The sequence below is a fragment of the Streptomyces sp. NPDC088387 genome, from assembly GCF_044753385.1.
Lineage (GTDB): Bacteria > Actinomycetota > Actinomycetes > Streptomycetales > Streptomycetaceae > Streptomyces.
In genome coordinates this window covers 169,129-225,919 of sequence record NZ_JBIVNC010000010.1, presented here as the reverse complement: position 1 = coordinate 225,919, position 56,791 = coordinate 169,129, and the positions used below count along the sequence as shown (strand labels likewise).

Below are 56,791 nucleotides of genomic sequence, written 5' to 3'. Positions count from 1 at the left end.
GTCGGGAGCCTGGCCGGCGTTGAGGCTCGGGGCGGGGGTTGCGCAACCCGGCGCGACGGGGTGCCGCTGCGCCCACCCGTGCCGCCCTGCGGCACGATTGCCCGCAGCTGCGTGGGTGGGAAACGCTTTGGCGGCACGATTGCCCGTAGCTGCGCAGCTACGTGGCGGTGTGGGGGCGATTTGCTTCTTGGGATTGGGGTGACGTAACGTTACGTTCACCGACGCGGGGTGGAGCAGCTCGGTAGCTCGCTGGGCTCATAACCCAGAGGTCGCAGGTTCAAATCCTGTCCCCGCTACTGAAGACCGAGGGCCGGGATCCTGTTCAACAGGATCCCGGCCCTCAGTGCTTGCCTATGCGCTTGCGCAGTTGGGGCAGATGCCGCGGTAGGTGACCTCGACGTCCGAGACCGTGAAGCCGAAGCGCTCGGTGTCGGGGAGGTCGGCCAGCGGGTTGCCCGTCGGATGGACGTCACGGATCGAGCCGCACTGGGCGCACACCAGGTGGTGGTGCGGCTGGTGTGCGTTCGGGTCGTAGCGCTTGGCGCGCTTGTCCGTGGTGACTTCGAGGACCTCGCCGATCGAGACCAGCTCACCGAGAGTGTTGTAGACCGTCGCGCGGGAGATCTCCGGCAGTTTGGTCACGGCACGCGCGTGCACCTCGTCGGCGGTCAGATGGACGTGATCGCCGGCCAGGACCTCGGCCACGACACGCCGCTGTGCGGTCATCCGCCATCCGCGTCCACGCAGTCGTTCCAGAAGGTCACTCATAGGCATCACCTTAACAGCAAGGGACCTAGATCCTGAACAGGTGTGGCTTTAGAGCGCTACTTGACTTGGACTAAGTCCAATGTAGGATCCGGACTGGCTTTGGCCAATGGACAGGACAGCAGCAAGCAGCTGGAGGCTGACGTGACCCAGGGACCGCTCACGACGGAGGCCGGTGCCCCGGTCGCCGACAACCAGAACAGCGAGACGGCCGGTGTCGGCGGCCCGGTGCTCGTTCAGGACCAGCTGCTGCTGGAGAAGCTCGCGCACTTCAACCGGGAGCGCATTCCGGAGCGGGTGGTGCACGCCCGGGGCGCGGGCGCGTACGGCACGTTCACGGTGACCGCCGACGTGACCCCGTACACGCGTGCCGCCTTTCTCTCCTCGGTGGGGAAGCGGACCGAGGTGTTCCTGCGGGTCTCGACCGTGGCGGGCAATCTGGGCGCTGCGGACGCCGTGCGCGACCCGCGCGGGTGGGCGCTGAAGTTCTACACCGAGGAGGGGAACTACGACCTCGTTGGCAACAACACCCCGGTCTTCTTCATCAAGGACGGGATCAAGTTCCCCGACTTCATCCACACCCAGAAGCGCGACCCGTACACCGGCTCCCAGGAGCCCGACAACGTATGGGACTTCTGGGGGCTCAGCCCCGAGGCCACGCACCAGGTGACCTGGCTCTTCGGCGACCGCGGCATCCCCGCCTCGTACCGCCACATGAACGGCTACGGCTCGCACACCTATCAGTGGAACAACGAGGCCGGCGAGGTCTTCTGGGTCAAGTACCACTTCAAGACCGACCAGGGGATCCGGAATCTCAGGGCCGAGGACGCGGCCGTGCTCGCCGGGCGGGATCCCGACTCGCACCAGCGGGATCTGCGGGAGGCCATCGAGCGCGGAGAGTTCCCGAGCTGGACCGTGCAGGTGCAGATCATGCCGGCGGCGGACGCGGCGACGTACCGCTTCAACCCCTTCGACCTCACCAAGGTGTGGCCGCACGAGGACTATCCGCCGGTGGAGATCGGCCGGCTGGAGCTCAACCGGAACCCGCGGAACGTCTTCGCCGAGGTCGAGCAGAGTGTCTTCTCGCCGGCCCACTTCGTGCCGGGCATCGGTCCGTCGCCGGACAAGATGCTCCAGGGGCGGCTCTTCGCGTACGGCGACGCGCACCGCTACCGGGTCGGTGTCAACGCCGACCAACTGCCGGTGAACCGTCCGCACGCCGTCGAGGCGAACACGTACTCCCGTGACGGCCGGCTCTACGACGGCCGCCACGACGGCGCCAAGAACTACGAGCCCAACAGCTTCGGCGGCCCGTACCAGACGGACCGCCCGCTGTGGTCGGCCACCGCCGTCGCCGGTGTCACCGGTGACCATGCGGCGCCCTCGCACGCCGAGGACAACGACTTCGTGCAGGCCGGTGATCTGTACCGGCTGATGTCGGACGACGAGAAGGAGCGGTTGGTCGCCAACCTGGCGGGTGCGATCTCGGGGGTCTCCCGGGACGACATCGCCGAGCGGGCGATCGGCAACTTCCGGCAGGCCGACGAGGACTTCGGCAAGCGGCTGGAGGCCGCGGTCCGGGCGCTGCGCGGCTGACCCGGCGGTGGTGCGGGCGGGCCGGGTTCCGAGGGGAGCCCGGCCCGTTCGCCGAGGTGTGGGGGTGGGGGGTGAGGGGTCAGGCCGGTACGCGCTGCCGGTGCGGTGCCCAGCAGCGGATGATGTCGCGCACCGAAACGATGCCGGCCGGCTCGTCGCGGTCGAGGACGATCAGATGGCGGAAGCCGCCGTGGGTCATGGCGTGCGCCGCCTCCTCCAGGGTCCAGACCGGGGTGGCGAAGACGACGTCGGTGGTCGTGTGGGCGTGGGCGCGTTCGATGTCCGGGTCCTGGCCCAGACCTACCGCGTTGAGGATGTCGCGTTCGGTGAGGATGCCGATTCCGCCGGCGTCGGGATCGTGGACCACCGCCGCGCCGACCCGGCGCGCGGACATCAGCGCGGCGGCCTGGCGGAGTGTGTGGTCGGGGCCGATGGTGAGGACCACGGTGCTCATGGCGTCGCGGACGAGCATGGGCTGGAGCCACCTCCTTGGGTTCCCCGCCCTCTGCTGCCTCTGGCTGTGCCGTCTGTTCGGCTTGTTCAGGGTTTCACAAATTCACAAGGGTGGGGGTTTTCAGAGTCCCAGGTAAAGCGGGAGTCAACAAGGGGGCGTGGGGTCGCTAACGGCGCTCGTTGAGATAGCCGAGCAACTCGTCGTGGAGGATGCCGTTCGAGGCGGCCGCGTTGCCGCTGTGCGGGCCCGGGCGGCCGTCGAGGCCGGTGAAGGAGCCGCCGGACTCGGTGACGATGATCGCGTTCGCGGCCATGTCCCACAGGGAGAGTTCAGGCTCCGCGCACAGGTCGACGGCGCCCTCTGCCACCAGCATGTACGGCCAGAAGTCGCCGTACGCGCGCGTGCGCCAGACGTCCCGGGTGAGGTCGAGGAAGCCGTTGAGCAGGCCCTGGTCCTCCCAGCCGGAGAGGGAGGAGTACGCGAACGAGGCGTCCGCGAGCTTCGACACGCCGGAGACGTGGATGCGGGTCGCGGAGGTGAGGCTGCGGCCGGTGAAGGCGCCGTGACCCTTCGCGGCCCACCAGCGGCGGCCGAGGGCGGGGGCGGAGACGACGCCGACGACGGGCTGGTAGCCGCCCTCCGCCGCCTCCATCAGGGAGATCAGGGTGGCCCAGACGGGGACGCCCCGTACGTAGTTCTTGGTGCCGTCGATGGGGTCGATCACCCAGCGGCGGGGGCCGGTGCCCTCGATGCCGAACTCCTCGCCGAGGACCGCGTCCCTCGGGCGGGCGCGCTGGAGGTGGCCGCGGATGAGTTCCTCGGTGGCCTTGTCCGCCTCCGTCACCGGGGTCATGTCCGGCTTGGTCTCGACCTTGAGGTCGAGGGCCTTGAAGCGGGCCATGGTGGTTGCGTCGGCGGCGTCCGCGAGGACGTGGGCGAAGCGGAGGTCGTCGAGGTAGTCGGGCATGCGTGAACGGTATCTGGCGGGGTGGGGGGTGGGCCATCCCTGGCCGGGGGTGGCGTGGTCGGGGCGGGTGCCGGTGCCGGGTGCCGGGTGCCGGGTGCTGGGTGCCGGGGTGCCGGGGTGCCGGGGGCCGGGGTGCTGGGCGGGCCGGGGTTGCGGTGGGGGCGTGTCGCGGCCCGGCGACGGCGGGGTGCCGCTGCGCCCACCCGTGCCGCCCTGCGGCACGATTGCCCGCAGCTGCGTGGGTGGGTGGGGAGGAGGGGGTGCGGCACGATTGCCCGCAGCTTCCGTGGGTGGGTCGGTGGGTGGGGAGGAGGGGGTGCGGCGCGGCTGCTCGTAGCTGCGTGGGGCGGGACCCCTTGACAGGGTTGGGTTGCGCGTCAAATCTGGGCTGAGTGTCGTTCGCCCCTGGGAGGCGAGGATGCCTGGTGCGCGGGAGTCCCTACTCGATGCCGCCTACGCGGCGCTGGCGGGCCGGCCCTGGTCCGCTGTGCGGATGGTCGACGTGGCGGCGGCCGCCGGGGTGTCCCGGCAGACGCTGTACAACGAGTTCGGCAGCAAGGACGGGCTCGCGCGGGCCCTCGTCCGCAGGGAGGCCGACGGCTATCTCGCCGGCATCGAACGCGCCCTCGCCACCCACGCCGACGCGCGGGAGCGGCTCGCCGCCACCGCCGAGTGGACCACCGCCGCCGCCCGCGAGAACGCGCTGGTGCGCGCCATGCTCACCGGCTGCTGGAGCGAACGCCTGCCCGCGCCGGCCCTGACCGCCGTGCCGTCCTCGTCCGCCGTACCGGCGCAGCGCCGCGCCGACGGCCCGCTGCCCTCGCCCGGAGACTTCGTCGCGCTGGTCCGTGACCGTGCCGTCGCGGTGCTGTCCGGACCCGGCAACCACAAGACCGACGGCGGTGAACTCGCCCGCTCCTGCGAACTGGTCGTGCGCCTCGCGCTCTCCTGCGTGGCCGCCCCGCCCGCCGACGGCGGCGTCGCGCACCTCGTACGCGGCGCCCTCTACCGCCAGCAGCCCATCTGAGGGGTCAGTGCGCCGAACCCGACAGCTGGAGGCCGATGACACCGAGGATGACCAGGCTGATCGAGATGAGCTTGAGCGTCGAGACCAGGTCGCCGAGGAAGATCATGCCGTAGATCGCGGTGCCCGCCGCGCCGATCCCGGTCCACACCGCGTACGCCGGGCCCACGTCGAGCTTCTTCAGCGACAGGGTGAGCAGACCGAAGCTGCCGAGGGCGAAGATGCAGAAGGCGACGGTCGGCCAGAGCCTGGTGAAGCCGTGCGACAGCTTCAGACAGACGGCGAAGCCTGTTTCGAGCAACCCGGCCACGATGACCAGCAGCCACGCCATGTCCAGTCCTCCCGTAACTCCACGTTCTGTGACGCTCTGTGACCGCTCGTCAGGCTTTACTCGCTCTTGGGATCCGGCGTTGCGATTATGCCCTTACCGGACCGACCACAAGGCAAACAACGCCAAGGTCAGTCGCCTTCCTTCCGCTCCCGGGTCGCGAGCAGCCGGCGCAGTGAGTACAGCCGGGCAGGGTCGGCGTGGCCCTCGGCGACCCAGGCGTCCAGCGCGCACTCCGGCTCGTCGTGACTGCACGCGCGCGGGCAGTTCTCCGTGCCGGGGACCAGGTCGGGGAAGGCGTTGATGACGCGCGACGGGTCGACGTGCGCGAGGCCGAAGGACCGTACGCCCGGAGTGTCGACCACCCAGCCGCCGTGGTCGCTGAGGGGGAGGGCCAGGGCCGAGGTCGTGGTGTGCCGGCCACGGCCCGTCACCGCGTTGACATGACCGGTCAGCCGGCGGCGCTCCTCGGGGACGAGCGCGTTGACGAGGGTGGTCTTGCCGACGCCGGAGTGGCCGACGAAGGCCGTGATCTTGCCGTCCAGTTGCTCGAACACCGGCTGAAGGCCCTCGCCGGCCTCGATCGCCTCGCGGCTGGTGACGACGTACGGGATGTCGAGGGCGCCGTAGAGTTCCAGGAGTTTGTCAGGTGGGGCGAGATCCGACTTGGTCATCACGAGCAGCGGCTCCAGGCCGCCGTCGAACGCCGCCACCAGACAGCGGTCGATCAGCCGCGGGCGCGGCTCGGGGTCGGCGAGGGCGGTGACGATGGCGAGCTGGTCGGCGTTGGCGACGACCACCCGCTCGAAGGGGTCGTCGTCGTCCGCGGTGCGGCGCAGCACCGAGGCGCGCTCCTCGATCCGCACGATCCGCGCGAGGGTGTCCTTCTTCCCCGACAGATCGCCGACGATGGCGACCCGGTCGCCGACCACCGCGGCCTTGCGGCCCAGTTCACGGGCCTTCATCGCGAGGACCGTACGGCCGTCGACCAGACAGGTCAGACGGCCCCGGTCGACGGTGAGGACCATGCCCTCGGCGGCGTCCTCGTGCTTGGGCCGGATGTGCGTACGCGGCCGGTTGCCCTTGCGGTTGGGGCGGGAACGGATGTCGTCCTCGTCGGTGTGCTTGCCGTAGCGGCGCATGACCGGTGCCTGTGCCCTACGCCCCGAGCATCCCGGTCCACAGGTCGGGGAAGTCGGGCAGGGTCTTGGCCGTCGTCGCCACGTTCTCGATCTGCACTCCCTCGACCGCCAGGCCGATGATCGCGCCCGCCGTCGCCATCCGGTGGTCCTCGTACGTGTGGAAGATCCCGCCGTGCAGCCGGCGCGGCCGGATGCGCAGACCGTCCGCGGTCTCCGTCACGTCACCGCCGAGCTCGTTGATCTCCTTGGTGAGCGCGGCCAGCCGGTCCGTCTCGTGCAGCCGCAGATGGGCCACCCCGCGCAGGGTCGACGGGGAGTCCGCGAGGGCCGCGACGGCCGCGATGCCGGGGGTCAGCTCGCCGACCTCGCCGAGGTCCACGTCGACGCCGTGGATCGCACCCGAACCGGTGAACTCCAGGCCGTACTCCGTCAGTTCGCAGGAACCGCCCATCTCGGTGAAGATCTCGCGCAGCCGGTCACCGGGCTGGGTGGTACGGGCCGGCCAGTCCGGCACCACGACCTTGCCGCCGGTCACCAGCGCCGCCGCCAGGAACGGCTGCGCGTTCGACAGGTCAGGCTCGACCGTGAGGTCGCGGCCGAGCAGCGCGCCCGGCGTCACCCGCCAGACGTTCGGCTCGCCCCCGGACTCCGGGGTGTCCACCTGGGCGCCGACCGCGCGCAGCATGTCGACGGTCATCCGGATGTGCGGCATCGACGGCAGGGCGGCACCGATGTGCCGGACCTCCACCCCCTGGTTGAAGCGCGGGCCGGACAGCAGCAGCGCGGACACGAACTGCGAGGACGACGACGCGTCGATCCGGACCGGACCGCCCTCCAGGGCGCCCCCGCCCTGCACGGTCAGCGGCAGCGCGCCGCGGCCGTCGTCGTCGATCCGGGCGCCGAGCACCCGCAGCGCGTCGATCACACCGTTCAGCGGACGCTCGTACGACCTGGGGTCGCCGTCGAAACGGACCGGGCCGTCGGCGAGCGCGGCGACCGGCGGCAGGAAGCGCATCACCGTGCCCGCGTTGCCGACGTCGACGGTGGTGTCGCCGCGCAGGCCCGCGGGCAGCACCCGCCAGGCCTCGCCGGAGCCGTCCGGGCCGCCCGAGACGGAGGAGCTGGAGGAGACCGTCTCCTCGATGCCGACGCCCATCGCACGCAGCGCGCCGGCCATCAGCAGGGTGTCGCGGGACCGCAGCGGGCGGCGCAGCCAGCCGGGTTCGGAGGCCAGTGCGGCCAGGACGAGAGCGCGGTTGGTGACCGACTTGGACCCCGGCACGTGGACCGTCGCGTCGACGGCTCCGCTCGCGTGGGGGGCGGGCCAGAGGGCGGTGTGCGTGGTGTTCGGGACCATGCACCCACTCTATAAGGAGGCGCCTGCCCGGGAGCGGGCCCGATTCGGGCGTCGGGGGCCTTGCGGGGAGGGGATTGCGCCTTTGTGAGGGAGGCATCGGGGGCGGTTCCGGGGCTCTGCGGGAGCCGTTTCCCAGGACCGTTTCCGGGGGCTCTGCGGGAGCCCTTTCCCGGGACCGTTTCCGGGGCTTCGCGGGAGCCGTTTCCCCGGACCGTTCCCGGGGGCTCTGCGGGGGCGCCGAGACCGTCTCCGGTGCCCGTCGCGCACCACCGGTCAGCGCGTCACAGCTCCAGCAGCCACCGGCCCCCGCCGATCAGCGAGCACAGTGACACCGCGTGGAAGAGGAACAGCCACAGCCCCGCCGGTACGTGCGTCAGCCGCGACAACTGGTCCGCGTCCGAGTCCCCGGCGCCGCCCCGCCGCCGCTTCGCCTGGAGCTCGAACGCCGGGCGGACCCCGCCGAGCAGCAGGAACCACACCACCACGTACGCGAACGCCGCCTGCACCTGCGGTCCCGCCAGCCAGGACACGAGGAGGAACAGGCCGCCGCTGACGAGGACGGTGAGCACGCCGTACGCGTTGCGGATCATCACCAGCATCGCGACCAGCAGGGCCGTGGCGATCCACAGCAGCAGGGTGATCCGGCCGCCGGACAGGAGCGCGGCGCCGCCGAGGCCGAGCAGGGGCGGGGCGGTGTAGCCGGCGGCGGCCGTGAGGATCATGCCGACGCCGTGCGGCTTGCCGCGGCTGACGGTGAGGCCGCTGGTGTCGGAGTGCAGCCGGATGCCGGTCAGGGTCCGCCCGGTCACCAGCGCGATCAGTCCGTGGCCGCCCTCGTGGGCGATCGTGATGGCGTTGCGGGATATCCGCCACGGGAGCTGCGGGACGACCACGGCGAGCGCGGCGGCCAGCGTGGCGAGCACCACCCACAGGTCGGGATCGGGCTGGGTGCCGACGAGCTCGTCCCAGAGCGAGCTGGCTGTCGTGCTGTCCATGGCCTGGGGCGCTCCCTGTCCTCGTACGGAGTCTGGCAGTGTGGCACGCATGCGCGGACGGTATGTGAGACGCCCGGACGGCGGGGATCGTTCCTGGCGATGTACGCGCAGGTCACAGCAGTAGAGCCCCGGGGTCTCCGGGGCTCCTGGGCTGTCTGTGGGGCACCTGTGAAGTACCGGTCGGCGGGCTGTGACGCCCGGACCGACGCGCTGTCCGCGACCGGTCAGATCGACGCGGCCGGTGGTTCCTCCGTCGGCAGGGGCAGCGCCACGATCCGGCCCGCCTCGGCGGCGTCCAGACCGAACATCTGGAGTACGTTGCGCGCGGTCTGGTCGGCGATGGCGTCGACCGGTGCCGCCGGGTCGGCGCTGCTCAGGTGCATCGACGCGATCAGGGAGCCCGCCGCGCAGGCGAGCGCCACCCGGACGTCCTCCGTCGCGAACCGGCCCGAGGCGATCGCCGCCTCGATGTCGCGGCGGGCGTGGGCCGCGTGACCGTAGGGGGCGTCGAGCATCGTGCCCGGACTGTTCATCAGGACCCGGGCCATCCGCGGTCGGGTGCGGACCAGCCGCCCGGTGAGCCGCATCGAGGTCGCGACGACCTCGGCCGGATCGTCGACGTCCGAGAGCAGGCGCTCCAGCCAGGCCGCGTGGGATTCGAGCGCCTCGGCGATCGCCGCGTCGAGCAGTTCGGCCTTGGACGTGAAGTGGTTGTAGAACGAGCCGAAGCCGACGTCCGCCACCTCGGTGATCTGGTGGATGCTGACCTCGAGGTCGCCGCGTTCGGCGTAGATCTCCTGGGCGGCCTCGATCAGCGCCGTGCGCGTGCGCAGCTTGCGCCGCTCGCCGCGGGAGGGTGGCTGTTCGGACATGGCCGTGATCGTAGCCGGGGCGGTGACGCCCTCGCTCACCGGAGCACTCCGGCGGGGCCCGCCGCGCTGATCACCCGGTCGGGATCGACCCTGACCCAGCCGACTCCGGCGTCGCGCAGCCACCCCGCGAGCAGCCGTTCGCCCTCGGCGCCCGCCGGGTCGACGGTCAGCCACGCCGACGGCAGTGCGTCGGGGACGGCCGCGAGGTCGGTGCCGGGCAGCGCGACGACGACCGTACGGTCGCCCAGCACCCGGTCCACCAGCACGAGTTCGCCGTCGGGGCCGGGCACCCGCACCAGCGGGAGGAGCGCGCCGCGCACCGGGCGGGGCGTGCGGCGCCGGATGCGCGGGCCGGGGGTGAGGGCCGGGGTCCGGCTGTCGAGTAGCCGTCGGTGGACCGTGCGGGAGCGGGCGAGTACCGGCAGCAGGGTCCGGCGGGCGGGTACGGCGGCCCGTCCGCCGCCGGTCATCAGCTGCCCGAGGGCCGTGGCCCGTCTGATCATGGTCGTGGCGTGCGGGCGACGTTCGCTCTCGTAGGAGTCGAGGAGGTCCTGCCCCGCGCTGCCGCGCAGGACCGCGTGCAGTTTCCAGGCGAGGTTCTGCGCGTCGCGCAGGCCCGCGCACAGGCCCTGGCCGATGAACGGCGGCGTGACATGGGCGGCGTCGCCGGCGAGGAGGACCCGGCCCTCGCGCCAGCGCCGGGCGACCAGGGCGCGGAAGGTGTACTCGGTGCACCTGAGCACGGTCAGCCGGTCGTCGGGGACCGTGCGCGCCCAGGGGTCGATCAGCCGCCGCAGCGCCGGGAGGCGGCCGTGGCCGGCGGCGCTCTCGCCGTCGAGCAGCTGGAACTCCCAGCGGTGGCGGTCGGCCCCGACCCGCATGTACGTGCCCGCCCGGTGCGGGTCGCAGACCTGGTGCACCCCGTCCCAGGCGTCGAAGGGGTCCTCGCAGCGGACGTCGACAACGAGCCAGCGCTGGGCGAAGCCGAGGTCGGCGCGGGTGATGCCGAGCTGCTCGCGGACGGTGCTGTTGGCGCCGTCGCAGGCGATCACGTACGGCGCCCGCAGTGCGACCGGAGTGCCGTCGGGGCCCCGCACGTGCGCGGTGACGGACCCGGGGTCGGAGGTGTCGAGGCGCAGGAGTTCGTGACCGCCGAGGAGGCTCACCTCCGGGTGGTTCTTGAGGTTCTGGCGCAACAGCCGTTCCAGGTCCGGCTGGTCGAACAGGTAGGCCTGCGGAAGCCCCGCGGCCGTGGTCCGTCCGCGGGTGAAGGTGGCCAGTTCGCGGTGGCCGGCGTCGACGAGCCGGAGCCCGGCCGCGGGGCGGCTCAGGGCGGCGAACTCCTCGCCCACGCCCAGCTGGTGGAGGATCCGGTACACCTCGTCGTCCAGATGCACGGCCCGCGGCAGCGGATACAGGTCGTGATGGCGTTCGACGACGGCGACGACCAGGCCGAACTGCCCCAGCAGGGTCGCCGTGGCCAGCCCGGTCGGCCCGCCGCCGATCACGATCACGTCCCAAGGGCCGTACGGCGTCCGCGAGATGCCAGCTGTCATACGTTCGCCTCCTTGTCCCGGGTGCGCAGTTCGAGGTCGTAGCCCTTGAGGAGGGTGACGGCCCGGTCGATGTCGCCGGTGCCGGTCAGCCGTACGACCAGGCGGCCGCTCTCGTGGCCGGCGGTGAGGTCCACGCCGTCGACGCCGTGCTCGGCGAGTTCGTCGCGCAGGTGCTGGGCGGCGGCCTCCTCGCGCAGGGCGGGCTTGAACGGTTTGCCGATCGCGGTGAGCGGGATCGAGGGGAGCACGGTGATCCGCTTGGGCCGGGCCGCCGGTTCGCTGATGTGTCCCGCGGCCCACTCCATCAGCTCCTCGGGGCCGACGGTGGGATCGGCGAGCACCACGAACGCCACCGGGATCTCGCCGGAGGACCGGTCGGGCCGGCCGACCGCGGCCGCCGCGGCCACGGCGGGGTGGTCGAGCAGGGCGTCCTCGATGACGGCGGGGTCGATGTTGTGGCCGCCGCGGATGATCAGGTCCTTGCGGCGCCCGCGCAGATGCACCCGCTCGTCCAGAACGAAGCCCAGGTCGCCCGTGCGCAGCCGGCCGTCGACGACGACGCCGTCGGTGGACACCCACCTGCGGTCGCCGTCACGCCGCAGATAGCCACCGAACACGGTCGGCCCGCTGATCACCAACTCGCCGGTCTCACCCGGCGGAAGGGGCCGCACGACGCCGGTCGCCTCGTCGATCTCCGCCGCCACGATCTCCTGGTAGGGCAGCCGTTGCCCGACGGAACCGGGCAGCGCGTCGCCGGGCAGCGTCGCCGACGAGGCACAGGTGGCCTCGGTCAGGCCGTAGCCCTCCAGGAGTTCGAGCCCGGTCGCCTCGGCGAACGAACGCCGTACCGCGTCCGGCAGCGGGGCGGCGCCGACGACCGGCAGCTCCAGGGAGCTGATGTCGGCGTCGACCGGCATCGCCGCGAGGAACGCGTAGACGGTCGGCACCGCCGACATCGCGCGGGGGCGGTAGTGCTCGACGAGCCGCCAGAACGAGCCGTACAGATGCGGGTCGCGGTAGCCCAGCGGGCTCGGCCAGATCGACCGGGAGCCGGTCACCAGCGGCGCCAGCGCGGTCACCAGCAGGGCGTTGACATGGAACAGCGGCAGTCCCGCGACCACACTCTGCCCGGGCCCTGCGCCCCCTGTGACGGCGATGCTCCATGCCATCACCGCCTGGTTGCGGTGCGTGTGCGCGGCGACCTTCGGGGCGCCGGTGGTGCCGCCGGTGTGGAAGAACGCGGCGAGGTCGTCGGGCGCCGGCGGCGCGTCGGGGAGCCCGGCGGGAGCGGACGGACCGGCCGCCACCAGCTCGTCGAGGCGTACGGTACGCAGGCCCGGCCGGGTCTCCAGGGCGCCGCCGCTGCCCCGGTCCCAGCCGTCGGGCGACAGCGCCACCAGGACCTCGATGCCCAGGTCCGCGGCGCCGTCGAGGAGCCGCTGCCACAGGGCCGCGTCGAGTTCGGGCCCGGCCGTGACCAGCACCCGGGAGCCGGTCAGACGCAGGATGTGGGCGACGTGGCCCACGTCGAGCGCGGCGTTCACGGGCGCCGCGATCCCCACGGCCTCGGCGGCGAGCGTCACCGCGAGCAGGTCGCTGCAATTGGGCGCCATCAGCGTGACGGCGTCGCCGTACCCGACGCCCAGTCCGTGCAGGGCGTGCGCGACGGCGTGCACCCGGTCGAGGAGCGCCTCGAAGGAGACGGCCACGTGCTCCTCGACGGAGGCGGCGTCCGGGATCCAGACCGAGCACTCCTCGTCGGGCCAGCGCCGCGCGGCCCGCACGACCAGCTCGTACGTGGTGAGCGCGAGGTCGCGTTCGGCGAGCGGCACCTTCTCGACGGTGTACAGGTCGTCCCGTCCGGTGAGCGGCGGGAGCCCGGCCGGCCTCACAGCGCGGCCCTGCGCGCCGGGCCCCGCACGACGTTGCTCTGCTGGCCGAGGTCGATACCCCGCCCGGGATCGCCGATGGTCGCGGCGATCACGTCACCGTCCTTGAGGTAACGCGGGTTGGCGGCCTGCCGTTTGAAAAAGGTCTTCCACTTCACGGCGGGCGGCAGCAGGGCGCCGATCTTCTCGACGACCTTGTGCGGCGCCTTGAGGGCGGTGCCGCCCGGTGTGCCGGTGAGCAGCAGGTCGCCGGGGTCGAGCGCCTGGAAGCGGGAGAGCAGGGTGAGCGCGCGGGCGGGCTTGACGATCATGTCCGCGACGGTGCTGTCCTGGCGGACCTCGCCGTTGACGCTCAGGGTCAGCCGCAGCCGCTCCAGGGCGGTGAGTTCCTCGCCCTGGAGGAGGGTCAGGAAGGGGCCGACGGGGGTGAAGGTCGGGTAGGACTTCGACTCGTAGAACTGGGTGCGGGTCAGCTGGATGTCACGGGCGCTGACGTCGTTGGTGACGACGACGCCCGCGACCAGGTCGGCGAGGTCGCCCTCGGCCACCACGGTGCCGACGTCGATCCGCCGCCCGATGACCAGGCCCAGCTCGACCTCGTAGTCGAGGAAGCCGACGTGGTCCGGGCAGCGGATGTCGTCGCCGGGACCGCAGACCGAGCCGGACGCCTTGCGGAAGAACGCCGGCGGGACGGTGTCCGGGTCGATGCCCGAATCGGTCGCGTGGCTGCGGTAGTTGACCATCTGCGCGACCACCCGGGCCGGCACGGTGACCGGTGAGCGCAGCACGACGTCTGCGAGCTGCGGCCCGTCGGGGTCGGGGGTGGCCGCGGCCTTGTCCACCGCGGCCCGGTCGGCCAGCAGTTCCGCCGTGGTGGTCGCGTCGGTGGTGACCGGGGTCAGCCGGCCGCCCTGCTCGACCCACCAGCCGTCGTCGGTGCGTGCCACGTTCGTGCTCATGCCGCCATCGCTTTCGCCAGTGCCATCAGGGTGTCCTTGTCGATCTCGTTGGTCCCGTCGCCCAGCGCCCTGACCAGGGCGGCGACCAGGGCCGGACCGGGCGTGCTGCCCAGGAAGTCACGGGAGACGGGCGGGCCCCACTGCGAGAGACCGCCGGCGCTCATGGGCGCCCAGCCGGGCTCCAGGGAGGAGTCGAAGAGATCCCCGTCGGCGTAGTGCTCGACCATCATCCGGTCGGGGTCGCGCCAGTAGTCGAAGATCTGGCTGCCCTGGATGTGCCGGCCGACGCCCCACACCCGCCGGTAGCCCCGCTCGGCGAGGTACTGGCCGCCCGCGGCCACCGCGTCGAGATCGGTGACCTGGTAGGCGGAGTGCACATACCCCGTCCGCGGCCCCAGGTGCATGGCCATCGTGTGGTGGTCCGTCGGCACCGACCCGAGGTCGCAGCGGAGGAACGCCATCGTGGGACCCCGGTCGCGCAGGGCGTCCAGATAGAGGAAGTCGCTCACGATCATCCCGAGCGCCTCCAGGTACCAGGACAGCGCCCGCCGGAACCGCGTGGTCTCCAGCACGAAGTGCCCGAGCCGCTGGATCTCGGGTGCGGCGCGCGGCGGTCGCTGGGTCGCGTTGAACCGGACCGGCTTCATGCCGACGTTCCAGTCGAGCGGGTCGCGCTCGGGCAGCGCGGCCGGCGGTGCCAGACCCGCCACGACCCGCACGGACAGCCCGCTCGGATCCGTCAGCCGCACGGCCTGGCCGCCGTCGAACGGCAGTACGTTCGTCCCCGCCCAGCGCGCGAGCCTGCGCACGTCCTCGACCGACTCGGCGAGGAACGTCGGCCCGGCGAAACCGGCCCGGCGGCCGCGCCGGACGACCAGACACGGCAGGGCCGACCAGGTGCCGCGCAGGCTGAGCAGGTCGGGTGTGCGGTCGTGGACGACGAAGCCGAAGTCGCGGGCGAACCGCTCGGCACGGTCGAGGTCGGCCTTGACGAACTCCAGCCGGGCGAGCCCGATCACCTTGATCACCGGGTTGCGGGCCCGGTCGGGTTGCTCCCCGCGCAGGGCGCCGGCCTCACTGTGCAGCCCCTGGTGGACGTCGGCCGGGGCGGCCCCCGCCGGTATGTCGATCTCTCTCACGGCCGTACTCCTTGCTCGTCGAGCGTGCTGCGCCTCGCCTCCGACCTCTCATTGATGATTGTTTCATCAGCTCTGATGTGTCAACCGCTAGTGAGCAATGAATCAGCTGATCTCGGTCCCCCTGCCGGATCTGGCAATCTGGCACGCATGTGCGGACGGTATGCATCGAGTCGTAGGCCCGAAGATCTCGCCGGAATCTTCGAGATCGAGAAGTGGGAGCCCGAGGAGACCCTCGAACCCGACTACAACGTGGCTCCGACCAAGGAGGTCTACGCGGTCCTCGACCGTCCGCTGCGGGACAGCGACGACCGGCGCCCCGTCCGCCAGCTGCGCCGGCTCAAGTGGGGGCTGGTCCCGTCCTGGGCCAAGACGCCCGAGGGCGGCGCCCGGATGATCAACGCCCGCGCGGAGACCGTCCACGAGAAGCCCGCCTACCGCCGCGCCTTCGCCGCCCGGCGCTGCATCCTGCCCGCCGACGGCTACTACGAGTGGGTCACCGGCAAGAGCGAGCGGGACCTGGAGGTCGAGGGCAGGAAGAAGCGGCCCCGCAAGCAGCCGTACTTCGTGCTGCCGGCCGACGGCTCGGTGTTCGCGATGGCCGGGCTCTACGAGTTCTGGCGGGACGGCACCCTCCCCGACGAGCATCCGCAGGCCTGGTGGACGACCTGCTCGGTGATCACCACCGAGGCCGAGACCACACCCCTCGCGGTGGCCCCCGCCGACGGCCCGTTCGTGCTGTCCGACATCCACCCCCGGATGCCCCTGATGCTCACCGAGGACCGCTGGGACGCCTGGCTCGACCCGGCCCGCACCGACCCCGACGACCTGCGCGGGCTGCTCGCCCCGCCGCCGCCCGGACTGATGCGCGCCTACCCGGTGAGCACCGCCGTCAGCAACGTCCGCAACAACGGCGCGGACCTGCTGACGGAGCTGTCGGGCCCCGAGGAGGGCACACTGTTCTGACCGGGTCCGAGCCGATCGGCTCCGAACGGGTCTGAACGGGTCTGAACGGGCAATCGCAGGACAGGGACGGGTCTGAACGGGCCGTCGCAGGATCGGGACGGCGTGGACGTGACCACCGGGACGGGCGGGACGGACGAGGTGGGCGAGGTGGGCGAGACGGCTGGGACAGGCGGGGCGGGCAGAGCGGGGAAGGTCGGCGGAGTGGAGAAGGCCGGCAGCGCAGGGAAGGCCGGGAAAGCCGTGAAGGCTGTGCGGGCTGTCAAGGCCGTCAAGGCCGTCAAGGCCGTCAAAGCGGTGAAGGCCGTCAAGGTCGTGCAGGCCGTGAAGAGCGCGAGGGCCGCGGACGCGGCCGGGGCCGACGCCGTGGAGAACGTCGAGACCGAGGCCGGCACCGCCCGGATCACCTGGTTCCCGGCGCCCGGCGCCCGTCTGGTGCTCGCCGCGAGCCACGGCGCGGGCGGCGGCATCGGGGCCCGCGACCTCCAGGCGCTCGCCGCGACCCTGCCCGCGCACGGTGTGACCGTCGCCCTCGTGGAACAGCCCTGGCGGGTGGCCGGGAAGAAGGTCGCGTCGCCGCCGAGAACACTCGACGCCGGCTGGCGCGGCCTGTGGCCCGCACTCACCGCGCCGGGACTGCCGGTGATCTCCGGCGGACGCAGCGCCGGCGCCCGCGTGGCCTGCCGTACGGCCCTCGAACTGGGCGCCGCCGGTGTGCTCGCCCTCAGCTTCCCGCTGCACCCGCCGGGCCGGCCCGAGAAGTCCCGCGCCGACGAGCTGCTCGGCGCCGGCGTCCCCACCCTCGTCGTCCAGGGCGGCAACGATCCCTTCGGCCGGCCCGCGGAGTTCCCCGGCGGCGGCTACGCACTGGTCGAGGTGCCGGACGCCGACCACGGTCTCGCCGTACCGAAACGGGCCACGATCAGCCAGGACGAGGCAGTGACGATCATCACTGACGCCGTGACGGAGTGGGCACGGTCACTGGGCTGAACACCGGGGAATGCCGGGACCCGGAGTGCTGTTGAAGGCGGACAGAAGGGCCGGGGCACCGGCTTCTACGTCGTGGAGAGGAAGTCCGCCGCATGGGTTCGACCTTCTGCCCGGGCCGCGCAGCAACCGACCAGCTCGACTGGACGGTGCTGCACGCGGCCAAGACCGCTCCCATTCGAGCGGCGGGCGGACCGGATCGTCGTCTATCCTCCGATTCTGGTGGGACCGGGCTCGGTCCTGCCCAGAAACTTGAGGAGGTGGGTCCGGTTCCCGGTACCGACGCAGGGACCGACTACGGCCAGGCGGAGCAGCCCGAGGGCCAGGGCACCGGTGCGGAGTCGACCACGGAGCGCAGCGCGCGCTTCGAGCGCGACGCGCTGGAATTCCTCGACCAGATGTACTCGGCCGCGCTCCGTATGACGCGCAATCCGGCCGACGCCGAGGACCTGGTGCAGGAGACGTACGCCAAGGCCTACGCGTCCTTCCACCAGTTCCGTGAGGGCACCAACCTCAAGGCGTGGTTGTACCGGATCCTGACCAACACGTTCATCAACTCCTACCGCAAGAAGCAGCGCGAACCCCAGCGCTCCGCGGCCGAGGAGATCGAGGACTGGCAGCTCGCGCGCGCCGAGTCGCACATGTCGACCGGTCTGCGCTCCGCCGAGTCGCAGGCGCTCGACCACCTGCCCGACTCGGACGTGAAGGAAGCGCTCCAGGCGATCCCCGAGGAATTCCGCATCGCCGTCTATCTCGCCGACGTCGAGGGCTTTGCGTACAAGGAGATCGCGGACATCATGGGGACACCCATCGGTACGGTGATGTCCCGGCTGCACCGTGGCCGCCGTCAACTGCGCGGCATGCTGGAGGACTACGCGCGTGAGCGCGGTCTGGTCCCGGCCGGCGCCGGAGAGTCGAACGAAGCGAAAGGCTCGGGCTCATGAGCTGCGGAGAGCCGCACGAGACGGACTGTAGCGAGGTCCTCGACCATCTCTACGAGTTTCTCGACCGGGAGATGCCGGACGCGGACTGCACCAAGTTCGAGGTGCACTTCGAGGAGTGCTCGCCGTGCCTGGAGAAGTACGGCCTGGAGCAGGCCGTGAAGAAGCTCGTCAAGAGGTGCTGCGGGCAGGACGACGTGCCCACCGACCTGCGCTCGAAGGTCATGGGGCGGATCGACCTGATCCGCTCCGGGCAGTCGGTGCCCGAGCACGACGTCACGGCCTCGCCGCAGGAGTCCTGACCTCGTTCGCCGCCCCGGGCCCCGCCCGGGAGACCGGCCGACCGGCCCGTCCGTAGAACGGGCGGTCGTCACCCGAACGTGCTAATTGCCGGGTTATCCGCCCGTGTGCTTTCCCCTGCCGTCCTAGGCTCCGGAGCCTGGACAGGCATGGTCGGGGGAGGGGCGCGATGGAGGCGGGACCGGCAGCGGCACGTGGGTACATCACGTGTGTCGCCCTGGTCGCGGTCGTCTGTCTGTGGCCGCTGCCCACCGTGCTCGCGCCCTGGTGGGCGGTCGCGCTGCTCGCCGCGCTGCATGCGTGCGGGGAGCGGATCGCGGGCAGCCGGTTCGCCGGCACCTGCTATCCGGTGCTGCTCGCCGGCGCGTTCCTGCTGCCCCCGCCCGCCGCGGCGCTCGTGGTGCTGCCCGGCGCGCTCCTCGCACCGGTCGAGCAGCGGCCGTACGGCTGGCGGCGGCTGTGGCGGACCGCGCGGCTGGTCATCGCCGTATGGGCCGCGACCCGGGCGCACTGGGCCTTCGGCGGCCGCGACGCCGTGGTCGCCTCGGACTTTCCCTACGCGCTCGTCCCGGCCGGGGCCGCCGTCCTGGCGTTCTGTCTGGTCCTGACCGTGCTCGACGGGGGGATCCTGGCGCTGGCCGAGGGGGTGCCGGCCCGCCGGGCCTGGCGCGGGCTGTTCTGCCGGTCGCTGGCGCCCTTCGCCGTGCACGGGCTCGCCGGGCTGATGATGGCCGTGCTGTGGCGCAGCCCGTACGGCCCGGTCGCCGCGCTGCTCGTGCTGCTGCCCATGTGCGTGTCCTGGTGGGCGTTCGCCCAGTACCACCGGGAGAGCGCCGCCCACCAGGCGACCATCCGCGCGCTCGTCCAGGCCGTCGACATCAAGGACGGCTACACGCGCGGCCACAGCGAGCGCGTCGGACAGGCCTCCCTGATGATCGCCCGCGAACTCGGCATGGACGAGGACCGCGTCGAGCTGATCCGCTTCGCCGGGATCCTGCACGATGTCGGCAAGCTCGGCGTCCCCACCCGGCTGCTGCGCAAGGACGGCCCGCTGACCCCCGAGGAACGCCGGATCATCGAGCTGCACCCCGAGTACGGCCACGAGATGGTGCGCGGCATCGGCTTCCTCGGCGAGGCCCGCTCGGCGATCCTCCACCACCACGAGCGGCTCGACGGCAGCGGTTATCCCTACGGCCTCGTCGGCAGCCAGATCCCCGAGCCCGCCCGGGTCGTCGCGGTCGCCGACGCCTTCGACGCCATGACCTCCACCCGCTCCTACAGCCGCGCCCGGCCCGTGCCGGTCGCCCTGGAGGAGCTACGGCGGTGCGCGGGCGCCCACTTCGACCCCCGCATGGTCGAGGCCCTGGTCCGCGCCCTCGGCAGATCCTCGAACGGCACCGGCCCCGGCTGGCACCCCGCGGTCACCGCCGACGAGCCATCCGGCCCACGCGTCCCGGAACAGGCCTCCTGGCGCCAGGGGGCGCACCGATGAGCACGGGCACCGGCCACGCCCCCGACCACGCCCCCGACCACACCCCCGACCACACCCCCGCACGCCCCATCGTGCGCCGGGGAGCCCTCCGATGACCGTCGGACGTGCCCCCGCGCACGCCCCCGCCCCCAGGCCCCCCGCGCACGCGCGGCGGCGCGGTGCCCACCGGGCGCCGGGGAGCGGCCGGGCCGGCGCCCGCCCGTTCGTCCTGCTCGGCCTGCTGCACGCCACTGCCGGTCTGGTCGTCGTCTGCTGTCTCGCCGCCACCCTCTGGGGCGGGCTGGCGGAGCGGGGTGTCGCGCTCGCGTTCGGGCTGCTCATCGCCGTCGGTGAGCTGAGCCGGTGGACCTGGGCGCACGGCCGGGACGCCGCGCCCCTCGGCGCCGCCGGGGCGCTGGCGTACGCGCTGCTCGGCGAGGACGCGGGCCGGCCCACCGGGCACGGCGTCGCACAGGTCGTCACCGTGGTGTTCGCCGCCACCCTGACCGGCTGTGTCTCGCACATCGCGCGCGGACGCGGACCGACCCTCGACCACCTCTCCCGCCGCGTCCTCACCGTCGGATTCGCCGCCGTCTGCTTCCAACCCCTCTACAACAACGGGCTGTTCGACACCTGGGGCGGCTCCGGATACGCCCTCGTCCTGCTCGCGATCCTCGCGCTGACCGCGCTGTGCGACGCCGTACTGGCCGCCGCCTCCGCCCGGCTGCGCACCGGCTGGCCGTTCGGCCCCCTGCTGCGCGAGGAACTGCGGGCCCTGCGTGGCATCGGCTCCGCGGTCTGCGCGACCGGCGCGGTCATGGCGCTCGGCGTCGCGGTCGCCGGGCTCTGGGCGCTGCCCCTGTTCTGTCTGCCGCTCCTGCTGGCCCAGGTCACCTTCCGCCGCTACTCCGCCGTACGCGCCACCTACCGGCAGACCATCGCCTCCCTCGCCCGCGCCACCGAGATCGCCGGCTACACCCCGGCCGGGCACGCCCGCCGGGTCGCCGCGCTCGGCCAGGCCGTCGGCCGCGACCTCGGCCTCACCGAGCCGGAGCTGACGGTCCTGGAGTACGCGGCCCTCATGCACGACATCGGCCAGCTCAGCCTCGTCGACCCGGTGCCGGCCGGCGCCACGGCCGGGCTGCCCGCCGCCGAACAGCGCCGGATCGCGCTGCTCGGCGGGGCCGTCGTACGGCAGACCGGGGTGGACGCGGCCGTCGCGGCCGTGGTGGAGCGGCAGGCCGACCCCTACCGGGAGCAGCCGGTCGCGGCCCGGATCGTGCGGGCGGTCAACGCGTACGAGGAGAAGGCGCGGGACGCCGGTCCCGGCGGGCCGCTGACCGCGCTGGAGGAGCTGCGCCTGGGCACCGCGGGGGACTACGCTCCGGACGTCGTGGAGGCGCTGGCCAGGGTGCTGTCCCACCAGGGCGGTGGCGGGTGAGCGCGCGGGGCGATGGCCGGCGCGGTGGTCTGACCCCCGGTGCGGCTGGGTAACCCATGGGTAATGAGCGCCCTTCCAGCCGTACGTGGTTGGATGCGAGGGAGAGGGTGTCCGGGGGCACAGCCAGCCCACCGAACGGAACTGGCAGGCGGGAATCGTGAGGATCTTCGGCAAGGGACGGCACCGGCCCTCCGCCTCCTGGCGGCAGGCCACGGACCGTGCTTTCACGCTGATCGGGGACGGCCGGTACGAGGACGCGGGCGCGCTGCTGACGCGGGCCGCCGATCTGGAGCCCTGGCTCTCGGAGTCCTGGTTCAACCTCGCCCTGCTGCACAAGTTCCGGCACGACTGGGAGCAGGCCAGGGCCGCCGGGCTGCGGGCCGTGGCCCTGCTCGACCGGGAGACCGGGGCACCCGACTGGTGGAACGTCGGGATCGCCGCCACCGCCCTCCAGGACTGGCCGCTGGCCCGCCGGGCCTGGCAGGCGTACGGGCTGCACGTGCCGGGTGGCGCCGCCGTCTCCGGCGAGCCGGTCGGCATGGACCTGGGCAGCGCGGCCGTACGGCTGTCGCCGGAGGGCGAGGCCGAGGTCGTGTGGGGGCGGCGGCTGGATCCGGCGCGGATCGAGGTGCTGTCGATTCCGCTGCCGTCGTCCGGGCGCCGCTGGGGCGAGGTCGTACTGCACGACGGTGTCCCGCACGGCGAGCGGACCACGTCCGCCGGGCACTCCTACCCGGTCTTCGACGAGATCGAGCTGTGGGCGCCCTCGCCGGTGCCGACCTGGGTGGTGCTCCTGGAGGCGGCGACCGAGGCCGACCGGGACGCGCTGGAGCAGCTCGCGGCGGACGCCGGGTTCGCGGCGGAGGACTGGTCGTCGTCGGTGCGGCTGCTGTGCCGGCTGTGCTCGGAGTCGCGGATGCCGTCCGACGAGGGGGACGGGGAGCATCTGGATCCGCACGACCACAGTGAGCCGGGGCATCCGGGGCCGCTGGGGCATCGGACGGACGGGCAGATGTGGGTGCCTGAGCGGGAATGTGGCGTGGCCGCCCCTGCTTCTCTCGTCCGAGGGCTGCTGGATGGATGGGTCGCGGATTCTCCGGAGTCGCGGGACTGGCGGGATCTCGAAGAGGTTTGCTGAGGTTTCGCTGCCGGGTGCGGGCCGTGGTGGGTTCTCGCGCAGTTCCCCGCGCCCCCCATGGGCAGGCCCACGTACCCTTGGTCGGCAACCACCCCTCGTTCTTGTGCAGGAAGGCTCACGTTCGTCATGGCTCAGCAGGACACCGATCAGCAGCACGTTGGCGTGCTTCCCGTTGACGACGACGGGTTCGTCGCGGACACGGAGGACTGTGAGGAGCGTGAGGCGGCGTATCGCGGGCGCGGCAGCTCGCGGCCGATCACCGTGGTCGGGAACCCCGTGCTGCACAAGGAGTGCAGGGACGTCACCAGCTTCGACGACGAACTGCTGAAGCTGATCGACGACATGTTCGCCTCGCAGCGCACCGCCGAGGGCGTGGGTCTCGCCGCCAACCAGGTCGGCGTCGATCTGAAGGTGTTCGTCTACGACTGCCCGGACGACGACGGAGTGCGGCACGTCGGTGTGGTGTGCAACCCGAAGCTGGTCGAGCTGCCCGCGGACAAGCGGCGCCTGGACGACAGCAACGAGGGGTGTCTGTCGGTGCCGACCGCGTACGCGCCGCTGGCCCGGCCCGACTACGCCGAGGTGACCGGTCAGGACGAGCGGGGCAATCCGATCAAGGTGCGCGGCACCGGGTACTTCGCTCGGTGTTTGCAGCACGAGACGGATCATCTGTACGGGTACCTCTACATCGACCGGCTGTCCAAGCGCGAGCGCAAGGACGCCCTGCGGCAGATGGCCGAGAACGAGCCACGCTACCCCGTGGTCGCCAACGACTGAGCCCGCCAGGGCAGTCGGGAGCCCCGAACGCCAACCACACGGCGCCCGGCCGGGATTGATCCCGGCCGGGCGCCGTTCGTGTGTCCCTCGCACGTTCGATCGGATCTGCACTCGTAATGATCCACAATCAGTCACACAAGAGGGGAATCTCGGCATGTTGGGGTAGTGAATGGAGCAAATCCGTTCCCAGATCGGTCAGTTGTGGTGCTGAATGGGAAGTGCGGGGATACGCAACGGCGCACGCCCGGTACCGCGGGAGGGGTGTGCGCATCTGGCGGCTGAGAGGGGTTTGTTCGTGTCTGCTTTCCCACACGGCACCACATCGACGACGACCGCGATCCCACCATCGCTCTCTCTTCCGGTGATCGAGTCGGCGTTTCCGCGGCAGTTGCACCCGTATTGGCCAAGGCTCCAGGAGAAGACCCGCACCTGGCTCCTTGAAAAGCGGCTCATGCCGGCCGACAAGGTGAAGGAATATGCCGACGGACTGTGCTACACCGACCTCATGGCGGGGTACTACACAGGAGCCCCGGACGATGTTCTCCAGGCGATAGCGGACTACAGCGCCTGGTTCTTCGTCTGGGACGACCGCCACGACCGTGACATCGTGCACGGCCGGTCCGACGCCTGGGCGCGGCTGCGGCGCAGACTGCACGCGGCCCTCGATGCACCCCAGAACCATCTGCACCACGAGGATCCCCTGGTGGCGGGCCTCGCGGACAGTGTGGGGCGGCTGCTGTCGTTCCTCCCCCAGAGCTGGAACGCGCGCTTCGTCCGGCACTTCCACGCGGTCATCGAGGCCTACGACCGCGAGTTCCACAACCGTGTCGAGGGAATCGTCCCGAGCGTCGAGGAGTATCTCGCCCTGCGCCGGCTCACGTTCGCGCACTGGATCTGGACGGACCTTCTCGAACCGAGCGCGGGCGTCGAACTGCCGCGCACGGTACGGAAGAACCCGGCCTTTCGGCGGGCGGCGCTGCTCAGCCAGGAATTCGCCGCCTGGTACAACGACCTCTGCTCGCTGCCCAAGGAAATCGCGGGCGACGAGGTGCACAATCTCGGAATCAGTCTCATCACCCATGAGGGACTGACCCTGGAAGAGGCCGTGACGGAATTGCGGCGCCGGGTCGAGGAATGCATCACCGAATTCCTCGTGGCCGAACGCGAGGTACTGCGTTTCGCCGACGAACTCGCCGACGGCACCGTACAGGGAAAGGAACTCGCGGCCGCCGTGCGGTCCTGCGTCACGAATATGCGGAACTGGTTCAGTTCCGTCTACTGGTTCCACCACGAATCCGGCCGTTACATGGTCGACAACTGGGACGACCGGTCCACGCCCCCGTACGTCAACAACGAAGCGGCAGGTGAGAAATGACCGTCGAGTCGGTAAAGCCACAAACCACCCTTCCCGAGGCCCAGGAACTGCGCGAACCCCCCGTCGCGGGCGGTGGCGTACCGCTGCTCGGGCACGGCCTGAAGCTCGTGCGCGACCCGCTCGGCTTTATGGCCCGGCTGCGTGAGCACGGCGACGTGGTCCGCCTGAAGCTCGGCCCCAAGACGGTCTACGCCGTCACCACGCCGGACCTCACCGGCGCCCTCGCCCTCAACCCCAACTACAAGATCGACGGACCGCTGTGGGAGTCCCTGGAGGGGCTGCTCGGCAAGGAGGGCGTGGCCACCGCCAACGGCCCGCGCCACCGCCGCCAGCGCCGCACCATCCAGCCCGCCTTCCGGCTCGACGCGATACCGGCGTACGGCCCGATCATGGAGGAGGAGGCGCACGCGCTCACCGAGCGCTGGCAGCCGGGCGACACCATCGACTGCACCGGCGAGTCGTTCCGGGTCGCGGTGCGCATCGCCGCGCGCTGTCTGCTGCGCGGCGACTTCATGGACGAGCGGGCGGAGCGGCTGTGCAACGCGCTCGCCACCGTCTTCCGGGGCATGTACCGCAGGATGGTCGTCCCGCTCGGGCCGCTGTACCGGCTGCCGCTGCCGGCCAACCGCGAATTCAACCGGGCGCTGGCCGATTTGCATCTCCTCGTCGACGAGATCGTCGCCGAGCGGCGCGCCTCTGGTCAAAAGCCGGACGATTTGCTGACGGCATTGCTGGAGGCGAAGGACGAGAATGGCGAGCCCATCGGGGAACAGGAGATCCACGACCAGGTCGTCGCGATACTCACGCCGGGCAGCGAAACCGTCGCGTCCACGATCATGTGGCTGCTCCAAGTCCTCGCCGAACACCCGGAGCACGCGGACCGGGTCCGGGACGAGGTCGAATCCGTGACCGGCGGCCGGCCCGTCGCATTCGAGGACGTCCGCAAGCTGCGGCACACCAACAATGTCGTCGTCGAGGCGATGCGTTTGCGGCCCGCCGTATGGATACTGACCCGCCGGGCAGTAACCGACTCCGAACTCGGTGGGTATCGCATTCCCGCCGGGGCCGACATCGTCTACAGTCCGTACGCGATCCAACGCGATGCGCGTTCGTACGCGGAGAACCTCCGGTTCGATCCCGACCGTTGGCTTCCGGAACGCTCCAAGGACGTTCCGAAATACGCCATGAGTCCGTTCAGCGTGGGCAATCGCAAGTGCCCGAGCGACCACTTCTCCATGGCCCAACTCAGCCTGATCACCGCGGCGGTGGCGACCAGGTACCGCTTCGAGCAGGTGCCTGGGTCCGACGACCTGACCCGGGTGGGGATCACCCTGCGCCCGAACCGGCTGCTGCTCACGCCGGTGGCGCGCTGATCCGCCGGCGCGCGTTCAGGCGGCCTCCGGTCCTCTGAACGTGCGCCGGTAGGCGTTCGGCGTGGTGCCGACGGCGCGCAGGAACTGGTGGCGCATCGCGGCGGCGGAGCCGAACCCGGCCCGCGAGGCGATCGCGTCCACCGTCACGTCCGTCGCCTCCAGCAACCGCTGGGCCAGCAGCACCCGTTGGCGCAGGATCCAGCGGTACGGGGTCGTCCCGGTCTCCTGCTGGAAGCGGCGGGCGAAGGTGCGCGGCGACATCAGGGCGCGGGCCGCGAGCTGTTCGACCGTGACGTCCTCGGCGAGGTGCTGTTCCATCCAGGCCAGCACCTCGCCGACGGTGTCGCAGGACGAGGCGGGCAGCGGCCGCTCGATGTACTGGGCCTGGCCGCCGTCCCGGTGCGGCGGCACGACCATGCGCCGGGCGATGGAGTTGGCGGTCCGCGGGCCCTCCTCCTCGCGCACGATGTGCAGACAGGCGTCGATCCCGGCCGCCGTGCCCGCCGAGGTGATCACCGGGCCCTCGTCGACGTAGAGCACGTCCGGCTCGATGATCGCGCGCGGGTAGCGGTGGCCGAGCTCCTCCGCCTGCCGCCAGTGCACCGCGCACCGCCGGCCGTCGAGCAGTCCGGCGGCGCCGAGCACAAACACCCCCGAGCACACGCTCAGTACACGTGCGCCCCGGTCGACGGCCCTGACCAGGGCGTCGAGCAGCTCCTGCGGATACTCCCGCACGGTGTAGTCGCTGCCGGCGGGCACGGCGATCAGATCGGCCTCTTCGAGCCGGTCGAGTCCGTAGGGCGTGGCGACGGTGAAGCCGGGGACGTGGGTGCCCAGGGTCGGCCCCTCGGCCGAGACGACCGCGAAGTCGTAGACCGGGAGCCCCTCGTCGCTGCGGTCCATGCCGAAGACCTCGCAGACGACGCCGAGCTCGAAGGGATGTACGCCGTCGAGCAGGGCGACGGCCACGTTTTTGAGCATGCTGCCAGTGTGCCGCGTTACTGGCAGGAAATCGAGGGTGTGCGGCAGTCCTGCCACTGCCGGTAAGGAGCATTCGGCGCGACAGTAGTGTCATGACTACGGAACAGACGCAAGGACTCATCGGCCTGCTGGCCGTCCTCGGGATCATGCTCCTCGTGGTCCTCCCCGCGCTGATCGGTGCGGTGCGCGACTGGCGCGTCGACCGTCAGCTCAGGGAGGCCGAGGGGAGGCTGGAGCCGAAGCCGGCTCAGAAGTCCTCGTCCAGGTCCACGGTGCCCTCCACCGCGACCTGGTACGCCGAGGGACGGCGCTCGAAGAAGTTCGTGAGCTCCTGAACACCCTGGAGCTCCATGAAGGAGAAGGGGTTCTCGGAGCCGTAGACCGGCGCGAAGCCCAGCCGGGTCAGCCGCTGGTCCGCCACACACTCCAGGTACTGCCGCATCGACTCGGTGTTCATGCCCGGGAGGCCGTCACCACACAGGTCGCGCGCGAACTGAAGCTCGGCCTCGACGGCCTCCCGCAGCATGTCGGTGACCTGCTCCTGAAGCCGGTCGTCGAAGAGGTCCGGCTCCTCCTTGCGGACGGTGTCCACGACCTCGAACGCGAACGACATGTGCATCGTCTCGTCACGGAACACCCAGTTGGTGCCGGTCGCCAGGCCGTGCAGCAGACCGCGGCTGCGCAGCCAGTAGACGTACGCGAAGGCGCCGTAGAAGAACAGGCCCTCGATGCACGCGGCGAAGCAGATCAGGTTGAGCAGGAAGCGGCGGCGGTCGGCCTGGCTCTCCAGACGGTCCAGCTTCTCGACCTCGTTGATCCACTTGAAGCAGAACTCCGCCTTCTCGCGGATCGAGGGGATGTTCTCGACGGCGTCGAACGCCGCCGCCCGGTCCTCCGGGTCGGGCAGATAGGTGTCCAGGAGCGTCAGATAGAACTGGACGTGCACGGCCTCCTCGAAGAGCTGACGGCTCAGATACAGCCGCGCCTCGGGGGAGTTGATGTGCTTGTACAGCGTCAGCACCAGGTTGTTCGCCACGATCGAGTCGCCCGTCGCGAAGAACGCGACCAGCCGGCCGATCAGATGCTGCTCCGAGGGGCTCAGCTTCGCGAGGTCGGCGACGTCCGAGTGGAGGTCGACCTCCTCCACGGTCCAGGTGTTCTTGATGGCGTCCCGGTAGCGCTCGTAGAAGTCCGGGTAGCGCATCGGACGCAGAGTCAGCTCGAAGCCGGGGTCGAGAAGGTTCTGGTTGCTCATTACTGGCAGGCCTCGCAGGACTCGGGGTTTTCCAGGGAGCAGGCGACGGCCTCGGGGTCGGCGGCCTGCTGGACGGGGATGGTCTTCTCGGGCTGCGCCTGGCCCTGGGCGGCCCGGGCGATCCGGGTCGCCGGGCGCGAACGCAGGTAGTACGTGGTCTTCAGACCCGACTTCCAGGCGTACGCGTACATCGAGGAGAGCTTGCCGATGGTCGGCGTCTCCAGGAACAGGTTCAGCGACTGCGCCTGGTCCAGGTACGGCGTACGCGCGGCGGCCATGTCGATCAGACCGCGCTGCGGGATCTCCCACGCCGTGCGGTACAGCCGGCGCACCTCCTCGGGGATCCACGCGAACGCCTGCACCGAACCGCTGCCCTCGCGCAGCGCCTCCCGGGTCCGGGCGTCCCACACGCCGAGGTTCTTCAGGTCCTGCACCAGATAGGAGTTGACCTGGAGGAACTCACCGGACAGCGTCTCGCGCTTGAACAGGTTGGACACCTGCGGCTCGATGCACTCGTACACCCCGGCGATGGAGGCGATGGTGGCGGTCGGCGCGATCGCCAGCAGCAGCGAGTTGCGCAGCCCCACCGAAGCGATACGTTCCCGCAGCGCGGCCCAGCGCTCCGGCCAGGTGGTCTCGACACCGTAGTGGTCGGGGTGCAGCACACCCCGGGCGGTACGGGTCTTCTCCCAGGCCGGCAGCGGGCCGCTGCGCTCGGCGAGGTCGGCGGAGGCCTCGTAGGCGGCGAGCATGATCCGCTCGGCGATCCGGGTGGACAGCGCCTTCGCCTCGGGCGAGTCGAACGGCAGCCGCAGCTTGAAGAAGACGTCCTGGAGGCCCATCACGCCCAGACCGACCGGACGCCAGCGGGAGTTGGAGCGGCCCGCCTGCTCGGTCGGGTAGAAGTTGATGTCGACGACCCGGTCGAGGAACGTGACGGCCGTGCGCACGGTGGCGTCGAGCCGCTCCCAGTCGATGCCCTCGGTCGCCGTGTCCACGAAGGCGCCGAGGTTGACCGAGCCCAGGTTGCAGACCGCGGTCTCGCCGTCGTCGGTGACCTCCAGGATCTCCGTGCAGAGATTGGAGGAGTGGATGACGTGGCCCGGCTCGGCGGTCTGGTTGGCCGTGCGGTTGGCGGCGTCCTTGAAGGTCATCCAGCCGTTGCCGGTCTGCGCGAGGGTGCGCATCATCCGGCCGTACAGCTCGCGCGCCGGGATCGTCCTGCGGGCCAGCCCCTTCTCCTCGGCCGCCCGGTAGGCGTCGTCGAACTCGGCGCCGTACAGGTCGACCAGCTCCGGCACGTCGGCCGGCGAGAACAGCGACCAGATCCCGTCCGCGTCGACCCGGCGCATGAACTCGTCCGGCACCCAGTGCGCGAGGTTCAGGTTGTGCGTACGGCGGGCGTCCTCACCGGTGTTGTCCCGCAGCTCCAGGAACTCCTCGATGTCGGAGTGCCAGGTCTCCAGGTACACCGCGGCCGCGCCCTTGCGCCGGCCGCCCTGGTTCACCGCGGCGACCGAGGCGTCGAGGGTCTTCAGGAACGGCACGATCCCGTTGGAGTGCCCGTTGGTGCCGCGGATCAGCGAACCGCGTGAGCGGATCCGGCTGTAGGACAGGCCGATGCCGCCGGCGTGCTTGGAGAGCCGGGCGACCTGGTGGTAGCGGTCGTAGATGGAGTCCAGTTCGTCCAGGGGGGAGTCGAGCAGGTAGCAGGACGACATCTGCGGGTGTCGGGTGCCGGAGTTGAACAGCGTGGGGGAGGACGGCAGATACTCGAGGCGGCTCATCAGGCCGTAGAGCGAGGCGACCTCGTCGAGCGCGCGGACGGTGTCGTCCTCGGCGAGTCCGGAGGCGACCCGGAGCAGGAAGTGCTGCGGGGTCTCGATGACCTTGCGGGTGATCGGGTGGCGCAGCAGATAGCGGCTGTGCAGGGTGCGCAGACCGAAGTAGCCGAAGCGGTCGTCGGCGTCCCGGTCGACGAGCGCGTCGAGCCGCTCGGCGTGCAGCCGGACGAAGTCGGCGGTGCGGTCGGCGATCAGGCCCTCGCGGTGGCCGGTCGCGACGGACCCGGTGAAGGTGGTGACGCCCTGGGAGGCGGCCTCGGCGGCGATGGAGACCGTCAGCAGCCGCGCGGCGAGGCGCGAGTAGACGGGGTCCTCGGAGATGAGGCCGGCGGCGGCCTCGGTGGCCAGCTCGCGCAACTCGGTGTCGATCTCGGCGGCGTTCCGGGAGCTGCGGCCGCGCAGTGCGGCGGCGGCCACCCGGCCGGGGTCGGCGTCGGGGAGGTCGGCGGTCAGCTCGGTCAGGGTGCGCAACAGCGCGGCACCTGGACCGTCGTACTCCGCTTCGGCTGCTACCGCTGAAGCCGGGTCGGCTGGCGCGATGGTCACGTGGGGCTCTCCCTCGCTCGGCACGGGGCCTTGCGGAGGGCGGACGGCAGCACGAGCGCACACGGCGTCGCGTCCACCGGCCCATTCCACGAGGCCCGGACGTCAGGCGCCCGGACCGGGTGGTCGGGCGCACTGTCGGCAGGTCCTCGGACTGACCATGTGCACAAATCATGCACAAGTACACCGTTGCGGGACAGTTCCGGATTCGCACCGGATTCCCCTGCGGCGACAGCGAGCATGAGCATACATCTTGTGCCGCGCTGTCGCCCCACCCCCAGATGTTGTGTCGCACTGGTTTCGCAGCGTCAACTCACCGCCACACAACAGCGGGCCGTCGGGGAGCCTTCCCCCGACGGCCCGCTGTCTCCCGTGTGGCCCTAGGGGCGGCTGGGCTCCGCCGTCGCCGGGGGCAGCTCGGTCCGTACGCCGGGGTCGCCGGCGTCCACCGTGTAGTCGCCGGGGCTTGTCTCGTCGATGCCCTCGGGCGCCTTGAGCGCCTTCAGGACGAACGTCAGGACGACCGTCACGAGCAGGTTGAGCACAAACGCGGTGAGGCCGATGTAGCCGATCTCACCGATGCCGGGGATCTCCGCCGACGAGCCGCCGAAGTGCTTCTGCGTCGGGGACGCCACCCCGTACGCGGCGGCCGTGCCGTAGACCATGCCGACCGCCCAGCCGGCCAGCAGCGCCCAGCGGTGGAACCAGCGGGTGAACAGACCGCCGACGAGCGCCGGCATGGTCTGGAGGATCCAGATGCCGCCCAGCAGCTGGAAGTTGATGGCGACCGTCTTGTCCATACCGAGGACGAAGACCAGCGCGCCGACCTTCACCAGCAGGGAGACCAGCTTGGAGACCTTGGTCTCCTGGGCGGGCGTGGCGTCCGGCTTGATGAAGTCCTTGTAGATGTTGCGGGTGAACAGGTTCGCCGCCGCGATCGACATGATGGCCGCGGGGACCAGCGCGCCGATGCCGATCGCCGCGAACGCGACACCGGTGAACCAGTCCGGGAACATGTTCTCGAACAGCTGCGGGATCGCCAGCTGGCCGTTCTCCACCTTGATGCCGGCCGCGATCGCCATGAAGCCCAGCAGGCCGAGCAGGCCGAGCATCAGCGAATACAGCGGCAGGATCGTGGAGTTGCGCCGGATCACGTCCCGGCTGCGGCTGGACAGCACGGCCGTCACACTGTGCGGGTACATGAACAGCGCGAGCGCCGAACCGAGCGCCAGCGTCGCGTACGTCCACTGCGACTGGGCGTTCGGCACCAGACCGCCCGCCCCCGCCGCCTCGTACTTCTCGCTCGCCGCGCCGAAGATGTCGTCGAAGCCGCCCAGCTTGATCGGGATGTAGGTGATCGCGACGGCGATGACGAGATAGATCAGCCCGTCCTTCACGAACGCGATCAGCGCGGGCGCCCGCAGCCCCGACGAGTAGGTGTACGCGGCCAGCACACCGAAGGCGATGAGCAGCGGCAGGTCCTTGATGAACCAGTGGGTGTTCTCGCCGCCGCCGATGCCCATCACGTCCAGCACGGCCTGGATGCCGACCAGCTGGAGCGCGATGTAGGGCATCGTGGCCAGGATGCCGGTGACGGCGACCGCCAGCGACAGGCCCTTCGAGCCGAACCGGCCCCGGACGAAGTCCGAGGTGGTGACGTACCCGTGCTTGTGCGACACCGACCACAGCCGGGGCAGGAAGACGAACATCATCGGGTAGATGAGGATCGTGTACGGCACCGCGAAGAAGCCGGACGCGCCCGCCGCGTAGATCGCCGCCGGCACGGCGACGAAGGTGTACGCGGTGTAGAGGTCGCCGCCGAGCAGGAACCAGGTGACCCAGGTGCCGAACGACCGACCGCCCAGGCCCCATTCGTCGAGGCTGTGCTCGTTCTCGGCCTTGCGCCAGCGTGCGGCCAGGAAGCCCATGACCGTCACGGCGGCGAAGAAGATGATGAAGACGGCGAGTGCGACGCCGTTCACGCCGTCGTTCACTGCGCGGCACCCTTCTGGGACTTGCGGGCGCGCTGGTCACGCTGCCACAGCCAGTACGCGGTCATGGTCAGTACCGTGGAGAGCACCACCCAGGCCATCTGGTACCAGTAGAAGAACGGAATGCCGATGAAGGCCGGGTCCGTCTTGGCGTACGAGCCCACCCAGAGCATCGCGACGAAGGGGGCTAGCAGGCAGACGGCGATGACAACGCGCGCAGGCGTCACCACCGCCGCCTGATTCACATCTGGCTCTTTGGACATCTGACGGCTCCGAACCCTCACTGATCCACGCTGATCACCTGTGTAACGCGCAGGCAATCTAGGTCAGTGGGTCATGGAATCGGAAGACCTTGTTCAGATACCGGTACGACGCACGGCCGCGTACTTCGCATTTCGGAACTCAGCAGCAGCGGAACCCCTGGCGGGGGTCCGTCTCCTGCCGGTCCGTCCGCATGCGCTCGAAATCGCGCCGGGACGGCACCTCGGCGTCCCGGTGGTCCTTGCGCAGATGGGCGACATAGCGGTCGTAGGCCGACTCGTCGGTCAGTTCCCGCAGGTACCAGTGGACGCCGTCAAGTGCCCGTCGAAGCGCCGACCTCATGGCGCGCCTCCTCCTTCTCCTCCTTGGTCGGGAACAGCCCGGCCGGAGCGACGATCTTCGACTCGACGTACGGCGCCTCGCTCAGCGTGGACAGGGCCGGCCGGCGGACGTGCCGGACGCAGACCCGGGCCGCGTCGACGATCACCACGATGATCAGCAGGGCCAGTACGGCCGACAGGACGCCGTCCACCGTGGAGTTGGTGACGACGGTCTCCATGTCGTCCATCGACTTCGCGGGCGGCAGCAGCCTGCCCTCGTCGATGGCGTCCTGGAAGACCTGCCGCTGCTTGAAGAAGCCGACCCGGGGATCGGAGGAGAACACTTTCTGGTAGCTGGCGGTCAGTGTGACCGTGGCGTCCCAGGCCAGCGGAACGCCGGTGATCCAGGCCCACTTGAGGCGGCCGGACTTCACCAGCAGGGTGGTGCAGACGGCGAGCGCGACCGCGGCGAGCAACTGGTTGGAGATACCGAAGATCGGGAAGAGCTGGTTGATCCCGCCGAGGGGCTCGTGGACGCCGACCCACAGGAAGTAGCCCCACAGGGCGCAGACGATCGCGCTGGTGATGACGAGGCCGGGCTTCCAGCTGATGTTCTTGAACGGCTTGTAGACGTTGCCCAGCATGTCCTGGAGCATGAACCGGCCCACGCGGGTACCGGCGTCCAGCGCGGTCAGGATGAACAGCGCCTCGAACATGATGGCGAAGTGATACCAGAAGGCGCGCAGACTGCCGCCGGTCACCTGGGAGAAGATCTCCGAGACACCCACGGCGAGGGTGGGCGCGCCGCCGGTCCGCGACAGCAGCGACGACTCCTCGACGTCCTTCGCCGCCTGCGCGAGGTCCTGCGGCGAGATCTGGTAGCCCCAGCTGCTCACCACCTGCGAGGCGCTCTCCACCGTGGTGCCGATGGTCCCGGACGGGGCGTTCATCGCGAAGTACAGGCCCGGGTCGATGATGCTGGCCGCGACCAGCGCCATCACGGCCACCGACGACTCCATCAGCATGGAGCCGTAGCCGATCATCCGGACCTGGGTCTCCTTCTGGATCATCTTGGGCGTGGTGCCGCTGGAGATGAGCGCGTGGAAACCGGACAGGGCGCCGCAGGCGATGGTGATGAACACGAACGGGAAGAGCGAGCCCGCGAAGACCGGTCCGTCGCCGCGCGAGGCGAAGTCGGTGACCGGGTCCATCTTCAGCGTCGGCAGCGCGACGACCACGCCCAGCGCGAGCAGCGCGATCGTGCCGATCTTCATAAAGGTGGAGAGGTAGTCGCGGGGCGCGAGCAGCATCCACACGGGCAGGATCGACGCGATGAACCCGTACGCCACCATCCAGATGACCAGCGTGGACGGCGCGAGCGTGAAGGTGTCCGCCCAGGACGACTCGGCCACCCAGCGACCCGCGATCAGCGCGAACAGCAGCAGGGCCACGCCGATCACGGACACCTCGACGACCCGGCCGGGCCGCAGGACCCGCAGGTAGAAGCCCATCAGCAGGGCGATCGGGATCGTCATGCCGATGGAGAAGGTGCCCCACGGGGACTCGGCGAGTGCGTTGACGATGACCAGCGCCAGCACCCCGAGCAGGATGATCATGATGGCGAAGGTGGCGATCAGCGCCGCGGCCCCGCCGAACGGGCCGATCTCCTCGCGCGCCATCTGGCCGAGCGAGCGGCCGTTGCGGCGGGTGGAGAAGAACAGCACGACCATGTCCTGGACGGCGCCCGCGAAGATGACGCCGACGATGATCCAGATCGTGCCGGGCAGATAGCCCATCTGCGCGGCGAGCACCGGGCCGACCAGCGGTCCGGCGCCGGCGATCGCGGCGAAGTGGTGACCGAGCAGGACCCGGCGGTCGGTGGGGTGGTAGTCGATGCCGTTGTCGAGGCGCTCGGCCGGGGTGGCCCGGGTCTTGTCGACCTTGAGGACCTTGTACGCGATGAACTTCGAGTAGAAGCGGTACGCGATCGCGTACGAGCCGAGCGCGGCGGCGACCATCCAGGCGGCGGAGACCTCCTCACCGCGGGAGAGCGCCAGGACGGTCCAGCCGGTGGCCCCGACCAGCCCGACGAGGGTCCAGATGACGATGGTTCGGGCGTTCGCTGTGCGCACGGGTCGTCCTCCCGTCGTATGCGTGACGGGAGGACCGTACGGCAGGCTGTGTGATCTGCGCTACACCATGAACGTCTTCGAAGAGAGACGGATGAGGAGGGGACCTACGTCGAGCGGCCCCGGAGATTACGCTTCCGGCCGCCGCAGCCGGGCCACGCTGTGTTGTCCCGGGGGGTGACCCCGGACCCCCAGCAGATCCGGGGGTGCCCGGTGTTCCTATGCTTCGGGCCGCCGCAGCCGGGCCACGAACTTGTAGCGGTCGCCGCGGTAGACCGAGCGGACCCATTCCACCGGGTTGTTCCCGCGGTCAACCGAGTGGCGGGAGAGCATCAGCATCGGCAGGCCGACGTCGGTGCCGAGCAGGCCGGCCTCGCGCGGGGTGGCCAGCGAGGTCTCGATGGTCTCCTCGGCCTCGGCGAGATGGACGTCGTACACCTCGGCGAGGGCGGTGTAGAGGGACGTGTACTTGACGAGGCTGCGGCGCAGCGCCGGGAAGCGCTTGGCGCTGAGGTGGGTGGTCTCGATCGCCATCGGCTCGCCGTTGGCCATCCGCAGCCGCTCGATGCGCAGCACTCGGCCGCCGGCGGTGATGTCGAGCAGTCCGGCGAGCCGGTCGTCGGCGGTGATGTAGCCGATGTCCAGCAGCTGGGAGGTGGGTTCGAGGCCCTGGGCGCGCATGTCCTCGGTGTACGAGGTGAGTTGCAGCGCCTGCGAGACCTTCGGCTTGGCGACGAACGTGCCCTTGCCCTGGATCCGTTCCAGCCGGCCCTCGACCACCAGTTCCTGAAGCGCCTGGCGGACGGTGGTGCGCGAGGTGTCGAACTCGGCGGCCAGCGTGCGCTCGGGCGGGACCGGTGTGCCCGGCGTCTGCGTCTCCGTCATGTCGAGCAGATGCTTCTTCAGGCGGTAGTACTTGGGCACACGCGCGGTACGGACGGTCGCCCCACCCTCGTTCTCCGCACTGCTGACGTCGGTGGTCATGCTCTGCCTTCCCGGCTCCGGATGCCGAAGCGACCGACACCCGCCGGCCGCGGTTCACATCGTGGCACGGCTTTGTACGCGGGTGACCACTACCGGTCGCCACCGGTATTGTCCGCCGCCACGTCCGTGATCTCCTCTGTATACCGTCGAGACCCTGGTTGGTCTAGTCCAGCGCGCCATGATGAAGCCCCTGGTACACCGGAACTGGTCCGTCCGATACGTCACTTGCGGAATGAAAGGTCCCTGCATATCTCGGTCGCATCACGGACCCTCAGGGGGTGGTTGAACACCCTTGACAGGCCAAATGGTCTGGGCCAAGCTCCCCGTACTGGTCTACACCATTGGTCCAGGTCCCGGCCCCACGGGCGGTACGCCCGGCTTGACGGAGCACCGCGGGGAGGCAGGGGGGTTTTGGCATCCCTGAGGAGGATGGCGTGAAGCGCAAGCTGATATCCGCGATCGGTGTCGCGGCAATGATGGTCTCCATCGCGGCGTGCGGGGGCGACGACGGCGACGGCGACAGCAACTCCGGAGCCGACGGCTACGCCGGCGAGACGCTCACGGTGTGGGTGATGGACGGTTCTTCGCCGGACCAGTGGCAGAAGGACGTGACCGCCGCCTTCGAGAAGAAGACCAAGGCGAAGGTCAAGTTCGAGGTCCAGCAGTGGAACGGCATCCAGCAGAAGCTGACCACCTCCCTGTCCGAGGAGAACCCGCCGGACGTCTTCGAGATCGGCAACACCCAGACCCCGGCCTACGCCAAGACGGGCGGCCTCGCCGACCTCGCGGACCTCAAGTCCGAGATCGGCGCCGACTGGACCGAGTCGCTCAACAACTCCTCCGTCTTCGAGGGCACGCAGTACGCGGCCCCTTGGTACTTCGCCAACCGCGTGGTCCTCTACAACAAGGGGATCTGGGCGGACGCGGGTATCAAGGACACCCCGAAGACGCGTGACGAGTTCTACGCCGACCTTCAGACCATCGGCGAGAAGACCGACGCCGAGCCGATCTACCTGCCCGGCCAGAACTGGTACCACTTCGTCGGCCTGGTGGTCGGCGAGGGCGGCGAACTGGTCAAGAAGGACGGCGACAAGTACGTCTCCAACCTGGCCGACCCCAAGGTCGCCGCCGCCATGGAGACGTACAAGAAGTTCCAGGACCTCTCCGACGCGCCCAAGGACAAGGACGAGGCCACCCCGCAGCAGGGTGAGGTCTTCGCCGAGGGCAACGTCGGTGCCTTCATCGGCATGGGCTGGGAAGCCGGCATCGCGATCGAGGCCAACCCCGAGATCGAGAAGGAGATCGGCTACTTCACCATCCCCGGTGACACGGCCGACAAGCCCGAGGGTGTCTTCCTCGGCGGCTCCAACCTCGCCGTCGCCGCGGGCAGCAAGAAGCAGGACCTCGCCAAGGAGTTCCTGAAGATCGCGCTGTCCGACCAGTACGAGGGCCAGCTGACCAAGCTCAACGGCGTCATCCCCAACAAGGAGTCGCTCCAGAGCAACCTCGCGGGCAACGCCGCGGGTGAGGCCGCTGCTCCGGCCGCCGCCGGTGGTGGCACCACGCCGCTGATCCCCGAGTGGGCCGCGGTCGAGAACGCCCCGAACCCGATCAAGACCTACATGACGGCCGTTCTCAACGGCAAGTCCCCGGCCGACGCCGCCGCGCAGGTCGAGGAAGAGTTCAACAAGCGCCTGGCGCAGCAGCAGTAACGAACGCTCCAGCCGGGGCGGACGCAGGCCCACGTGGCAGGCTCCGCCCCGGCGATCGTACGTAGGTCGAGAGAGAGATCGCGAGCATGACCGTGCAGACCGAACGGCCGCCCTCCGGTCCGGCGGAGATCCGCAAGGCGGACGGCGGGTCACCCCCCAGACGCACGGGGCGCATCGGCGCCTACGCCCCGTACCTGTTGCTGCTGCCGGCCTGCGCGGCCAGTGTGCTGCTGCTCGGCTGGCCACTGCTGAAGGACTTCCTGCTGTCCTTCCAGAACCTCAACATGGCGCAGCTGATCCAGCACGTCACCGAGTGGAACGGCGTCGAGAACTACCAGGAGACGCTGGGCGGGTCGGAGTTCTGGCGCGTCACCCTGCGCTCGATCCTGTTCACGGCGGTCAACGTCGTACTGACCATGGTCCTCGGCGCCCTCGTCGGTCTGCTGCTGGCCCGGCTCGGCAGGCGGATGCGCGTCACCCTGATGATCGGCCTCGTGCTGGCCTGGGCGATGCCCGTCGTCGCCGCGTCCACCGTCTACCAGTGGCTGTTCGCCCAGCGCTTCGGCGTCGTCAACTGGGTCCTGGACAAGCTCGGTTGGCACTCGATGGCCGACTACAGCTGGACCAGCAGCCAGATGTCGACGTTCTTCGTCGTCACCGTGCTGATCGTGTGGATGTCGATTCCGTTCGTCGCGATCAACCTCTACGCCGCGACCACGACCATCCCCAGGGAACTCTACGAGGCCGCCTCCCTCGACGGAGCCGGTGCCTGGCGGAGCTTCACCAACGTGACGTTCCCCTATCTGCGCCCGTTCCTCTACGCCACGACGTTCCTCGAAGTCATCTGGATCTTCAAGGCGTTCGTGCAGGTCTTCACCATCAACGGCGGCGGCCCCGACCGGCTCACCGAGATCCTGCCCGTCTACGCCTACATCGAGGGCGTCGGCAACCAGCACTACGGCAGAGGCGCCGCGATCGCCGTCCTGACCATCCTGGTTCTGCTCGCCCTGACCGCGTACTACCTGCGGATCGTGCTCAAGCAAGAGGAGGACGAGCTGTGAAGCGCTCGCTCTTCGGCCGTATCTGGCCCAACGCCACGGCCGTCGTCCTGTTCATCGGTCTCGTCTTCCCCGTGTACTGGATGTTCTCCACGGCGTTCAAGCCGACCGGCGACATCATCTCCGTGGACCCGGTGTGGTTCCCGACCAACGTCACGCTCGACCACTTCAGGACCGCGGTCGAGGCCGACAACTTCTGGACGTTCGTCGGCAACTCGTTCATCGTCACGGTCTGCGCGGTCGTCTTCTCGCTGGCCATCGCGCTCGCCTCCGCCTTCGCCCTGGCCCGGATGCGGTTCAAGGGCCGGCGCGGCTTCATCATCGGCTTCATGATGGCGCAGATGGCGCCCTGGGAAGTCATGATCATCGCGATCTACATGATCGTGCGGGACGCGTCCATGCTGAACAGCCTCGTTCCGCTGACGCTCTTCTACATGATGATGATCCTGCCCTTCACCATCCTCACGCTGCGCGGATTCGTCGCCGCGGTCCCGCGGGAACTGGAGGAGTCGGCGCTGGTCGACGGCTGCACCCGCGTCCAGGCCTTCCGCAAGGTCATCTTCCCGCTGCTCGCGCCGGGCCTGATGGCCACCTCCATGTTCGGTTTCATCACCGCCTGGAACGAACTCCCGCTCGTCCTGGTCGTCAACAAGGAGGCCGGGGCGCAGACACTGCCGCTGTGGCTGACCAGCTTCCAGAGCGTCTTCGGCAACGACTGGGGCGCGACGATGGCGGCGTCCTCGCTGTTCGCGATCCCGATCCTCATCCTCTTCGTCTTCCTCCAGCGTCGCGCGGTCAGCGGTCTGACCGACGGCGCCGTGAAGGGATAACGCCACCCGATGACGACCTTCGCCAGCGACACCAACACGCTGACCCGCGACGCCCTGACCGTCCTCCAGCCCGGCTTCCCCGGCACCACCGCGCCCGACTGGCTGCTGCGCCGGCTCGGCGAAGGCCTCGCCTCGGTGGGCCTGTTCGGCCGCAACGTCGCCACGGCGGAGCAAGTGGCCGCCCTGACCGCACAGTTGCGCGCCGAACGCGACGACGTGATCGTCGCCATCGACGAGGAGAGCGGTGACGTCACTCGCCTGGAGGTGCGCACCGGCTCGTCCTTCCCGGGCAACCACGCGCTCGGCGCCGTCGACGACGTGGCGCTCACCCGGGACGTGGCCTTCGAACTCGGCCGCCGGCTCGCCGAGTGCGGTGTCAACTTCAACTGGGCGCCGTCCGCGGACGTCAACTCCAACCCCGACAACCCGGTCATCGGCGTACGGTCCTTCGGCGCCGACCCGCAACTGGTCGCCCGGCACACCGCCGCCTACGTCCAGGGCATGCAGGCCGCGGGCGTCGCCGCCTGCACCAAGCACTTCCCGGGCCACGGGGACACCGGGGTCGACTCCCACCACGCGATGCCGCTGATCGACGTGGACGCCGAGGTGCTGGCCGCCCGCGATCTGGCCCCGTTCCGCGCGGCCATCGGCGCCGGCAGCCTCGCCGTGATGAGCGCCCACATCCTGGTCCCGGCCCTGGACCCGGACCGCCCGGCGACCCTCTCCGGCCGTATCCTCACCGACCTGCTCCGCGGCGAACTCGGCCACGACGGCCTGATCGTCACCGACGCCATCGAGATGCAGGGCGTCGCCGCCGCCCACGGCATCGAGGGCGGCACCGTGCTCGCCCTCGCGGCCGGCGCCGACGCCATCTGCGTGGGCGGCGGCCTCTCCGACGACGAGACGGTACGGCGTCTGCGGGACGCCATCGTCGCGGCCGTGCGCTCGGGCGAACTCGCCGAGGAGCGGCTGGCGGACGCGGCGGACCGGGTCCGGCGGCTGGCCCGCTGGGCCTCGGCGGCGAAGGACGGTGCCGCGCCCGACGTGCCCCGCGACATCGGCCTGCGGGGAGCGCGCCGCGCCCTGCGGGTCACCGCGACGGAGTCCTTCACACCGCTCACCTCGGCGCCCTTCGTCGCCCTGTTCAACCCGGCGCCCAACATCGCGGTCGGCGACGAGACGCCGTGGGGCCTCGCGGCCGACCTGGCGGAACTCCTTCCCGGCACGGGCTCCGGCACGTTCACCGGCGAGGGCGCGGGTGCCGAGGCGCTGGACGCGGCCGGTGACCGGCGCGTGGTGGCCGTGGTCCGGGACGAACACCGGCACGGCTGGATGGCGGACGCGGTGTCGACCCTGGTCGCCGCCCGCCCCGACACCGTCGTCGTCGAGATGGGCGTCCCGCAGGCCCCGCCCCGGGGCACACTCCACGTGGCGACGTACGGCGCGTCCCGGGTCTGCGGACGCGCTGCCGCGGAGGCGATCGCGGGGGTGTAGCGGGGCGTGCGCTTACGGGCGCGGGCCCGGTGGGGGCTGGCCACGCCCCACGGCGGAGCCGCAAATAGGTGCAGCCCCGCGCCCCTGGGGGACGACGGCGGTCGTGCGGGTGCGGGTTCGCGGTGGCTGGTCGCGCAGTTCCCCGCGCCCCTAAAAGCCTTGCAGCCTGCGCCCGTTGAAAGCGCACCCACCCGCGCAGCCGCGGGCAATCGTGCCGCAGGGCGGCACGGGTGGGCGCGGCGGCACCCCCGTCGCGCCGGGTTGCGCAACGCCCCCGCCCCAGCCGCAACGCACGGTGCCGGCCACCCCCGCGCGGGAGCGACCGGCACCGGCAGGAGCGGCTAAATGCCCTGCCACGCGGGCTTGTTCACGAACGTGTGGCGGAAATAGTCCGCAAGCTTCAGCTTGGACGCCGCCCCCTCGTCCACCACCACCGTCGCATGCGGATGCAACTGCAACGCCGACGCCGGACACACCGCCGCCACCGGCCCCTCCACCGTCGCCGCCACGGCGTCCGCCTTGCCCTCACCCGTGGCCAGCAGCACCAGATGCCGAGCCTCCAGGATCGTGCCGATCCCCTGCGTGATCACATGCTGCGGCACCTGCCCGATGTCACCGTCGAAGAACCGCGCGTTGTCCACCCGCGTCTGCTCCGTCAGCGTCTTGATCCGCGTCCGCGAGGCCAGCGACGAGCAGGGCTCGTTGAACCCGATGTGCCCGTCCGTGCCGATCCCCAGCAACTGAAGATCGACCCCACCGGCGGCACCCAGCGCACGGTCGTACGCCTCGCAGGCCCCCTGCACGTCCTCGGCCGCACCGTCCGGCCCCATGAACGCGTCCATCCCGATCCCCAGCGGCTCCAGCACCTCGCGCCGCAGCACCGAACGGTACGACTCGGGATGGTCGGCCGGCAGCCCCACGTACTCGTCGAGCTGCGCTATCCGCGCCCGCGAGGCGTCCACGGCACCGGACCGCACCTTGGCCGTCAGCGCCTGGTAGATGGGCAGCGGCGTCGACCCGGTGGCCACCCCGAGCACGGCGTCGGGCTTGCGCCGCAGCAACTGCGCCATGGCCTCGGCGATCAGTTCGCCGCCCGCCGCGGCGTCCGGAACGATGACAACTTCCACGCTGGGCCTGCCGTTCTGAAGAGGGGACTCGAAGGAAGACTCGACGCACCCGAAATCGGGTCGTGTGGTGTAGACCAATCTAACAGAGACGGGCCCTCCGTCCCAGGTGACCGCCCCCGCCGGCACCGGCCGTCCCCCATGCCGAGCGGGGGACGCGAACCCGGGTTGGAATAGGAGGACGCCCGCGCCGCCCGCCCCCGGAAGGGACCCGCATGACCGCCTCGACCCCGGACCCCCACAGCGACGTTCCCGGCCGGATCATGGCCCGCGAGACGGCCGAGCAACCCGCCGTACTGCGGCGGCTCCTGGAGCAGGGCGCCCCGGCGATCCGGCGGGTGGCCGAGCAGATCGCCGCCCGCGGGCCCCGCTTCGTCCTGCTGGCCGCCCGCGGCACCTCCGACAACGCCGCCCTGTACGCCAAGTACCTGATCGAGATCCGGCTCGGACTGCCCTGCGGCCTCACCTCGATGTCCACCACCACGGCCTACGGCGCCCGCCCCGACCTCACCGACGTCCTCGTGATCACCGTGAGCCAGTCCGGCGGCTCCCCGGACCTGGTGGCCTCGACCAGGGCCGCCCGCGAGGCCGGCGCCCTGACCCTCGCCGTGACCAACAACCCCGACTCACCGCTGGCCGCCGTGTCCGAGTACCACGTCGACATCCTCGCCGGCCCCGAGAAGGCCCTCCCCGCGACCAAGACCTACACCGCCTCCGTCCTCGCGCTGTATCTCTTCGTCGAGGGCCTGCGCGGCGGCGACGGCGCGGCCGCGCAGGTCCTCCCCGACCTCGCCGAGGGGCTCCTCGCCCGCCAAGGAGAGATCCGCGCGCTCGCCGCCCGCTACCGCTTCGCCGAGCGCATGGTCATCACCTCGCGCGGCTACGGCTACCCGACCGCCAAGGAGGCCGCGCTCAAGCTGATGGAGACCAGCTACATCCCCGCGCTCTCCTACTCCGGCGCCGACCTGCTGCACGGCCCGCTCGCCATGGTCGACAACGTCTCCCCGGTGATCGCGGTCGTCACCGACGGCAAGGGCGGCGAGGCGCTCCAGCCCGTCCTCGACCGGTTGCGCGGCCGCGGCGCCGACCTCGTCGTCATCGGCCCGGCGAACCGGGTGGAGCGCGCCTCGGCCGGTTTCGTCCTGCCCACCGAGGGCGTCCCCGAGGAGCTCCAGCCCGTCCTGGAGATCATCCCGCTCCAGTTGCTCGCCTACGAGGTGACCATCGCTCGGGGCCAGGACCCGGACGCGCCCCGCGCCCTGGCCAAGGTCACCGAGACCCGCTGACCCCCGCGCGGCCCTCCGGCGCCCGTCGACCGGAGCGCGGTCACGGAAATCACCATCGGCAACCGGCCCCGTACCCGACGCCCGCGGGTTAGGCTGCGATGCGTCAACATGCAACAGCCTCGAACAATTCACCGCCCCCGACACATGGACACACCGAATGGTCTAGTCCACAATGGTCGTGGGGTAACCCAGTGAACAACAAGAGCCTCCGTCCTCCCCGCACAGGAGGACGGACCGAGGATCCGGTGCTCTCTGCCCTGACTGCCCCGGCTCCTCATCCTTCGGCCGACCGGGACCGCACACCCCACGGCCGATGCTGCTCCGGGCTGCGGTGCCGGGAGGGTTGAGGGTCCCTCCCAGGCGCCGCGGCCCGCGGGTGTCTCCGGGGCCGGCCACCAGGCGCGAGCCGGGGGCCCTGCACCGTACATTTCGGGGCCGTACGGACCCACGGGTACGCTCACAGCGTGCCCTCCATGAACGAACTGGTCCGCCAGCACACCGCCCTCGACGACTCCGACCTCGAGTGGCTCCATCTGCTGGTCTCGGAGTGGCAGCTGCTCTCCGACCTCTCCTTCGCCGACCTGGTTCTCTGGGTGCCCACCCGCGACGGCACACGCTATGTCTCCGTCGCCCAGATGCGGCCCAACACCGGCCCCACGTCCTACCAGGACGACATGGTCGGCCATCTCGTCCCGCGTGGCCGCCGCCCGATGCTGGACGCGGCGCACGACGAGGGCCGGATCGTGCGCGAGGGCGACCCCGAGTGGCGCGAGGAGGTCCCGGTCCGCGTCGAGTCGATCCCGGTACGCCGGGACGGACGGGTGCTCGGTGTGATCGCCCGCAACACCAACCTCCTCACCGTGCGCACCCCGAGCCGCCTCGAACTGACGTATCTGCAAAGCGCGTCGGACCTCGCGCAGATGATCGCGGCGGGCGCCTTCCCGTTCGCGAACCAGCAGGTCGACATGGACGCCTCGCCGCGCGTCGGCGACGGTCTGATCCGCCTCGACGCCGACGGCATCGTCCAGTACGCCTCCCCGAACGCGCTCTCCGCGTACCACCGGATGGGCCTCGCCGCCGACCTCGTCGGCTGCCATCTCGGCCGTACGACGGCCGAACTCGCCCCTTCCCACGGGCCGGTGGACGAGGCGCTCGCCAAGGTCGCCAGCGGCTGGGCGCCCCGCTCGTTCGAGATCGAGTCGCGTGACGGGGTGATCCAGTTCCGGGCGATCCCGCTCAAGCCCAAGGGCACCCGCACCGGTTCCCTGGTGCTGCTGCGGGACGTCACCGAACTGCGCCGCCGCGAGCGGGAGTTGATCACCAAGGACGCGACCATCCGGGAGATCCACCACCGGGTGAAGAACAACCTCCAGACGGTGGCCGCGCTGCTCCGGCTCCAGGCCCGCCGGATCGAGTCCGAGCGTGGTCGCGCGGCTCTTGAGGAGGCCGTACGCCGGGTGGGCTCGATCGCGATCGTGCACGAGACGCTGTCTCAGAACCTGGACGAGCGGGTGGAGTTCGACGAGATCGCCGACCGGGTGCTGGCGATGGTGGCCGAGATCTCGCCCGGCAAGGTCGCGGGCCGGCGCACCGGACGCTTCGGCATCCTGGACGCCGAGGTCGCCACCCCGCTGTCGATGGTGCTCACCGAGGTGCTCCAGAACGCCCTGGAACACGGCTTCAAGGAGGGCGACACGGGCACGGTCGAGGTCTCGGCGGTCCGTGGCGGCACCACGAAGGAGGCCCGGCTGCTGGTCACCGTGCAGGACAACGGGGTGGGTCTGCCGGCCGGTTTCGACCCGCACACCTCGGGCAACCTCGGTCTTCAGATCGTACGGACCCTGGTGGAGGGCGAGTTGGGCGGCAGCTTCGACATGGTCCCGGCGCCGGAGCGCGGCACCCGGGTCATCCTCGACATCCCGGTCCGCGCCCAGAAGTGATTTCGCGGGCCGTGCCGTGCACATGACGCCCGCCTCAACTGCCCGTACAGCAAAGAACCCCGGACCGTGGGATACGGTCCGGGGTCAGTGCGCATCGGGGGTACTGCGCGCTGCGGCTCGGGGGCGGGAGTTGCGTACTCGCTGTACGCGCCGCCAAGCTCAGGCTGTAAGCGGGGTGGGTATGTCAGGCGGAGGCCTGACGGGCCCGGTTGCGGGCGGCGCGGCGCTTCATGGCGCGGCGCTCGTCCTCGCTGAGACCACCCCAGACGCCGGAGTCCTGGCCGGACTCAAGCGCCCACTGCAAGCACTGCTCCATTACCGGGCAGCGACGGCAGACGGCCTTGGCTTCCTCGATCTGCAGCAGCGCAGGACCGGTGTTGCCGATGGGGAAGAAGAGCTCGGGGTCTTCCTCGCGGCAAACGGCGTTGTGACGCCAGTCCATGGCTGCTACCTCTCCTTGGTATTACGTGCTGGTTGCTTGTGAATGTGAACGCTTTCACGAATCCCTCAACAAGGGAAGGGTCGACCGTCAGGTTTCCCTGGCGAGGTCCTGTGTGTTTGAAGAGGGGTTCCGGTGATCCGTGGAGGCCGGTGTTGCGGGCCGTCTCGATCGCCACGTAGAGACTCGCAAACCTCAGCGGCGGATACAACCCCTTCTGGAAAGTTTTTTTTGATTCCTCGGTGTCGACTAGGTCACAGCCGTACTTCCATGGGGTGGATCCTGGCCTAAACGTTCGAGTGAAAGGACTTTAGCGTCTTCTGCTCACACAATCACACGCAGTGCACGGCGTACGCCTGTGAACGTCACGCTGGTTCGCAGGCCCAGGTGGTCGCCGTCCATCTGAAGGGGGAGTGGGACCTTCGAATGCAAGGTGAAGTCCCCCAAGTCATGGAGGGACACGGCGTGCTTGCCATGGGGTCCGCGCTCGGGGGACGAAGTGAGCAACTGGGTGCCATATCGGGCAACCGCGGCGGTCGACAGACGGCTGAGACCGAACACGTCGAGGCCGGTATCGAACGAGGCCTTAGGGGACGCGTACATCGGGCGATTGCCCAGGAAGGTCCACGGGGCGGTGTTCGAGGCTATGCACACCACCAGATCGGACACCGGATCCTCACCGGCCCGCTCCAAGGTGATGGAACCGTGGCGCCGGCTGGACTCACCGAGGAACTGCCGTACCACCTGGCGCACATAAAGAGCGTGTGTGGATTTCTTTCCGCGCTCGCGCTGTTGCTCGACCCGGCCCACCACACCCGCGTCGAATCCGAGCCCGGAATTGAAGGTGAACCAGCGCGCCGGCACCGACTCGTCCTCCGTGCCCGGGGTGCCCGAGGCAAGACCGAGACCGACGGTCCGCTCCCGGCCGTCGCGCAGCGCGTCGAGCAGGGCGCCGGTCGCCTCGACGGGTTCGTTGGGCAGGTCGAGGGCGCGGGCGAAGACATTGGTCGAGCCGCCGGGGACCACCGCGAGGCCGGGCAGCCGCTCCGGGTCCGGGCCGCCGTGCAGCAGACCGTTGACGACCTCGTTGACCGTGCCGTCGCCGCCGAGGGCCACCACCAGGTCGATGTTCCCGCTGTCCGCCGCCTGCCGGCCGAGGTCGCGCGCGTGACCTCGGTACTCGGTGGTCACGGCCTCCAGCTTCATCTCGCTCGCGAGCGCGTGGATCAGCACGTCGCGCGTGCGCGCACTTGTGGTGGTTGCCGCCGGATTGACCACGAGAAGTGCACGCATGAGTTGCAGGGTACCTACTGGGTGGTACCGGCTCCCAGTGCGAGCCCCGATCGACGGCTCCGGCGGCGGCCGGACAGGAGCCGCGGTGGCGGCCGGACGACGGCCGCGGCAAGGGGCCGTACCAAGGGGCGTCCGGGCCGAGGGCTACCCTGCTCGGGTGAGCAGTGAGCAGAATCCCACCCCGGCAGGACCGGAAGAAGAAGCCGCCCCCCGGCCCCGACGGCTGGTGTACGCGGCGGCCGTGACCGGCCTGGAGGGGCTCGCCCTGGTGGCCGGCGGCGCCTGGGTCCTCGTACTCGGACTCACGGGTGAGCCGGACGACCGGCAGCAGGCCGTCACCGGTGCCGTCACGCTGCTGGTGCTCGCGCTGCTGCCGCTGCTCGCCGCACGCGGACTGCTGGCCCGCCGCAGCTGGAGCCGCGGACCTGCCGTCATCACACAGATCATCGCGCTGCCGGTGGCCTACAACCTGCTCCAGGCCGACAGCGCGGCCATTCCCGGCGGGATCGCGCTGGCCGTCGCGGCCGTACTGGGGCTCGTCCTGCTGGTGAACCCGCAGACGACCCTGGCGCTCGGCATCCGCGGGCCCGGGAACGCGGCGGACGACGCCCGGAAGTAGTCCGGGCGTCGCGCTCACTCCTCGACGAGGAGCTTCTCCCGCAGTTGGGCCAGGGTGCGGGCCAGCAGACGCGAGACATGCATCTGGGAGATGCCGACCTCCTGCGCGATCTGCGACTGCGTCATGTTGCCGAAGAACCGCAGCAGCAGGATCCGCTTCTCGCGCGGCGGAAGGTCCTCCAGGAGCGGCTTGAGCGACTCCCGGTACTCGACGCCCTCCAGCGCCTCGTCCTCCGCGCCGAGCGTGTCGGCGACCGCCGGGGACTCGTCGTCGGTGTCGGGGACGTCCAGGGACAGCGTGGAGTAGGCGTTCGCCGACTCCAGGCCCTCCAGGACCTCCTCCTCCGAGATCGCCAGTTTCTCGGCGAGCTCGTGGACCGTGGGGGAGCGGCCGTGCAACTGGGACAGCTCGGCCGTCGCCGTCGTCAGGGCCAGGCGCAGCTCCTGGAGCCGGCGCGGCACCCGCACCGCCCAGCCCTTGTCGCGGAAGTGCCGCTTGATCTCGCCCACGACCGTCGGTGTCGCGTACGTGGAGAACTCCACGCCGCGCTCCGGGTCGAAGCGGTCGACCGACTTGATCAGGCCGATCGTCGCCACCTGCGTCAGATCGTCCAGCGGCTCGCCGCGGTTGCGGAAACGGCGCGCGAGATGCTCGACGAGCGGCAGGTGCATCCTGACCAGCCGGTTGCGCAGCTCCGCGTACTCCGGGCTGCCCTCCTTCTGCTCGCGCAGCTCCACGAACATCGCACGGGCCCCGCTGCGGTCCGTGTGGTCGTGGCGCGTGACCGGCACACTCGGCGCGCTCGGCGCGGCATGCTCGGAGTTTCGCTCGTGCTCGCTCATCGTCCCGCCCGTTGCCCTTCCCCGAGCCCTCGCGTCAGCTCGGACAGGGGGCACCCCGATCCGCCGTTCCGGAGGCCTGCTCCGTACGGCACCTTCCTGATTGCGCTGTTGTCCCTCGTCCGGGAGGTCGCCTGCCTGGCCGAAGTCCCCGGAGTCCTCCTCCGGGTGCGGCCGGGCCTGCTCGGGGATGCCGTTGACGCCGTCCGCCATGCGTCGGGAGCCGCTCGGGGCACCCGCGGTGCCCTCCGCCCTGAGCTCCCGTGTGCCGCGCTCTTCGTCCCGCACCGGCCCGTCCCCGTCCTTCACGCCGGCCCGGGTCCCGCGCCGCGCTGTTTGTAGAGGCTGATCGAAACGGTTTTGTCCTCGTCCACGGCGGAGGAGACCTTGCCCGCCAGCGCGGACAGCACGGTCCAGGCGAAGGTGTCCCGCGCCGGAGCGTGACCGTCCGTGGTCGGCGCCGAGACGGTGACCTCCAGCGAATCGTCCACGAGCCGGAAGACGCAGCTGAGCACGGAGCCCGGCACGGCCTGCTGGAGCAGGATCGCGCAGGCCTCGTCCACGGCGATGCGCAGGTCCTCGATCTCGTCCAGGGTGAAGTCCAAACGGGCCGCGAGGCCGGCCGTGGCCGTCCGCAGCACCGACAGGTAGGCACCCGCGGCCGGCAGCCGGACTTCCACGAAGTCCTGGGTCGCGGGCTCGCCTGCGATCTGGGACACCCTCACCTCCAAGGTGGTACAAGCTGTTCGGGGCCGAGGGTCGCCCCCCGGGGTAACGCGATGTGTGCTTCAGCGGTGACGCTATCGCGCCCTCAACAGTCCTGTCCCCGGGACCCCAAGCCCTGACTGTCACTCATAGTAAACCCGCGGATACGCTCCGTGGCTAGGGGTCTCGCGGGCCCAAATGGGAAGAGCGCGCGCCGGATTGACGTACCCAGACGTCAGACAGTCGAACCGTCTGTCTTCGGGGTCGCCCCACGATCACACGAGGACATGATCGACGAAGCACCAACGCCAGGTCTCACCGGGCTCGAACGTCCGCATCACGGGGTGACCCGACTCCTTGAAGTGCTCGGTGGCGTGCTGGTGCGGCGAGGAGTCGCAGCAGCCGACGTGGCCACAGGCGAGACAGATCCGCAGCTGCACCGGGTGTGTACCGTCCGCCAGACACTCAAGACACGTGTCGCTCAGCGGTGCGGGTTCGGGGTGCGGCAGCGCGTCGGCGTGCGTGCACTGTTTCATGATTGCCAGGTTACGACGGGTGTGCGGACGCCCGCGCGGAAAAACGAAGGGTGGGGGATGACTGATGGATGTCATGCCACTGCTGTTGCTGATTGCGGGCAGCGCCGTGGTCGCCGCGGCCGGCCGGCGCACTCCGGTGCCCGCCCCGCTGCTGCTGGTGACGGCGGGACTCGCGGTGGCGTACGTCCCGGGGGTGCCGGAGTACACCCTGGACCCGCACATCGTGCTGCCGCTGCTGCTGCCCCCGCTTCTGCACACCGCCGCGACCGACAGCTCCTATCTCGACCTGCGCGCGCAGTTGCGGCCGGTCGCGCTGCTGTCCGTCGGATACGTGCTGTTCGCGACGCTCGCCGTCGGTTATGCCGCCTATCTGCTGGTCCCCGGCCTGCCGCTGACCGCGGCACTCGTGCTCGGCGCGGTCGTGGCTCCGCCGGACGCGGTGGCGGCGACGGCGGTCGCGCGCCGGGTGGGGCTGCCGTCCCGGATCACCACGATCCTCCAGGGCGAGTCGCTGGTGAACGACGCCACCGCGATCACCGCCTACCGCGTGGCGGTCGCCGCCGCCGTCGGCGAGGGCGCCAGCTGGGCGGGCGGCATCGGCGAGTTCCTGATCGCGGCCGTCGGCGGCGTCGGCATCGGACTGCTGCTGATGATGCCGATCCACTGGCTGCGCACCCACCTCAAGGAGGCGCTGCTCCAGAACACGCTGTCGCTGCTGATCCCCTTCGTCGCCTACGCGGTCGCCGAGAGCGTGCACGCCTCCGGCGTCCTCGCGGTCGTCGTCGTGGCGCTCTACCTCGGACACCGCGCGTGGGAGGTCGACTTCGCGACCCGGCTCCAGGAGGACGCCGTGTGGCGGATGGTCGCCTTCGTCCTGGAGTCGGCCGTGTTCGCGCTCATCGGACTCCAACTCCCGGTGGTACTGCGGGGCCTCGGGGAGTACGAGGGCGGGGACGCCGTCCTGTACGCGGTGGTCATCTTCCTCGTCGCCGTCGCCACCCGGTTCGTCTGGGTCTATCCGGCGACGTTCCTGCCGAGAATCTTCTCCGCGCGGGTGCGCAAACGGGAGGAGAACCCGACCTGGAAGGGCGCGTTCGTCATCTCCTGGGCCGGGATGCGCGGGGTGGTCTCCCTCGCCATCGCCTTCTCCATCCCCGTGACCATGCACGACGACGAGGAGTTCCCCGGCCGCAACCTGATCCTCTTCCTGACCTTCACGACCGTCATCGGCACCCTCGTCCTCCAGGGGCTCACCCTGCCGCCGCTCATCCGCGCGCTGAAACTGCCCGGCAAGGACCTCCAGGCCGAGACGCTCTCCGAGGCCAACGCCCAGGCGCAGGCCTCCCAGGCCGCCGAACGGCGCCTGGACGAACTCCTGGAGGACGAGCGCAACGCCCTGCCCGGCCCCCTCGCCGACCGGCTGCGCACGGTCCTGGAACGGCGCCGCAACTCCGTGTGGGAACGCCTCGGCCAGCCCAATCCGATCACCGGCGAGACCGTCGACGACACCTACCGCCGGCTCTCCCGGCAGATGATCGGCGCCGAGCGCGACGTCTTCGTGCGCCTGCGCGACCTGCGCTACATCGACGACGAGATGCTCCGCACCCTGCTGCGCAGACTGGACCTGGAGGAGGCGGCGGCCTACCGGGAGACCTCGCCCTGAGAGGCGCTCTCCGGCGGGAAGGGCGCGCCCGTGACGACGGCCGCGAGGGTCGTACCGCGCGGGAACGCGCCCTCCCCGGCGAGGGTGACGAGTCCATAGAGCAACTTGGCGACATACAGCCGCTCCACGGACAGCCCGTGACGCTGTTCGAAGTCGTCCGCGAAGGCGTCGAGTTCGGCCGGCACGCGCGCGTACCCGCCGAAATGGAAGCGCTCGTCGAGGGACCAGGAGCCGCGCGGCCCGCCGAACGCCTCCTGTTGCAGCGCCGCGGTGGCGGCGGTCAGGAAACCGCCCCTGAGGACCGGTACGCCCAGCGCGCGCTGCTCCGGGCCGAGCCCGGCCGCCAGCCCCGCCAGGGTGCCGCCCGTGCCGCACGCGAGGGCCACCACGTCCGCGCGTCCGCGCAGTTCCTCGCCCAGGGCCCGGCAGCCGCCTACCGCGCGGGCGTTGCTGCCGCCCTCGGGGACGACGTACGCGTCCCGCGCGTCCGTCTCGGCGAGCAGCGCCGCGAGCGTCTCCGGTTCGTGTTTGCGGCGATACGTCGACCTGTCGACGAAGTGCAGCCGCATACCGTCGGCCGCGCACCGGGCGAGCGAGGCGTTCGGCGGGCCGCCGGCCAGCTCCTGGCCGCGGACCACACCGACCGTGGACAGGCCGAGGAGGCGGCCCGCGGCTGCGGTGGCGCGCAGATGGTTGGAGTACGCGCCCCCGAAGGTGAGGACCGTACGGCCCGCCGCCGCGGCCAGGTTCGGCGCCAGTTTGCGCCACTTGTTGCCGACCAGGTCCGGGTGGATCAGATCGTCCCGCTTCAGCAGCAGCCGGACGCCGTGCCGCGCGAAGCGCCCGTCGGCCACCTCCACGAGGGGCGACGGGAGCCTTGGCCGCAGCACGGCGACGACATCGGGGCCGGTCACCCGCCCATTGTCCGGCAGAGCGCGGGCCGCGGCCGCTACTTCAGACGTTCCTTGATCCGCGCCCGCATCGACGCCATGGTGAACCCGCGCGGGTCGACCTTTCCCGGCTGCCACTCCAGGTGGCCGATCACCGAGCGCTCGTTCCAGCCGTGCACACGGCAGACCGCGGCCGCCGCCTTCTCGATGGCCTCCAGCTGGACGGCCGGCCAGGGGTCCTTGCCGTCGCCGAGGTTCTCGCACTCGAAGCCGTAGAAGTGCGGGTTGCCGTCGGTGTTCGCCTCGTTGTCCGGCGGCAGGCCCTTCTCGGCGATGACCGCCCGCAGCACGTCGTCGTCGCCGAGACCGGCGTGATTGGCGCGGCCGTAGCCGACGAGGTGGACCGTGCCGTCCTTGGTGATGACGCCGTGGCACAGCGGGCCCGGCAGGGACTCGTAGCCGTCCCGGCAGATCTCGACGGTGCGCGCGCTGCCCTTGGTCACGGTGTGGTGGATCATCACCCCGTGCACCGGACCCCAGGGGCCCTTGTGGTTGCGGTTGTGGGTGCGCCAGCTGCCTACCTCCACCACGCGGACGCCTTCGTCGCGGAGCGTGTCCAGAAACCTGTTCGCGGACATGGGTGATGCCATGGCCGCCTCCTTCGCTCTGAGGACCGGCGGCCGCGGGACGCGGCCGTCCTGTACCGCTGCTTGTATCGAACGCGCGCGTTCCGGACCACTTCGTTCGCACAGCGTGCGAGCCGATTCGGACAGATCCGTTCCGCTCCGGTCAGCGGGCCGGTCCGGGGGCTCCGGTTCGAACATGAGCTTCCACCTGCCCCGCCGGGCGGAGATCCATTCCCGCTCTTTCGGGTAATAGCACCAGCACGCTCGGTGATGGAAGGGTTCTTCGCGGAGTTCGGTGCCCGGCGCAGATCGCGGCCGGGCATGACCGGGAGGGCAGTTCCATATGTCGGTAGGCGAAGAGGTCCGCACGGATCAGGGCAAGCCGCAGCAGAGTCTTGGCACGGCGGCCGCGCGGAACCTGGCCACCACTACCAAGTCCGTACCGCAGATGCAGGAGATCAGCTCGCGCTGGCTGCTGCGGACGCTGCCGTGGGTGGACGTGCAGGGGGGCACGTACCGGGTGAACCGGCGGCTGACCTATGCGGTGGGCGACGGCCGTATCACCTTTGTGAAGACCGGCGACCGCGTGGAGGTCATCCCCGCCGAGCTGGGCGAACTGCCGGCGCTGCGCGATTACGAGGACGACGAGGTACTTGCCGAGCTGGCCCAGCGCTGCCGGCAGCGGGAGATCGCCGCGGGGGAGGTGATCGCCTCCTTCGGCAACCAGACCGACGAGGTGTATCTGCTGGCGCACGGCAGGGTCGAGAAGATCGGCTCGGGCCCCTACGGCGACGACGCGGTCCTCGGTGTGCTCGCCGACGGCGCGTACTTCGGCGAGAACGCGCTGCTGGACCCCGACGCCATCTGGGAGTTCACGGTCCGCGCGGACACCGCCTGCACGGTCCTGGTGCTGTCCCGTTCGGACGTCGAGCAGGTCGCCGAGCGCGCCGAGTCGCTCGGTGAGCACCTCCAAGCGGTGCGTGCCATTCCCTCGCAGCGCACCAACAAGTACGGCGAGAAGGAGATCGACCTCGCGGCCGGCCACTCCGGCGAGCCCGACATCCCGCACACCTTCGTCGACTACGAGGCCCGGCCGCGCGAGTACGAACTCAGCGTCGCCCAGACGGTACTGCGCATCCACTCGCGCGTGGCCGACCTCTACAACCAGCCGATGAACCAGACCGAGCAGCAGCTGCGGCTCACCGTGGAGGCGCTGAAGGAGCGCCAGGAGCACGAGCTGATCAACAACCGTGAGTTCGGACTGCTCCACAACTGCGAGTACGACCAGCGGATCCAGCCGCACGACGGGGTGCCCGGCCCCGACGACCTGGACGAGCTGGTCACCCGGCGGCGCGGCACCAAGCTGCTCCTCGCGCACCCGCGCGCGATCGCCGCGATCGGCCGTGAGTTCAACAAGCGCGGACTGGTCCCGGAGACCGTCGACGTCGGCGGCAACCGCATCCCGACCTGGCGCGGTGTGCCCATCTACCCGTGCAGCAAGATCCCGATCAGCGACGCCCGTACGACGTCGATCATCGCCATGCGCACCGGCGAGCAGGACCAGGGCGTCATCGGACTGCGCCAGTCCGGTCTCCCGGACGAGATCGAGCCGAGCCTGTCGGTGCGGTTCATGGGCATCAACGAACAGGCCATCATCAAGTACCTCGTGACGGCCTACTACTCGGCCGCCGTGCTGGTGCCGGACGCGCTCGGCGTGCTGGAGAACGTCGAGATCGGCCGCTGGCGGTGATCCTTCCGGCACGGAAACCGTGTCCCCGCCCCGCCGGGCGGGTAGACCCTCCGAGTACGCGGCCGGCCGGGGCGCAGGCACCACCGGCCGCGGGCTTCTCGAGGGGGATTCGATGGCCGAGTTCATGACGCGCGCCGCCGCACCGCGGGTCGGCGACGCGCGGGAGAGGCCGAGCACCATCGCCACTCAACCGTACGAGCGCCCCGGTCCGCCCGACGGGGCCGAGGCGGCGTCGATCCTGGACAGCACTCGGGCGTCGGTCGACCCCGAACTGCGGTCCGCCATCGACTCGTTGCCGCCCGCGATGCGGCGGATCGCGCGCTACCACTTCGGGTTCGAGAACCCGGACGGCACACCGGCGGTGGGCGGCGCGGGCAAGGCGATCCGCCCGGCGCTCGTGCTGAGCGCCGCCACCGCGCTCGGCGGGCCTGCCGCCCGCGCGGGCGCGGTGAAGGCGGCCGCGGCGGTGGAACTGGTGCACAACTTCACGCTGTTGCACGACGACGTGATGGACCGGGACACCACCCGCAGACACCGGCCCACCGCGTGGACGGTGTTCGGCGACGCCGACGCGATCCTCGCCGGTGACGCGCTCCAGGCGCTGGCCCTGCTGCTGCTCGCGCGGGACCCGCACCCGGCGTCCGCGCAGGCCGGCGCCCGGCTCGCGTCCTGTGTGGTGGAGCTGTGCGAGGGCCAGCAGGCGGACACGGCACTGGAAACCCGGGCCGCCGGCGAGGTCACCCTCCCCGAGGTGCTCGCCATGGCCGAGGCCAAGACGGGCGCGCTGCTCGGCTGCGCGTGCGCACTCGGCGCGCTGTACGCGGGCGCACCGGAGGAGGACGTCGAGGCGCTGGACGCGTTCGGGCGGGCCGCCGGGCTCGCCTTCCAGCTGATCGACGACGTGATCGGCATCTGGGGCGACCCCGGCCGTACCGGCAAGCCGGCCGGCGCGGACCTGGCCGCCCGCAAGAAGTCCCTGCCGGTGGTCGCCGCGCTCACCTCGGGCACCCCGGCGGCGGCCGAACTGGCCGCGCTGTACGGGGCGCCGTACGACCACCGCGACCTGGAGCGCACGGCGCTGGCCGTCGAGCGCGCGGGCGGCCGTGACTGGGCGCAGGGCCAGGCCTCGGACCGGATGGCGAGTGCGATGGACGAGCTCGCCCGGGCGATCCCGGACCCGGAGGCGGCGGGCGGTCTGCTCTCGCTCGCCGAGTTCGTGACGAGGCGCAGCACCTGAGCGCCCCGTGAGCCCCGGAGTTCCCGGGGCCGTGCGGCACCTGACACCGCACGGCCCCGGGGCTCCGGCCCGGTGGGTCCCGCACAGCCCCACGATGTGCGGGCCCCGCCTTCTTCCACACGTGAGAACCGACTCCCGCGGGCCGTGTCGACACGCGCGGTCCACCACCCCGTTACTCTTCAACCGCCAGAAGGACACCGCGTGTTGAGACGAAGGGGCGGGGCATGGGCGTGGCCATCAGGACGGCGAAGGAGGGCGACCGCGAGCTGGTCGTCCGACTGCTGGACCAGGCGTTCCAGGACGACCCGGTGAGCAGCTGGGTCTTCCCGGGCGAGGAGTACCGGCGCAGCACGCACCACCGCCTCATGGCCGAGTTCACCGACATCGTGCTGGCGGACGGATACGTCGATCTCACCGAGGACGGCACGGCCTGCGCGCTGTGGCTGCCGACGCCCGCCGACGACGACGGCGACCCGGACGCGGCCGGGGACGAGGCCGTCCGGATCCGCGAGGCCGTGGACCCCGCCAACGAGCGGGTGGAGCTGATAGCGAGGCTGACCGCGGAGATCCACCCCGTGGGCCGCGCCCACGAGTACCTGTGGATGATCGGCGTCGCGCCGGAGCGGCAGGGCGAGG

At 70.7% G+C, this 56,791-nt stretch carries 52 protein-coding genes, 1 tRNA gene and 1 riboswitch (1 of these 54 cut by a window edge); of the genes, 25 read left to right on the top strand and 28 right to left on the bottom strand.

What is annotated here, in order from left to right:
* Positions 1-222 precede the first annotated feature (222 nt).
* Positions 223-296, top strand: a tRNA-Met gene (locus ACIQAC_RS26595).
* Positions 297-351: 55 nt separating this feature from the next.
* Here ACIQAC_RS26595 and ACIQAC_RS26590 read toward each other — a convergent pair.
* Positions 352-768, bottom strand: a complete 417-nt coding sequence (locus tag ACIQAC_RS26590; RefSeq protein WP_402194896.1) for a Fur family transcriptional regulator — start codon at positions 766-768, stop codon at positions 352-354.
* Positions 769-909: 141 nt separating this feature from the next.
* Between ACIQAC_RS26590 and ACIQAC_RS26585 the strand changes: the two genes are divergently transcribed.
* Complete coding sequence (locus tag ACIQAC_RS26585) at positions 910-2,361, top strand: catalase (RefSeq protein WP_402195115.1); 1,452 nt, start codon at positions 910-912, stop codon at positions 2,359-2,361.
* Positions 2,362-2,440: 79 nt separating this feature from the next.
* Here ACIQAC_RS26585 and ACIQAC_RS26580 read toward each other — a convergent pair whose 3' ends face one another.
* On the bottom strand, positions 2,441-2,833 hold the full coding sequence (locus ACIQAC_RS26580; RefSeq protein ID WP_402194894.1) for a cyclic nucleotide-binding/CBS domain-containing protein: 393 nt from the start codon (positions 2,831-2,833) through the stop codon (positions 2,441-2,443).
* A gap of 148 nt (positions 2,834-2,981) precedes the next feature.
* A complete protein-coding gene (hisN, locus tag ACIQAC_RS26575) occupies positions 2,982-3,782 on the bottom strand; it encodes a histidinol-phosphatase (protein ID WP_402194891.1) in 801 nt (266 codons plus the stop codon).
* A 418-nt stretch (positions 3,783-4,200) separates the two neighbouring features.
* On the opposite strand from hisN, the gene ACIQAC_RS26570 reads away from it, so the two are divergent.
* Positions 4,201-4,809 carry a TetR/AcrR family transcriptional regulator gene (locus ACIQAC_RS26570; RefSeq protein ID WP_402194888.1) on the top strand — a complete coding sequence of 203 codons (609 nt, stop codon included), beginning with the start codon at positions 4,201-4,203 and terminating at the stop codon, positions 4,807-4,809.
* Between the two features lie 4 nt (positions 4,810-4,813).
* On the opposite strand, the gene ACIQAC_RS26565 is transcribed toward ACIQAC_RS26570, so the two are convergent.
* The 9 genes from ACIQAC_RS26565 to ACIQAC_RS26525 form a co-directional block, all read right to left on the bottom strand.
* Positions 4,814-5,137: a DMT family transporter gene (locus ACIQAC_RS26565; protein WP_402194887.1), complete on the bottom strand. Its 324-nt coding sequence runs from the start codon at positions 5,135-5,137 to the stop codon at positions 4,814-4,816.
* Between the two features lie 128 nt (positions 5,138-5,265).
* Positions 5,266-6,276 carry a ribosome small subunit-dependent GTPase A gene (gene rsgA / locus ACIQAC_RS26560; RefSeq protein WP_402194884.1) on the bottom strand — a complete coding sequence of 337 codons (1,011 nt, stop codon included), beginning with the start codon at positions 6,274-6,276 and terminating at the stop codon, positions 5,266-5,268.
* A gap of 16 nt (positions 6,277-6,292) precedes the next feature.
* A complete protein-coding gene (aroA, locus tag ACIQAC_RS26555) occupies positions 6,293-7,633 on the bottom strand; it encodes a 3-phosphoshikimate 1-carboxyvinyltransferase (protein WP_402194882.1) in 1,341 nt (446 codons plus the stop codon).
* A 281-nt stretch (positions 7,634-7,914) separates the two neighbouring features.
* Positions 7,915-8,628, bottom strand: coding sequence for a M50 family metallopeptidase (locus ACIQAC_RS26550; RefSeq protein WP_402194880.1), 714 nt, complete (start codon positions 8,626-8,628; stop codon positions 7,915-7,917).
* A 224-nt stretch (positions 8,629-8,852) separates the two neighbouring features.
* A complete protein-coding gene (locus ACIQAC_RS26545) occupies positions 8,853-9,500 on the bottom strand; it encodes a TetR/AcrR family transcriptional regulator (RefSeq protein WP_402194877.1) in 648 nt (215 codons plus the stop codon).
* Positions 9,501-9,535: 35 nt separating this feature from the next.
* Positions 9,536-11,056 (bottom strand): bifunctional 3-(3-hydroxy-phenyl)propionate/3-hydroxycinnamic acid hydroxylase, encoded by a 1,521-nt coding sequence (locus tag ACIQAC_RS26540; protein ID WP_402194875.1) that lies wholly within the window; start codon positions 11,054-11,056, stop codon positions 9,536-9,538.
* Positions 11,053-12,948, bottom strand: a complete 1,896-nt coding sequence (locus tag ACIQAC_RS26535) for an AMP-binding protein (RefSeq protein ID WP_402194873.1) — start codon at positions 12,946-12,948, stop codon at positions 11,053-11,055. The genes ACIQAC_RS26540 and ACIQAC_RS26535 overlap by 4 nt, the downstream gene beginning before the upstream one ends.
* A complete protein-coding gene (locus ACIQAC_RS26530) occupies positions 12,945-13,904 on the bottom strand; it encodes a fumarylacetoacetate hydrolase family protein (RefSeq protein ID WP_402194870.1) in 960 nt (319 codons plus the stop codon). Before ACIQAC_RS26530 ends, ACIQAC_RS26535 begins: the two co-directional genes overlap by 4 nt.
* The gene (locus tag ACIQAC_RS26525) at positions 13,901-15,043 is read right to left on the bottom strand and encodes a VOC family protein (RefSeq protein WP_402194868.1); all 1,143 of its coding nucleotides are present in this window, start codon (positions 15,041-15,043) and stop codon (positions 13,901-13,903) included. Before ACIQAC_RS26525 ends, ACIQAC_RS26530 begins: the two co-directional genes overlap by 4 nt.
* 147 nt (positions 15,044-15,190) lie before the next feature.
* On the opposite strand from ACIQAC_RS26525, the gene ACIQAC_RS26520 reads away from it, so the two are divergent.
* The 10 genes from ACIQAC_RS26520 (at position 15,191) to ACIQAC_RS26475 (ending at position 25,806) form a co-directional block, all read left to right on the top strand.
* The gene (locus ACIQAC_RS26520; protein WP_402194865.1) at positions 15,191-16,006 is read left to right on the top strand and encodes an SOS response-associated peptidase; all 816 of its coding nucleotides are present in this window, start codon (positions 15,191-15,193) and stop codon (positions 16,004-16,006) included.
* Between the two features lie 321 nt (positions 16,007-16,327).
* The gene (locus ACIQAC_RS26515; RefSeq protein WP_402195113.1) at positions 16,328-16,993 is read left to right on the top strand and encodes an alpha/beta family hydrolase; all 666 of its coding nucleotides are present in this window, start codon (positions 16,328-16,330) and stop codon (positions 16,991-16,993) included.
* A 257-nt stretch (positions 16,994-17,250) separates the two neighbouring features.
* On the top strand, positions 17,251-17,934 hold the full coding sequence (gene sigR, locus ACIQAC_RS26510; protein ID WP_402194863.1) for an RNA polymerase sigma factor SigR: 684 nt from the start codon (positions 17,251-17,253) through the stop codon (positions 17,932-17,934).
* Entirely contained in the window at positions 17,931-18,233 is a 303-nt protein-coding gene (gene rsrA / locus ACIQAC_RS26505) for a mycothiol system anti-sigma-R factor (RefSeq protein WP_402194861.1), read from the top strand. Before sigR ends, rsrA begins: the two co-directional genes overlap by 4 nt.
* 167 nt (positions 18,234-18,400) lie before the next feature.
* A complete protein-coding gene (locus ACIQAC_RS26500; protein WP_402194858.1) occupies positions 18,401-19,723 on the top strand; it encodes an HD-GYP domain-containing protein in 1,323 nt (440 codons plus the stop codon).
* A 91-nt stretch (positions 19,724-19,814) separates the two neighbouring features.
* The gene (locus tag ACIQAC_RS26495; protein ID WP_402194856.1) at positions 19,815-21,143 is read left to right on the top strand and encodes an HD-GYP domain-containing protein; all 1,329 of its coding nucleotides are present in this window, start codon (positions 19,815-19,817) and stop codon (positions 21,141-21,143) included.
* A gap of 157 nt (positions 21,144-21,300) precedes the next feature.
* Positions 21,301-22,281 carry a tetratricopeptide repeat protein gene (locus tag ACIQAC_RS26490; RefSeq protein WP_402194853.1) on the top strand — a complete coding sequence of 327 codons (981 nt, stop codon included), beginning with the start codon at positions 21,301-21,303 and terminating at the stop codon, positions 22,279-22,281.
* 126 nt (positions 22,282-22,407) lie between these two features.
* A complete protein-coding gene (def, locus tag ACIQAC_RS26485; protein ID WP_402194851.1) occupies positions 22,408-23,058 on the top strand; it encodes a peptide deformylase in 651 nt (216 codons plus the stop codon).
* A 295-nt stretch (positions 23,059-23,353) separates the two neighbouring features.
* A complete protein-coding gene (gene cyc1 / locus ACIQAC_RS26480) occupies positions 23,354-24,433 on the top strand; it encodes an epi-isozizaene synthase (protein ID WP_402194848.1) in 1,080 nt (359 codons plus the stop codon).
* Positions 24,430-25,806, top strand: coding sequence for a cytochrome P450 (locus ACIQAC_RS26475; RefSeq protein ID WP_402194845.1), 1,377 nt, complete (start codon positions 24,430-24,432; stop codon positions 25,804-25,806). The genes cyc1 and ACIQAC_RS26475 overlap by 4 nt, the downstream gene beginning before the upstream one ends.
* 15 nt (positions 25,807-25,821) lie before the next feature.
* Here ACIQAC_RS26475 and ACIQAC_RS26470 read toward each other — a convergent pair whose 3' ends face one another.
* A complete protein-coding gene (locus ACIQAC_RS26470; protein ID WP_402194843.1) occupies positions 25,822-26,787 on the bottom strand; it encodes a helix-turn-helix domain-containing protein in 966 nt (321 codons plus the stop codon).
* 92 nt (positions 26,788-26,879) lie between these two features.
* Between ACIQAC_RS26470 and ACIQAC_RS26465 the strand changes: the two genes are divergently transcribed.
* On the top strand, positions 26,880-27,122 hold the full coding sequence (locus tag ACIQAC_RS26465; protein ID WP_402194840.1) for a hypothetical protein: 243 nt from the start codon (positions 26,880-26,882) through the stop codon (positions 27,120-27,122).
* On the opposite strand, the gene ACIQAC_RS26460 is transcribed toward ACIQAC_RS26465, so the two are convergent.
* From ACIQAC_RS26460 to ACIQAC_RS26430, 7 genes are all read right to left on the bottom strand, one after another.
* Entirely contained in the window at positions 27,035-28,042 is a 1,008-nt protein-coding gene (locus tag ACIQAC_RS26460; protein WP_402194838.1) for a ribonucleotide-diphosphate reductase subunit beta, read from the bottom strand. The genes ACIQAC_RS26465 and ACIQAC_RS26460 overlap by 88 nt on opposite strands.
* Positions 28,042-30,432: a ribonucleoside-diphosphate reductase subunit alpha gene (locus ACIQAC_RS26455; protein ID WP_402194837.1), complete on the bottom strand. Its 2,391-nt coding sequence runs from the start codon at positions 30,430-30,432 to the stop codon at positions 28,042-28,044. Before ACIQAC_RS26455 ends, ACIQAC_RS26460 begins: the two co-directional genes overlap by 1 nt.
* 119 nt (positions 30,433-30,551) lie before the next feature.
* Positions 30,552-30,684: riboswitch (cobalamin riboswitch) on the bottom strand.
* Positions 30,685-30,809: 125 nt separating this feature from the next.
* Positions 30,810-32,423: a monocarboxylate uptake permease MctP gene (mctP, locus tag ACIQAC_RS26450; protein WP_402194834.1), complete on the bottom strand. Its 1,614-nt coding sequence runs from the start codon at positions 32,421-32,423 to the stop codon at positions 30,810-30,812.
* Positions 32,420-32,683, bottom strand: coding sequence for a DUF3311 domain-containing protein (locus tag ACIQAC_RS26445; RefSeq protein WP_402194832.1), 264 nt, complete (start codon positions 32,681-32,683; stop codon positions 32,420-32,422). The genes mctP and ACIQAC_RS26445 overlap by 4 nt, the downstream gene beginning before the upstream one ends.
* A 139-nt stretch (positions 32,684-32,822) precedes the next feature.
* Positions 32,823-33,023, bottom strand: coding sequence for a YbdD/YjiX family protein (locus ACIQAC_RS26440; protein WP_402194830.1), 201 nt, complete (start codon positions 33,021-33,023; stop codon positions 32,823-32,825).
* Positions 32,995-35,133 (bottom strand): carbon starvation CstA family protein, encoded by a 2,139-nt coding sequence (locus ACIQAC_RS26435; protein WP_402194828.1) that lies wholly within the window; start codon positions 35,131-35,133, stop codon positions 32,995-32,997. Before ACIQAC_RS26435 ends, ACIQAC_RS26440 begins: the two co-directional genes overlap by 29 nt.
* 216 nt (positions 35,134-35,349) lie before the next feature.
* Positions 35,350-36,114, bottom strand: a complete 765-nt coding sequence (locus ACIQAC_RS26430; RefSeq protein ID WP_402194826.1) for a GntR family transcriptional regulator — start codon at positions 36,112-36,114, stop codon at positions 35,350-35,352.
* 434 nt (positions 36,115-36,548) lie between these two features.
* On the opposite strand from ACIQAC_RS26430, the gene ACIQAC_RS26425 reads away from it, so the two are divergent.
* The 4 genes from ACIQAC_RS26425 to ACIQAC_RS26410 all read left to right on the top strand — a co-directional run bounded on the left by ACIQAC_RS26425 (position 36,549) and on the right by ACIQAC_RS26410 (position 41,208).
* Positions 36,549-37,826, top strand: a complete 1,278-nt coding sequence (locus ACIQAC_RS26425; protein ID WP_402194823.1) for an extracellular solute-binding protein — start codon at positions 36,549-36,551, stop codon at positions 37,824-37,826.
* Between the two features lie 86 nt (positions 37,827-37,912).
* Entirely contained in the window at positions 37,913-38,887 is a 975-nt protein-coding gene (locus tag ACIQAC_RS26420) for a carbohydrate ABC transporter permease (protein ID WP_402194820.1), read from the top strand.
* Complete coding sequence (locus tag ACIQAC_RS26415; RefSeq protein WP_402194819.1) at positions 38,884-39,714, top strand: carbohydrate ABC transporter permease; 831 nt, start codon at positions 38,884-38,886, stop codon at positions 39,712-39,714. Before ACIQAC_RS26420 ends, ACIQAC_RS26415 begins: the two co-directional genes overlap by 4 nt.
* Positions 39,715-39,723: 9 nt before the next feature.
* The gene (locus ACIQAC_RS26410; RefSeq protein ID WP_402194818.1) at positions 39,724-41,208 is read left to right on the top strand and encodes a glycoside hydrolase family 3 protein; all 1,485 of its coding nucleotides are present in this window, start codon (positions 39,724-39,726) and stop codon (positions 41,206-41,208) included.
* 341 nt (positions 41,209-41,549) lie between these two features.
* Here ACIQAC_RS26410 and nagB read toward each other — a convergent pair whose 3' ends face one another.
* Positions 41,550-42,335, bottom strand: a complete 786-nt coding sequence (gene nagB, locus ACIQAC_RS26405) for a glucosamine-6-phosphate deaminase (RefSeq protein WP_402194815.1) — start codon at positions 42,333-42,335, stop codon at positions 41,550-41,552.
* Between the two features lie 212 nt (positions 42,336-42,547).
* Here nagB and ACIQAC_RS26400 point away from each other — a divergent pair, with 212 nt between their 5' ends.
* Complete coding sequence (locus tag ACIQAC_RS26400; protein WP_402194813.1) at positions 42,548-43,618, top strand: SIS domain-containing protein; 1,071 nt, start codon at positions 42,548-42,550, stop codon at positions 43,616-43,618.
* A gap of 464 nt (positions 43,619-44,082) precedes the next feature.
* Positions 44,083-45,558, top strand: coding sequence for a sensor histidine kinase (locus tag ACIQAC_RS26395; protein WP_402194811.1), 1,476 nt, complete (start codon positions 44,083-44,085; stop codon positions 45,556-45,558).
* A gap of 184 nt (positions 45,559-45,742) precedes the next feature.
* Here the strand turns inward: ACIQAC_RS26395 and ACIQAC_RS26390 are convergent, their stop codons facing one another.
* Together ACIQAC_RS26390 and ACIQAC_RS26385 are read right to left on the bottom strand one after the other, a co-directional pair.
* The gene (locus ACIQAC_RS26390; protein WP_016639615.1) at positions 45,743-46,000 is read right to left on the bottom strand and encodes a WhiB family transcriptional regulator; all 258 of its coding nucleotides are present in this window, start codon (positions 45,998-46,000) and stop codon (positions 45,743-45,745) included.
* 321 nt (positions 46,001-46,321) lie between these two features.
* Positions 46,322-47,290, bottom strand: coding sequence for a diacylglycerol/lipid kinase family protein (locus ACIQAC_RS26385; RefSeq protein WP_402194808.1), 969 nt, complete (start codon positions 47,288-47,290; stop codon positions 46,322-46,324).
* Between the two features lie 157 nt (positions 47,291-47,447).
* On the opposite strand from ACIQAC_RS26385, the gene ACIQAC_RS26380 reads away from it, so the two are divergent.
* Positions 47,448-47,909 (top strand): hypothetical protein, encoded by a 462-nt coding sequence (locus ACIQAC_RS26380; RefSeq protein ID WP_402194807.1) that lies wholly within the window; start codon positions 47,448-47,450, stop codon positions 47,907-47,909.
* Between the two features lie 14 nt (positions 47,910-47,923).
* Here ACIQAC_RS26380 and ACIQAC_RS26375 read toward each other — a convergent pair whose 3' ends face one another.
* The 3 genes from ACIQAC_RS26375 to ACIQAC_RS26365 form a co-directional block, all read right to left on the bottom strand.
* Positions 47,924-49,036, bottom strand: a complete 1,113-nt coding sequence (locus ACIQAC_RS26375; protein ID WP_402194804.1) for an RNA polymerase sigma factor SigF — start codon at positions 49,034-49,036, stop codon at positions 47,924-47,926.
* Between the two features lie 17 nt (positions 49,037-49,053).
* On the bottom strand, positions 49,054-49,467 hold the full coding sequence (locus ACIQAC_RS26370; protein ID WP_019058277.1) for an anti-sigma regulatory factor: 414 nt from the start codon (positions 49,465-49,467) through the stop codon (positions 49,054-49,056).
* A gap of 261 nt (positions 49,468-49,728) precedes the next feature.
* Positions 49,729-49,989, bottom strand: a complete 261-nt coding sequence (locus ACIQAC_RS26365) for a UBP-type zinc finger domain-containing protein (RefSeq protein WP_402194802.1) — start codon at positions 49,987-49,989, stop codon at positions 49,729-49,731.
* 64 nt (positions 49,990-50,053) lie between these two features.
* On the opposite strand from ACIQAC_RS26365, the gene ACIQAC_RS26360 reads away from it, so the two are divergent.
* A complete protein-coding gene (locus ACIQAC_RS26360; protein WP_402194799.1) occupies positions 50,054-51,652 on the top strand; it encodes a Na+/H+ antiporter in 1,599 nt (532 codons plus the stop codon).
* Here the strand turns inward: ACIQAC_RS26360 and ACIQAC_RS26355 are convergent.
* Both ACIQAC_RS26355 and ACIQAC_RS26350 read right to left on the bottom strand, forming a co-directional pair.
* The gene (locus ACIQAC_RS26355) at positions 51,631-52,566 is read right to left on the bottom strand and encodes a 1-aminocyclopropane-1-carboxylate deaminase/D-cysteine desulfhydrase (protein WP_402194797.1); all 936 of its coding nucleotides are present in this window, start codon (positions 52,564-52,566) and stop codon (positions 51,631-51,633) included. The genes ACIQAC_RS26360 and ACIQAC_RS26355 overlap by 22 nt on opposite strands.
* A 35-nt stretch (positions 52,567-52,601) precedes the next feature.
* Entirely contained in the window at positions 52,602-53,180 is a 579-nt protein-coding gene (locus ACIQAC_RS26350) for an N-acetylmuramoyl-L-alanine amidase (protein ID WP_402195110.1), read from the bottom strand.
* A 331-nt stretch (positions 53,181-53,511) separates the two neighbouring features.
* Here ACIQAC_RS26350 and ACIQAC_RS26345 point away from each other — a divergent pair, with 331 nt between their 5' ends.
* From ACIQAC_RS26345 to ACIQAC_RS26335, 3 genes are all read left to right on the top strand, one after another.
* Positions 53,512-54,918, top strand: coding sequence for a family 2B encapsulin nanocompartment shell protein (locus tag ACIQAC_RS26345; protein WP_402194794.1), 1,407 nt, complete (start codon positions 53,512-53,514; stop codon positions 54,916-54,918).
* A 112-nt stretch (positions 54,919-55,030) separates the two neighbouring features.
* Positions 55,031-56,155 carry a family 2 encapsulin nanocompartment cargo protein polyprenyl transferase gene (locus tag ACIQAC_RS26340; protein ID WP_402194791.1) on the top strand — a complete coding sequence of 375 codons (1,125 nt, stop codon included), beginning with the start codon at positions 55,031-55,033 and terminating at the stop codon, positions 56,153-56,155.
* Between the two features lie 224 nt (positions 56,156-56,379).
* On the top strand, positions 56,380-56,791 hold the 5' portion of the coding sequence (locus tag ACIQAC_RS26335) for a GNAT family N-acetyltransferase (RefSeq protein WP_402194790.1). The gene runs 194 nt beyond the window's last position; the window shows 412 of its 606 coding nt (coding positions 1-412); the start codon lies at positions 56,380-56,382; its stop codon lies off the right edge, out of view.

Bases quoted from the DNA above. Each gene is read 5' to 3' on its own strand.
- ACIQAC_RS26590 (WP_402194896.1), bottom strand. From the start codon at position 768: ATGAGTGACCTTCTGGAACGACTGCGTGGACGCGGATGGCGGATGACC.
- ACIQAC_RS26580 (WP_402194894.1), bottom strand. From the start codon at position 2,833: ATGCTCGTCCGCGACGCCATGAGCACCGTGGTCCTCACCATCGGCCCC.
- hisN (WP_402194891.1), bottom strand. From the start codon at position 3,782: ATGCCCGACTACCTCGACGACCTCCGCTTCGCCCACGTCCTCGCGGAC.
- ACIQAC_RS26570 (WP_402194888.1), top strand. From the start codon at position 4,201: ATGCCTGGTGCGCGGGAGTCCCTACTCGATGCCGCCTACGCGGCGCTG.
- ACIQAC_RS26565 (WP_402194887.1), bottom strand. From the start codon at position 5,137: ATGGCGTGGCTGCTGGTCATCGTGGCCGGGTTGCTCGAAACAGGCTTC.
- rsgA (WP_402194884.1), bottom strand. From the start codon at position 6,276: ATGCGCCGCTACGGCAAGCACACCGACGAGGACGACATCCGTTCCCGC.
- aroA (WP_402194882.1), bottom strand. From the start codon at position 7,633: ATGGTCCCGAACACCACGCACACCGCCCTCTGGCCCGCCCCCCACGCG.
- ACIQAC_RS26550 (WP_402194880.1), bottom strand. From the start codon at position 8,628: ATGGACAGCACGACAGCCAGCTCGCTCTGGGACGAGCTCGTCGGCACC.
- ACIQAC_RS26545 (WP_402194877.1), bottom strand. From the start codon at position 9,500: ATGTCCGAACAGCCACCCTCCCGCGGCGAGCGGCGCAAGCTGCGCACG.
- ACIQAC_RS26540 (WP_402194875.1), bottom strand. From the start codon at position 11,056: ATGACAGCTGGCATCTCGCGGACGCCGTACGGCCCTTGGGACGTGATC.
- ACIQAC_RS26530 (WP_402194870.1), bottom strand. From the start codon at position 13,904: ATGAGCACGAACGTGGCACGCACCGACGACGGCTGGTGGGTCGAGCAG.
- ACIQAC_RS26520 (WP_402194865.1), top strand. From the start codon at position 15,191: ATGTGCGGACGGTATGCATCGAGTCGTAGGCCCGAAGATCTCGCCGGA.
- rsrA (WP_402194861.1), top strand. From the start codon at position 17,931: ATGAGCTGCGGAGAGCCGCACGAGACGGACTGTAGCGAGGTCCTCGAC.
- ACIQAC_RS26500 (WP_402194858.1), top strand. From the start codon at position 18,401: ATGGAGGCGGGACCGGCAGCGGCACGTGGGTACATCACGTGTGTCGCC.
- ACIQAC_RS26495 (WP_402194856.1), top strand. From the start codon at position 19,815: ATGACCGTCGGACGTGCCCCCGCGCACGCCCCCGCCCCCAGGCCCCCC.
- def (WP_402194851.1), top strand. From the start codon at position 22,408: ATGGCTCAGCAGGACACCGATCAGCAGCACGTTGGCGTGCTTCCCGTT.
- ACIQAC_RS26475 (WP_402194845.1), top strand. From the start codon at position 24,430: ATGACCGTCGAGTCGGTAAAGCCACAAACCACCCTTCCCGAGGCCCAG.
- ACIQAC_RS26470 (WP_402194843.1), bottom strand. From the start codon at position 26,787: ATGCTCAAAAACGTGGCCGTCGCCCTGCTCGACGGCGTACATCCCTTC.
- ACIQAC_RS26465 (WP_402194840.1), top strand. From the start codon at position 26,880: ATGACTACGGAACAGACGCAAGGACTCATCGGCCTGCTGGCCGTCCTC.
- ACIQAC_RS26460 (WP_402194838.1), bottom strand. From the start codon at position 28,042: ATGAGCAACCAGAACCTTCTCGACCCCGGCTTCGAGCTGACTCTGCGT.
- ACIQAC_RS26445 (WP_402194832.1), bottom strand. From the start codon at position 32,683: ATGTCCAAAGAGCCAGATGTGAATCAGGCGGCGGTGGTGACGCCTGCG.
- ACIQAC_RS26440 (WP_402194830.1), bottom strand. From the start codon at position 33,023: ATGAGGTCGGCGCTTCGACGGGCACTTGACGGCGTCCACTGGTACCTG.
- ACIQAC_RS26430 (WP_402194826.1), bottom strand. From the start codon at position 36,114: ATGACCACCGACGTCAGCAGTGCGGAGAACGAGGGTGGGGCGACCGTC.
- ACIQAC_RS26420 (WP_402194820.1), top strand. From the start codon at position 37,913: ATGACCGTGCAGACCGAACGGCCGCCCTCCGGTCCGGCGGAGATCCGC.
- ACIQAC_RS26410 (WP_402194818.1), top strand. From the start codon at position 39,724: ATGACGACCTTCGCCAGCGACACCAACACGCTGACCCGCGACGCCCTG.
- ACIQAC_RS26400 (WP_402194813.1), top strand. From the start codon at position 42,548: ATGACCGCCTCGACCCCGGACCCCCACAGCGACGTTCCCGGCCGGATC.
- ACIQAC_RS26390 (WP_016639615.1), bottom strand. From the start codon at position 46,000: ATGGACTGGCGTCACAACGCCGTTTGCCGCGAGGAAGACCCCGAGCTC.
- ACIQAC_RS26385 (WP_402194808.1), bottom strand. From the start codon at position 47,290: ATGCGTGCACTTCTCGTGGTCAATCCGGCGGCAACCACCACAAGTGCG.
- ACIQAC_RS26365 (WP_402194802.1), bottom strand. From the start codon at position 49,989: ATGAAACAGTGCACGCACGCCGACGCGCTGCCGCACCCCGAACCCGCA.
- ACIQAC_RS26360 (WP_402194799.1), top strand. From the start codon at position 50,054: ATGGATGTCATGCCACTGCTGTTGCTGATTGCGGGCAGCGCCGTGGTC.
- ACIQAC_RS26350 (WP_402195110.1), bottom strand. From the start codon at position 53,180: ATGTCCGCGAACAGGTTTCTGGACACGCTCCGCGACGAAGGCGTCCGC.
- ACIQAC_RS26345 (WP_402194794.1), top strand. From the start codon at position 53,512: ATGTCGGTAGGCGAAGAGGTCCGCACGGATCAGGGCAAGCCGCAGCAG.
- ACIQAC_RS26340 (WP_402194791.1), top strand. From the start codon at position 55,031: ATGGCCGAGTTCATGACGCGCGCCGCCGCACCGCGGGTCGGCGACGCG.